The sequence below is a fragment of the Nitrospirillum guaranorum genome, assembly GCF_034653275.1.
Classification (GTDB): Bacteria; Pseudomonadota; Alphaproteobacteria; order Azospirillales; family Azospirillaceae; genus Nitrospirillum.
Window position 1 is genome coordinate 230686 of record NZ_JAYEES010000002.1, and the last position, 57179, is coordinate 287864.

Annotated in this window: 48 protein-coding genes (2 of these 48 only partly in view); 24 read left to right on the top strand and 24 right to left on the bottom strand. The window is 68.4% G+C overall.

The window, feature by feature from the left end; translation table 11 throughout:
- Positions 1-1321: the 3' portion of a carboxylesterase/lipase family protein gene (locus tag UAJ10_RS06870; protein WP_322914639.1), read on the top strand. Its footprint begins 206 nt before the window's first position; the window shows 1321 of its 1527 coding nt (coding positions 207-1527); its start codon lies beyond the left edge, outside the window; the stop codon is at positions 1319-1321.
- 7 nt (positions 1322-1328) lie between these two features.
- Here UAJ10_RS06870 and UAJ10_RS06875 read toward each other — a convergent pair whose 3' ends face one another.
- Positions 1329-1892, bottom strand: a complete 564-nt coding sequence (locus UAJ10_RS06875) for a TetR/AcrR family transcriptional regulator (protein WP_322914640.1) — start codon at positions 1890-1892, stop codon at positions 1329-1331.
- A gap of 145 nt (positions 1893-2037) precedes the next feature.
- Here UAJ10_RS06875 and UAJ10_RS06880 point away from each other — a divergent pair, with 145 nt between their 5' ends.
- The gene (locus UAJ10_RS06880; protein ID WP_322914641.1) at positions 2038-3462 is read left to right on the top strand and encodes an amidase; all 1425 of its coding nucleotides are present in this window, start codon (positions 2038-2040) and stop codon (positions 3460-3462) included.
- A gap of 77 nt (positions 3463-3539) precedes the next feature.
- Here UAJ10_RS06880 and UAJ10_RS06885 read toward each other — a convergent pair whose 3' ends face one another.
- Positions 3540-4571, bottom strand: a complete 1032-nt coding sequence (locus UAJ10_RS06885) for an aldo/keto reductase (protein ID WP_322914642.1) — start codon at positions 4569-4571, stop codon at positions 3540-3542.
- Positions 4572-4644: 73 nt separating this feature from the next.
- Here UAJ10_RS06885 and UAJ10_RS06890 point away from each other — a divergent pair, with 73 nt between their 5' ends.
- Positions 4645-5289 (top strand): TetR/AcrR family transcriptional regulator, encoded by a 645-nt coding sequence (locus UAJ10_RS06890; protein WP_322914643.1) that lies wholly within the window; start codon positions 4645-4647, stop codon positions 5287-5289.
- Between the two features lie 7 nt (positions 5290-5296).
- On the opposite strand, the gene UAJ10_RS06895 is transcribed toward UAJ10_RS06890, so the two are convergent.
- On the bottom strand, positions 5297-6601 hold the full coding sequence (locus UAJ10_RS06895) for a sugar porter family MFS transporter (RefSeq protein ID WP_322914644.1): 1305 nt from the start codon (positions 6599-6601) through the stop codon (positions 5297-5299).
- Positions 6602-6795: 194 nt separating this feature from the next.
- Between UAJ10_RS06895 and UAJ10_RS06900 the strand changes: the two genes are divergently transcribed.
- The 10 genes from UAJ10_RS06900 (at position 6796) to UAJ10_RS06945 (ending at position 21582) form a co-directional block, all read left to right on the top strand.
- A complete protein-coding gene (locus UAJ10_RS06900; protein ID WP_322914645.1) occupies positions 6796-10272 on the top strand; it encodes a glycosyl hydrolase 2 galactose-binding domain-containing protein in 3477 nt (1158 codons plus the stop codon).
- Between the two features lie 191 nt (positions 10273-10463).
- Positions 10464-11312 carry a universal stress protein gene (locus UAJ10_RS06905; RefSeq protein ID WP_322914646.1) on the top strand — a complete coding sequence of 283 codons (849 nt, stop codon included), beginning with the start codon at positions 10464-10466 and terminating at the stop codon, positions 11310-11312.
- 112 nt (positions 11313-11424) lie between these two features.
- Positions 11425-11985 carry an Hsp20/alpha crystallin family protein gene (locus UAJ10_RS06910; RefSeq protein WP_322914647.1) on the top strand — a complete coding sequence of 187 codons (561 nt, stop codon included), beginning with the start codon at positions 11425-11427 and terminating at the stop codon, positions 11983-11985.
- A 203-nt stretch (positions 11986-12188) separates the two neighbouring features.
- Positions 12189-13022 (top strand): universal stress protein, encoded by an 834-nt coding sequence (locus UAJ10_RS06915; protein ID WP_322914648.1) that lies wholly within the window; start codon positions 12189-12191, stop codon positions 13020-13022.
- Positions 13023-13071: 49 nt separating this feature from the next.
- The gene (locus tag UAJ10_RS06920) at positions 13072-14109 is read left to right on the top strand and encodes a zinc-dependent alcohol dehydrogenase family protein (RefSeq protein WP_322914649.1); all 1038 of its coding nucleotides are present in this window, start codon (positions 13072-13074) and stop codon (positions 14107-14109) included.
- Positions 14110-14255: 146 nt separating this feature from the next.
- Positions 14256-15095, top strand: coding sequence for an LOG family protein (locus UAJ10_RS06925; protein WP_322914650.1), 840 nt, complete (start codon positions 14256-14258; stop codon positions 15093-15095).
- Positions 15096-15126: 31 nt separating this feature from the next.
- Positions 15127-16728, top strand: a complete 1602-nt coding sequence (locus UAJ10_RS06930) for an MBL fold metallo-hydrolase (protein ID WP_322914651.1) — start codon at positions 15127-15129, stop codon at positions 16726-16728.
- Positions 16729-16743: 15 nt separating this feature from the next.
- A complete protein-coding gene (locus tag UAJ10_RS06935; RefSeq protein WP_322914652.1) occupies positions 16744-17739 on the top strand; it encodes an HlyD family secretion protein in 996 nt (331 codons plus the stop codon).
- The gene (rbbA, locus tag UAJ10_RS06940; protein WP_322914653.1) at positions 17736-20450 is read left to right on the top strand and encodes a ribosome-associated ATPase/putative transporter RbbA; all 2715 of its coding nucleotides are present in this window, start codon (positions 17736-17738) and stop codon (positions 20448-20450) included. Before UAJ10_RS06935 ends, rbbA begins: the two co-directional genes overlap by 4 nt.
- Before the next feature lie 4 nt (positions 20451-20454).
- Positions 20455-21582, top strand: a complete 1128-nt coding sequence (locus UAJ10_RS06945) for an ABC transporter permease (protein ID WP_322914654.1) — start codon at positions 20455-20457, stop codon at positions 21580-21582.
- 3 nt (positions 21583-21585) lie between these two features.
- Here the strand turns inward: UAJ10_RS06945 and UAJ10_RS06950 are convergent, their stop codons facing one another.
- Positions 21586-22569 (bottom strand): zinc-dependent alcohol dehydrogenase family protein, encoded by a 984-nt coding sequence (locus tag UAJ10_RS06950; RefSeq protein WP_322914655.1) that lies wholly within the window; start codon positions 22567-22569, stop codon positions 21586-21588.
- Positions 22570-22762: 193 nt separating this feature from the next.
- On the opposite strand from UAJ10_RS06950, the gene phbB reads away from it, so the two are divergent.
- Positions 22763-23488: an acetoacetyl-CoA reductase gene (gene phbB / locus UAJ10_RS06955; protein ID WP_322914656.1), complete on the top strand. Its 726-nt coding sequence runs from the start codon at positions 22763-22765 to the stop codon at positions 23486-23488.
- Between the two features lie 56 nt (positions 23489-23544).
- Here the strand turns inward: phbB and UAJ10_RS06960 are convergent, their stop codons facing one another.
- The gene (locus UAJ10_RS06960; RefSeq protein ID WP_322914657.1) at positions 23545-23901 is read right to left on the bottom strand and encodes a hypothetical protein; all 357 of its coding nucleotides are present in this window, start codon (positions 23899-23901) and stop codon (positions 23545-23547) included.
- Positions 23894-25135 (bottom strand): site-2 protease family protein, encoded by a 1242-nt coding sequence (locus UAJ10_RS06965; protein ID WP_322914658.1) that lies wholly within the window; start codon positions 25133-25135, stop codon positions 23894-23896. The genes UAJ10_RS06960 and UAJ10_RS06965 overlap by 8 nt, the downstream gene beginning before the upstream one ends.
- 171 nt (positions 25136-25306) lie before the next feature.
- Between UAJ10_RS06965 and UAJ10_RS06970 the strand changes: the two genes are divergently transcribed.
- The gene (locus tag UAJ10_RS06970) at positions 25307-27127 is read left to right on the top strand and encodes a PHA/PHB synthase family protein (protein WP_322914659.1); all 1821 of its coding nucleotides are present in this window, start codon (positions 25307-25309) and stop codon (positions 27125-27127) included.
- 56 nt (positions 27128-27183) lie between these two features.
- On the opposite strand, the gene UAJ10_RS06975 is transcribed toward UAJ10_RS06970, so the two are convergent.
- A complete protein-coding gene (locus UAJ10_RS06975; protein ID WP_322914660.1) occupies positions 27184-28107 on the bottom strand; it encodes an NADP-dependent oxidoreductase in 924 nt (307 codons plus the stop codon).
- On the bottom strand, positions 28104-28577 hold the full coding sequence (locus tag UAJ10_RS06980; protein WP_322914661.1) for an ester cyclase: 474 nt from the start codon (positions 28575-28577) through the stop codon (positions 28104-28106). Before UAJ10_RS06980 ends, UAJ10_RS06975 begins: the two co-directional genes overlap by 4 nt.
- Before the next feature lie 89 nt (positions 28578-28666).
- On the opposite strand from UAJ10_RS06980, the gene UAJ10_RS06985 reads away from it, so the two are divergent.
- Both UAJ10_RS06985 and UAJ10_RS06990 read left to right on the top strand, forming a co-directional pair.
- Positions 28667-29593, top strand: coding sequence for a LysR family transcriptional regulator (locus tag UAJ10_RS06985; protein WP_322914662.1), 927 nt, complete (start codon positions 28667-28669; stop codon positions 29591-29593).
- A gap of 255 nt (positions 29594-29848) precedes the next feature.
- On the top strand, positions 29849-30910 hold the full coding sequence (locus UAJ10_RS06990; protein ID WP_322914663.1) for an aldo/keto reductase: 1062 nt from the start codon (positions 29849-29851) through the stop codon (positions 30908-30910).
- A gap of 66 nt (positions 30911-30976) precedes the next feature.
- Here the strand turns inward: UAJ10_RS06990 and UAJ10_RS06995 are convergent, their stop codons facing one another.
- Positions 30977-31861 (bottom strand): LysR family transcriptional regulator, encoded by an 885-nt coding sequence (locus UAJ10_RS06995; protein ID WP_322914664.1) that lies wholly within the window; start codon positions 31859-31861, stop codon positions 30977-30979.
- Positions 31862-31881: 20 nt separating this feature from the next.
- On the bottom strand, positions 31882-32571 hold the full coding sequence (locus UAJ10_RS07000) for a TetR/AcrR family transcriptional regulator (protein WP_322914665.1): 690 nt from the start codon (positions 32569-32571) through the stop codon (positions 31882-31884).
- Between the two features lie 38 nt (positions 32572-32609).
- On the opposite strand from UAJ10_RS07000, the gene UAJ10_RS07005 reads away from it, so the two are divergent.
- On the top strand, positions 32610-33044 hold the full coding sequence (locus tag UAJ10_RS07005; RefSeq protein WP_322914666.1) for a DUF1330 domain-containing protein: 435 nt from the start codon (positions 32610-32612) through the stop codon (positions 33042-33044).
- A gap of 96 nt (positions 33045-33140) precedes the next feature.
- Here UAJ10_RS07005 and UAJ10_RS07010 read toward each other — a convergent pair whose 3' ends face one another.
- From UAJ10_RS07010 to UAJ10_RS07045, 8 genes are all read right to left on the bottom strand, one after another.
- Complete coding sequence (locus UAJ10_RS07010; protein ID WP_322914667.1) at positions 33141-35156, bottom strand: right-handed parallel beta-helix repeat-containing protein; 2016 nt, start codon at positions 35154-35156, stop codon at positions 33141-33143.
- A 50-nt stretch (positions 35157-35206) separates the two neighbouring features.
- Positions 35207-36007, bottom strand: coding sequence for a hypothetical protein (locus tag UAJ10_RS07015; RefSeq protein WP_322914668.1), 801 nt, complete (start codon positions 36005-36007; stop codon positions 35207-35209).
- The gene (locus UAJ10_RS07020; protein WP_322914669.1) at positions 35991-36956 is read right to left on the bottom strand and encodes a 2-hydroxyacid dehydrogenase; all 966 of its coding nucleotides are present in this window, start codon (positions 36954-36956) and stop codon (positions 35991-35993) included. Before UAJ10_RS07020 ends, UAJ10_RS07015 begins: the two co-directional genes overlap by 17 nt.
- 182 nt (positions 36957-37138) lie before the next feature.
- Positions 37139-37909: an enoyl-CoA hydratase/isomerase family protein gene (locus UAJ10_RS07025; protein ID WP_322914670.1), complete on the bottom strand. Its 771-nt coding sequence runs from the start codon at positions 37907-37909 to the stop codon at positions 37139-37141.
- A gap of 1 nt (position 37910) precedes the next feature.
- The gene (locus UAJ10_RS07030; RefSeq protein ID WP_322914671.1) at positions 37911-39083 is read right to left on the bottom strand and encodes an ABC transporter substrate-binding protein; all 1173 of its coding nucleotides are present in this window, start codon (positions 39081-39083) and stop codon (positions 37911-37913) included.
- Between the two features lie 8 nt (positions 39084-39091).
- On the bottom strand, positions 39092-40279 hold the full coding sequence (locus UAJ10_RS07035; RefSeq protein ID WP_322914672.1) for a CaiB/BaiF CoA transferase family protein: 1188 nt from the start codon (positions 40277-40279) through the stop codon (positions 39092-39094).
- Positions 40280-40356: 77 nt separating this feature from the next.
- The gene (locus UAJ10_RS07040; RefSeq protein WP_322914673.1) at positions 40357-41109 is read right to left on the bottom strand and encodes an SDR family NAD(P)-dependent oxidoreductase; all 753 of its coding nucleotides are present in this window, start codon (positions 41107-41109) and stop codon (positions 40357-40359) included.
- Between the two features lie 11 nt (positions 41110-41120).
- Positions 41121-42299, bottom strand: a complete 1179-nt coding sequence (locus tag UAJ10_RS07045; RefSeq protein ID WP_322914674.1) for an aldose 1-epimerase family protein — start codon at positions 42297-42299, stop codon at positions 41121-41123.
- A 139-nt stretch (positions 42300-42438) separates the two neighbouring features.
- On the opposite strand from UAJ10_RS07045, the gene UAJ10_RS07050 reads away from it, so the two are divergent.
- Positions 42439-42795, top strand: a complete 357-nt coding sequence (locus tag UAJ10_RS07050) for an L-rhamnose mutarotase (RefSeq protein ID WP_322914675.1) — start codon at positions 42439-42441, stop codon at positions 42793-42795.
- Between the two features lie 51 nt (positions 42796-42846).
- Here UAJ10_RS07050 and UAJ10_RS07055 read toward each other — a convergent pair whose 3' ends face one another.
- The 4 genes from UAJ10_RS07055 to UAJ10_RS07070 form a co-directional block, all read right to left on the bottom strand.
- A complete protein-coding gene (locus UAJ10_RS07055; protein ID WP_322914676.1) occupies positions 42847-44862 on the bottom strand; it encodes a right-handed parallel beta-helix repeat-containing protein in 2016 nt (671 codons plus the stop codon).
- A gap of 139 nt (positions 44863-45001) precedes the next feature.
- Positions 45002-46288 carry an MFS transporter gene (locus UAJ10_RS07060; RefSeq protein WP_322914677.1) on the bottom strand — a complete coding sequence of 429 codons (1287 nt, stop codon included), beginning with the start codon at positions 46286-46288 and terminating at the stop codon, positions 45002-45004.
- A gap of 81 nt (positions 46289-46369) precedes the next feature.
- A complete protein-coding gene (locus UAJ10_RS07065) occupies positions 46370-47230 on the bottom strand; it encodes an amidohydrolase family protein (RefSeq protein WP_322914678.1) in 861 nt (286 codons plus the stop codon).
- Between the two features lie 4 nt (positions 47231-47234).
- Entirely contained in the window at positions 47235-48377 is a 1143-nt protein-coding gene (locus tag UAJ10_RS07070; protein WP_322915013.1) for a mandelate racemase/muconate lactonizing enzyme family protein, read from the bottom strand.
- A gap of 59 nt (positions 48378-48436) precedes the next feature.
- Here UAJ10_RS07070 and UAJ10_RS07075 point away from each other — a divergent pair, with 59 nt between their 5' ends.
- From UAJ10_RS07075 to lldD, 5 genes are all read left to right on the top strand, one after another.
- On the top strand, positions 48437-49147 hold the full coding sequence (locus UAJ10_RS07075; RefSeq protein ID WP_322914679.1) for a GntR family transcriptional regulator: 711 nt from the start codon (positions 48437-48439) through the stop codon (positions 49145-49147).
- An 86-nt stretch (positions 49148-49233) separates the two neighbouring features.
- Positions 49234-50088 carry a fumarylacetoacetate hydrolase family protein gene (locus UAJ10_RS07080; RefSeq protein WP_322914680.1) on the top strand — a complete coding sequence of 285 codons (855 nt, stop codon included), beginning with the start codon at positions 49234-49236 and terminating at the stop codon, positions 50086-50088.
- A gap of 1 nt (position 50089) precedes the next feature.
- Positions 50090-51097 carry an aldo/keto reductase gene (locus UAJ10_RS07085; RefSeq protein ID WP_322914681.1) on the top strand — a complete coding sequence of 336 codons (1008 nt, stop codon included), beginning with the start codon at positions 50090-50092 and terminating at the stop codon, positions 51095-51097.
- Between the two features lie 35 nt (positions 51098-51132).
- On the top strand, positions 51133-51864 hold the full coding sequence (locus UAJ10_RS07090) for an SDR family oxidoreductase (RefSeq protein ID WP_322914682.1): 732 nt from the start codon (positions 51133-51135) through the stop codon (positions 51862-51864).
- A gap of 150 nt (positions 51865-52014) precedes the next feature.
- On the top strand, positions 52015-53145 hold the full coding sequence (lldD, locus tag UAJ10_RS07095; protein ID WP_322914683.1) for an FMN-dependent L-lactate dehydrogenase LldD: 1131 nt from the start codon (positions 52015-52017) through the stop codon (positions 53143-53145).
- A 151-nt stretch (positions 53146-53296) separates the two neighbouring features.
- Here the strand turns inward: lldD and UAJ10_RS07100 are convergent, their stop codons facing one another.
- Together UAJ10_RS07100 and UAJ10_RS07105 are read right to left on the bottom strand one after the other, a co-directional pair.
- Complete coding sequence (locus UAJ10_RS07100; RefSeq protein WP_322914684.1) at positions 53297-55990, bottom strand: TonB-dependent receptor; 2694 nt, start codon at positions 55988-55990, stop codon at positions 53297-53299.
- Positions 55991-57047: 1057 nt separating this feature from the next.
- Positions 57048-57179 carry the 3' portion of a hypothetical protein gene (locus tag UAJ10_RS07105; protein ID WP_322914685.1) on the bottom strand. The gene runs 753 nt beyond the window's last position, so 132 of the gene's 885 nt are visible here — the last part of the coding sequence; its start codon lies off the right edge, out of view — the gene reads right to left on this strand; it ends in the stop codon at positions 57048-57050.

Consider the following 57179-nt stretch of genomic DNA (forward strand, 5'->3'; position numbering starts at 1 on the left):
CGGTGGGGTGCAACAAACACGCGATGCCACCCATCCCTCGCCGCCCTGCCTGCAACGCGGCTATGGCTGGAACGACGCCTTGGCGGCCCGCAGCCAGGAGGACTGCCTGTACCTGGACATCCGCACCCCTGCGCTGTCGCCGCGCGCGGCATTGCCCGTCATGGTCTGGATCCATGGCGGCGCGAACCGCGCGGGCGCGGCGGATGGCACGGTGATGTCCAGCCTGGCCGACCCTGTCAGCCCGAATGGGGGTGTTGTGTTGGTGGCCATCCAATACCGGCTGGGCACCTTCGGATTCCTGTCCTTGCCGGAGTTGACGGCGGAGTCGCCGTATCATGCCTCAGGCAATTATGGCCTGATGGACCAGATGGCGGCCTTGGCCTGGATCCGCCAGAACATCGGCATGTTCGGCGGCGACCCGGGCAACATTACGATCTTCGGCGAGTCCGCCGGCGGCCAGGACGTGGGTCAGCTGATGCTGGCGCCCAATGCCCGCGGCCTGTTCGCCAAGGCCATCGAGCAAAGCGGGACCGCCGGCTTCGGCGTCCCGGCCCGCACCCTGGCCGAGAATGAGGCCCTGGGCGGCCAGCTGCTGGACAAGGCGGGGGTGAAAAGCCTGGCGCAGCTGCGCGCCCTGTCCGGCGCGGACATCCTGGCGGCCACGGACAAGCTGAAGCCCGCCACCATCGCGGACGACAGCTTCATCTGGCTGCAGGCCGTCATTGACGGCTGGGTCCTGCCCCAGGCGCCGGAGGACCTGCTGGCCGGCGCCGCCCCCGTGCCCCTGATGATCGGCAGCAACGCGCGCGAGCTGACGCTCCATGGCGGGGCGGATGCCGTGGTGCCCACCATCCGCCAGGCGTTCGGGCCCAACGCGGCGAAGGCGCTGGCCTTTTACGGCATCACGGCCACCACCCTGCCCGCCCCGGACCCGCGCCTGGGCGACGTGGCGACGCAGCTGGCCGATGACCTGACCTTCCGCTGCCCCACCCTGCATGTGGCGGCCGTGCACGCCGCCGGCGGACACCCCACCTGGGTCTATCATTTCGACCGCACCCCGGCGCAAGGGCCCGTCACCCACGGCAGCGACCTGCCCTTCGTCTTCGACGGGCGGGCGGCCGGCGCCCCTGGCGACGACACGCCCACCCTGCAACGCTATTGGCTCAACTTCGCGCGCAACGGCGATCCCAACGGCCAGGGCCTGGCCCACTGGCCCGCCTATGAGGCCACCGGCGCCTACCTGGCCTTCACCGACGCCGGTCCCGAAGCCAAGACGGGCCTACGCGGCCCCCTGTGCGGCCTGCGCCCGCCCACGCCGTAACCGCCATTCACGCCGGCAGCAGGCCCGCCGCGCGGTAGCTGTCGACCAAGGTGTCGTATAGCGAGATGTCCGCGCGGCTGCGCGCCATCAGCTGCGCGCCGGAGATGGCGGCGAAAATGGCGCGGGCTCGCGCCGCCGCCTTGTCGGGCGCCACGATGCCGGCGGCCACCAGCCCCTTGGCCAGCCAGGCGACGTTGACGTCGGCGAAGGCCCGCACCTCCGCCCTCACGATGTCCGGCAGGTCATCGACTTCAGCGGACATGAAGCTGCACAGGCACAGGCGGTTGTCGTTTTCCAGCGCGCGGCGGAAGGCCTGCGGATACCGCCGCAGGGCGGCGGTGGCGTTCGGCGCCTGCGCCGCCATGGCCTCCAACTCCGCCGCCGTATCCTCCCAATAGCGCTTGGCCACCGCTGCGGCCAGGTCGGCCTTGCTGGGAAAGTGGTGGTAGATACTGGCCGCCTTGATGCCGACCGCCGCCGCCAAGTCACGGTAGTTCAGCCCGCCATAGCCGTGCGCCTGCGCGATCAGCCGGGCAGCCGCCAGGATCGCTTCCTTGGAGTTCGTGCTCATGTCCCTCGTCCCTCGGCCGTCATTCCCTGGCTTTCGCCCCCAAGGGTTACGGCCCATCAACCTAACAACTGTTAGATAGGCCTTGACGGCCTCAAAGGAAAGCTCTATCCGTTTGCCTACCAAACGTTAGGTAGGATATACCGACATGACAGCCAACATCCTGTTTTCCGACGCCACCACGCTGGCCCAGCTGATCCGCGCCCGTGAGATTTCGCCGGTTGAGGTGGTGCAGGCGCACCTGGACCGCATCGCCACCGTGGACCCCAAGGTCAACGCCATCGTCACCGTGGACGACGGCGCGCTGGCTGCCGCCAAGGCGGCGGAGGCGGCCATCCTGAGGGGGGAGGACGTGGGGCCCCTGCACGGCGTGCCCTTCACCGCCAAGGATTCCATTGATACCGCCGGTGTCGCGACCCAGCGCGGCTCCCCCATCTTCAAGGGCCGCGTGCCGGACACCGACGCCGTCAGCGTCGCGCGGCTGAAGGCGGCCGGCGGCATCCTGTTGGCCAAGACCAACCTGCCGGAGTTTTCGTATTCGATCGAATCCGACAACCTGCTGACCGGCCGCTCCAACAACCCCTGGAACCTGGATCGCACCCCCGGCGGGTCCAGCGGCGGCGAGTCCGCCGCCATCGCCGCCGGCATGTCGCCCCTGGGCCTGGGCACCGACCTGGCCATCTCAGTCCGGGGGCCGGCGGCGCAGACGGGCATCGTCGGCCTCAAGGCCACGCACGGCCGCGTGCCCATGACGGGCATCTGGCCCCGGGCGCCGCGCCGTTTCTGGCACGTGGGTCCCATGGCCCGCAGTGTCCGCGACGTCGCCCTGGCCTATGCGCTGCTGGCCGGTCCGGACGGGGCCGACGCCCTCTCAAGCATGATGGGCGCCGGCGACACGGCCCCCATCGATGCCGGTGTCGGCGCGACACCGGCGCGGCCGCTGCGGGTGGGCTGGCTGGTGGAGCCGGGCTTCGGGCCCATCGACACGGAGGTGGCGGCCACCGTGCAGGCAGCGGCCGAGGCGCTGAAGGGCAGCGGCTGCGTCGTGGAGCCGGTGCGCATTCCAGCGCTGGAACGCGACTTCGCCCTGGACGTGTTCCTGCGCCTGCACATCATGGAGATGAAGCCGGCCTTCGTGGAGGCCACCGCCGGCCAGCCACCGGAGAACCTGTTCCACATCGCCCAAGCCATGCTGGCGGCGCCAGAGACGTCCATGGCGGACTTTATCGAGGCGGAACAAGCGGCGGAGCGGTTGAAGGACGGCTTCGCCGACTATTTCAGCCGTTATGATGCCCTGTTGTGCCCCGTGCTGCCCCTGCCGGCCCACGGGCACGGCGTCACCGAGGTCACGATCAACGGCCAGACGGTGAACGCGCTGAACGTCATGGCCGCCACCTCACCGCTGAACGTGACGGGGCTGCCGGGCCTGTCCCTGCGCTTCGGCACCAGCCGGGACGGCCTGCCCATCAGTGTGCAACTGGTGTCCAGCTGGATGGCGGAATCGACCATCCTGCACCTGGCCGGATTGCTGGAAGAGGTGAGCCCGGTGCGCGGCCTGCATCCGAAGATCTGACCATCACCGGACGCCGCGGCATCAACGCCCCAACCGGCGGAGATGTCGCGGCGATGCCGAGGGCGCCGCCGCTTCGCCTAGGCCGCCGCCCGCTCGGCGGCCGGCCGGCGGCGCAGGTCCGCCTTCTGGAGGGCCGGCGGGTCATACATCGCCGCCAGCGCCCCCAGGTCGGTACCAGGCGGCACGATGGCGTCGATGCGGTCCAGAACCTCGTCCGACAGCGACACCTCGGCCCCGGCCAGCAGATCGTCGAACTGCGCCAGGGTGCGCGGCCCCAGGATGGCGGCGGTCACGCCCCGGTGCGCGATGGCGAAGGCCATGGCCAGGTGGGTCAGGGACAGGCCCGCCTCCTCCGCCACGACCATCAGCCGCTCCACCGCGTCCAGCCGGCGTTCGTCGCCCATCTGCTTGGGGAAGCGGCGGGCGCGCAGGCTGTCGGGCATAGCCTGGCCCTTGCGGTAACGGCCGGTCAGCATGCCCATGGCCAGCGGGCTCCACACCATGGCACCCATGCCGAACCGCTCGCACACCGGCAGCACCTCACGCTCGATGCCGCGGTTCAGGATGGAATAGGGCGGCTGTTCGGCGCGGAAGCGGGCCAGGCCCCGCCGCTCCGCCACCCATTGCGCCTCCACGATGTCCGACGCCGGGAAGGTGGAGGTACCGATGGCCCGCATCTTGCCCGCGCGCATCAGGTCGGTCAGGACGGACAGCGTCTCCTCGATATCCGTATCGGGGGCGGGGCGGTGGATGAGGTAGAGGTCGACGTGGTCCGTCCCCAGCCGGCGCAGCGAATCCTCCAGCGCGCGGGTGATCCAGCGGCGGGAATTGCCCTGCTGGTTGGGATCCTCGCCCATGGGCAGATGCGCCTTGGTGGTCAGCACCACACGGTCGCGCCGGCCCTTGAGGGCCTTGCCCACGATCTCCTCGGACTCGCCCTGGCTGTAGAAGTCGGCCGTGTCGATGAAGTTGATCCCGGCATCCAGCGCCTTGTGGATGATGCGGATGGCCTCGTCATGGTCGGGGTTGGCCATGGCGCCGAACATCATGGCGCCCAGGCAATAGGGGCTGACCTTCATGCCGGTGCGGCCCAGGGTGCGATACTGCATCGCCCTCTCCTTCTCTCTTACGTCGATGGGTGCTATATAAACGGAACAGCGTTCCGGTCACATATACGGAACAATGTTCCGTTTTTCAAGCGAGGATATGGTGGACGACACGGCGGGAGAGATCCGTCCTGGGAATGACGGCAAGCGGCGGCGGGTGCGCGCGGACGCGCAGCGCAACCTGGACGCCCTGCTGCGGGCGGCGATGGCGGTGTTCGCCACGTCGGGCGTCGACGCCCCGGTGCGGGAAATCGCGGATAAGGCCGGCGTGGGCATCGGCACGGTCTACCGCCACTTCCCCCAGCGCTCGGACCTGATCATCGCCGTCTTCCGGCAGGAGGTGGACGCCTGCGCCGACGCCGCCCCCGCCCTGGCGGCGGCCCATGACCCGGGGGAGGCGCTGAGCCGCTGGATGCGCCGTTACCTGGAGTTCATCGCCGCCAAGCGCGGACTGGGCGCCGCGCTGCATTCCGGCGACCCGGCCTATGAGGTGCTGCCCGATTATTTCCAGAAGCACTTGGTGCCGGCACTGCAGTCCCTGCTGGACGCGGCGGCGGCGGCGGGCGTGGTGCGCGCCGGCTTCGCCGCCGTCGACCTTCTGCGGGCCGTCGCCGTGCTGGCCGCCCCGTCGCAGGAGCTGGGGCCGGAGCATGGGCGGCGCATGGTGGATTTGCTGCTGGACGGCCTGCGCTACGGCGCCGGCCCGTCAGCAGGCGCCTGATCCCGCCTCAAGTTTCCAGCCGCCCGGCCATTTCCTCCAGCGAGACGCGCTTGGTCTCGGGGAAGAACAGCAGCACCACCCCGAACTGCAGGGCCATCATGGCGGCGAACAGGTAGAAGGGCGCGCCCTTGGAGACTGTCGCCACCAAGGGGAAGACGCCGGAGAGGAAGGCGTTGGCCAGCCAATGGGTGGCGCTGCCCAGGCTTTGCCCCCGCGCCCGCACCGCCGTGGGGAAAATCTCCGCGATATAAACCCAGATGACCGCCCCCTGGCTGAACGCGAAGGCGGCGATGAAACCCAACAGCGGCCAGATGAGGTAGGCGCCGCTACCGAACCCGGACAGGATCAGGGCGGCCGCCGCCAGGCTGATAGTCATGCCCACGGCGCCGGTCAGCAGCAGGGTCTTGCGTCCCGCCCGGTCGATGACCGTCATGGCGATGCCGGTGAACAAGAGGTTGGTCGCGCCCACCGCCACCGATTGCAGGTCGGCAGAGACCTTGCCGAAGCCGGCGGCGGCGAAGATGTCGTTGAGGTAATAGAGAATGGCGTTGATACCGCTGAACTGGTTGAACAGCGCCAGGCCCACGGCCAGCAGGATGGGCCGGCGATGGTGGCGCCAGGACAGGCGGCCCGCATCCTGCCGATCCCCTTGGCCAAGAGCGCGCACGGCGCTGTCGACGTGGGCGACACCCGTGCGGCGCAGCACCAGCGCGGCCTCCTCCACTCTGCCCTTCACCGCCAGCCAGCGCGGGCTGTTGGGAATGAAGGCCAGCAGGCCCAGGAACACGGCGGAGGGGACGGCCGTGACCGCCAACTTCCACCGCCATTCGGCATCGCCCAGGTCCAGGCCGCCGACCAGGTAGTTGCTGAGGTACGCCACCAGGATGCCCAGCACGATGTTCAACTGGAACAGCCCGACCAGGGCGCCCCGCCGCTGGGGCGGGGCGATCTCCGCGATATAGACCGGCGCCAAGACGGAGGAGCCGCCGATGCCCAGCCCGCCGATGAAGCGGAAGAAGACCAGGGACGGCCAATCCCACGCCAGGGCGGAGCCGACGCCCGATACCAGATACAACAAGGCCATGACGCGCAGGCAGTCGCGGCTGCCGTAACGGTCGCCCGGCCGGCCGGCGCCCAGGGCGCCGATGCAGGTGCCGACCAGGGCGCTGGACACGGTGACGCCCACCGCCCCCGGCGTCAGGTTCATGATGGCGCGCAGATCGCCGGTGACCCCGGCGATGACCGCCGTGTCGAAACCGAACAACAGGCCGGCCAGCGCCGCCGTGGCGATGCTGAGGAACAAAAACGCCATGGCCCCGCTTCCTCCCTCTTTTTTATTTAACCAATTTGTTTTATTAAATTGTGCTCGTCTGTTTGTCGATAGGCCTTCATTCCGGCTCCCGAGAACAGGCAAAACCGGATGGGATGCCGCTTGGCGCGCAACGTCCGAAACCAAAGAATAATGGTCCGGCCCCGCGGGGTCGACCCTGGGAGGGAGGCCTTAAGATGCGGATGACCCAAAACCATAATTGCGCCCGAAAGATGGGCCGGGGCCTGCTGTGGGCCGCCCTGATGATGTCGGCCGCCTGGACCGCGCCCTCAAGCGCGATGGCCGGCGACGGCGTCTACGGCCCCTATAACGCCGTCTTCCTGGCCGGCGGTGACGGCCTGACCAAGCCCTTGGGCGGCGTGACTTTGCCCACCGACGGCCCCTGGACCCTTTCAGCCTGGTTCCAGGCCGACGAGATCGCCGCCGGCACCGTGCTGTTGGCCGGCGTGGGCGACCCGGCCCAGGGCCGTTACCTGGCGCTGAAGGACGGCCGGCTGGCCCTGCGCACCGCTTCCGGCGACACCATCAGTGGCGGGGCGGCCGTGAAGGCCGGCACCTGGCACCACGCCCTGGCCAGTTCCGACGGCAAAACCGTCCACCTCTACCTGGATGGCGTCGAGGTGGCGCATGGCACGCCCGCCCAGATCACTATCACCCCGGTGGTGGGCCTGGCGCCGCGCCTGGGTGGCGCCTTCGCCGGCCGCATCGCCGGTTTCACCGTCGCCCCCCAAGAGCTGGGCGCGGCGGAGGTCAAAGCCGCCGCCCAGGGCAAGCCCACCACCGACCTGATCAATTTCGAGGCCGCCAGCCCGACTTGGCCGGTACAGGTCAGGCAGATGATGGGCCAGGTGACGCCACAGGATCCCTGGACCCTGCCCAAGAGCGCCGCCCCGTTCTCCAAGCCGGTGGCCAAACCCTTGCCCACCGGCCCGGCGTTGAAGGCCGACGGTGCCCCCGGGAGTGATAACCATTGGACCGTGGGCGGCTGGCGCCTGGCGGAGGCGCCCAAGGTGCAGGGCGACGGCGCCCATATCTCCCAGCCGGGGTTCGACACCGCGTCCTGGTATGTGGCCACCGTGCCCGGCACGGTGCTGACCACCCTGGTCGACCGGGGTGTCTACCCCGACCCGGATTACGGCCTGGACAACCTGGCCATCCCGGAAAGCCTGAACAAGCAGGACTACTGGTACCGGACGGAGTTCGACGCCCCCGCCGACCTGCAGGGCCGCCACCCGCTGCTGACCTTCAAGGGCATCAACTACGCCGCCGAGGTTTGGCTGAACGGCGAGCGGCTGGGCGGGGTGCGCGGCGCCTTCATCCGGGGGCAGTTCGATGTCACCGGCCATTTGCGCCCGGGTCAGAAGAACGTGCTGGCGGTCAAGATCACCCCGCCGCCCCATCCCGGTGTGCCGCATGAGCAGTCGATCGCCGCCGGCGTGGGCGAGAACGGCGGCATGCAGGCGTTGGACGGCCCCACCTTCATCGCCAGCGAGGGCTGGGACTGGATCCCCGCCGTCCGCGACCGCAACACCGGCCTGTGGCAGGACGTGACCCTGACCGCCACCGGCGCGGTGCGAATCGGCGACAGCCAGGTGGTGACCAAGCTGCCCCTGCCCGACACCAGCACGGCGGACATCACCATCACGGTACCGGTGGAGAACCTGACCGGCCAGCCGGTGCAGGCCGAAATCCGCGCCGCCTTCGACGACGTGACCGTCGCCAAGACCGTGACCCTGGCGCCGGGTGCGGGCAGCGTCACCCTCACGCCCGCCGAATTCCCGCAGTTGAGCGTCAAGAACCCGAAGCTGTGGTGGCCCAACGGCCTGGGCGATCCCGCCCTGCACAGCCTGACCCTGACGGCCGCCACCGGTGGGCCCCAGGGGAGTATGAAGTCGGATGAACAGCACACCCGCTTCGGCATCCGGGAGGTCAGCTATGAGCTGTCACTGATGGACAGCGGCGGCCACCTGCGCCGGGTGGAGGTGGACCCAACGGCCGCCTTCCAGCGGGGCGAGCGCGTGGTCGACGGCAGCCACACCGGCATCCACAAGATCGCCGGCGGCTGGGTCTCCTCCCTGCTGCCGGGGGCGGAGAAGTCACCGGCGGTGAAGCCGCTGGAGGACACCAGCCTGGCCCCCTACCTGATCCTGAAAGTCAACGGCGTGCGCGTGCCGGCGCGCGGCGGCAGCTGGGGCACCGACGACTGGCGCAAGCGCGTGTCGCGCGACCGGCTGGAGCCGTTCTTCCGCCTGCATCGCGAGGCCCACGTCAACATCATCCGCAACTGGGTGGGCCAGAACACCGAGGACGTGTTCTTCGACCTGGCCGACGAATATGGCCTGATGGTGCTGAACGACTTCTGGGAAAGCACCCAGGACTACAACATCGAGGCCCAGGACGTGCCCCTGTTCCTGGACAACGCCGCCGACGTCATCCGCCGCTATCGCAACCACCCCTCCATCGTGCTGTGGTTCGGCCGCAACGAGGGTGTGCCGCAGCCGGTGCTGAACGAGGGGCTGGAAAGCCTGATCGCAACGCTGGACGGTACCCGCTACTACAGCGGCAGTTCCAACCGCGTGAACCTGCAGGACAGCGGCCCCTACGACTACCGCGACCCATCGCAATACTTCACCAAGCTGTCCCGCGGCTTCGCGGTGGAGGTGGGCACGCCCTCCTTCCCCACGCTGGAGGCGTTCGAGGCCGCCGTGCCGGCGGCCGACCGCTGGCCGGTCAGCGACAATTGGGCCTATCACGACTGGCACCAGTCCGGGAACGGCGATACCCACGGCTTCATGACCGCCATGGACCGCAAGCTGGGGGCGGCCACCAGCCTGGCCGACTTCGAGCGCAAGGCCCAGCTGATGAACTATGAGACCCATCGGGCCATCTTCGAGGGCATGAACGCCGGCCTGTGGAGGGTGAATAGCGGCCGCCTGCTGTGGATGACCCAGCCGGCGTGGCCCAGCACCAACTGGCAGATCATGAGCCACGACTACGACACCCATGGCGCCTTCTACGGCGTGCAGAAGGCGGCGGAGCCCCTGCACGTGCAGCTGAACGCGCCGGACGATGGGATCAGCGTGATCAACAACACCCGTGAGGCGAAAAAGGGCCTGACCATCCGCGCCCGCGTCCTGACCGTGGATGGCAAGGTCATCAGCGACCGGACCCAGAAGGTCGACGCCCCCGCCGACGCCGCCACCCAGGCGCGGAAGCTGGACCTGGCCGCCGCCATCCAGGCCAACGGCCTGGTTCTGGTGGAGCTGGAGCTGTCGGACGCCGGCGGCGCGCTGTCGCAGAACGTCTACTGGCGGGTGGCCGACGAGGCCGCCACCCGGCACCTGAACGACCTGGCGCCGCAGCCCGTCACCCTGGCCACGCGGACGGAACGGGCGGGGGACGAGGTCAAGGTGCATGTGACCCTGACCAACACCGGCACCGCCGCGTCGCTGATGAACAAGCTGACCCTGCAGAACGCCGACGGCAGCCGACTGTTGCCGGCCTACGCCAGCGACAATTACGTCTCCCTTCTGCCGGGGGACCGGCGCGAGGTCACCATCGCCTACCCCGCCGCCCTGGCCCAGGGGCAACCCAAGGTGGCCCTGCGCGGTTGGAACACCCAGCCGGCCACGGCGGCTGTCACCGCGCCCTGAAGCCCGTGGGCCGTCCCCATTCGATTTGGAATGGGGACGGCGCCTATTGGGCGTATCCCTTCCGGCGCCCGCCCCCCTTGACCTGGGTCAATGCGGCGGCGCCCCCGCATGGCACACTGCGACCCGAGCTGGCGACCCGGCATCGTGCCACGGCACGGACAGGCCGCTCCCCTGTGATGAGGGCGGGTGTCATGATCACGGAAATCCTGGTCCACCTGGACGGAAGTTCGGACGACGAATACCGGTTGCTGCATGCCGAGCATCTGGCGACAGCGCACAGGGCCCATATCCGCGGGGTCTACTGCGAATGCCTGCCCGAGATCGTTCTGACGCTGCCGCAATACGCCGTCAGCCGGGGCGCGGCATCTGAGCAGATGAGCGCGCTCAAGGCCCAGGCGGACAGGACGGAGCAGGCCCTTCGCCTCCGGCTCGACAAGCTGAGCGTTCCCTATGATCTTCGTCGCTTCGATGTCCTGATCGACGGCATCGACCGCGTCGTGGCCAGTCAGGCGCGCACGGCCGACCTGACGGTGGTGCGCACGCCCTACCAGCCCGGCTTCGCCCTGCCGGGCCGGGCGCCCGAATTCGTGGAAGCCGCCCTGTTCGGATCCGGCCGCGGCGTGTTCATCGTGCCGGAGGAAGAGCCGGCCCGGCTGCGGTCCCTGGACACCATCCTCGTCGCCTGGACCGACAGCAAGGAGGCGGCGAACGCCGTGGCGCAGGCCATGCCCTTCCTGAAAAAGGCGGCCCAGGTGGTGGTGGCCATGGTGGAGGGCGACAAACCGGCGGAGGCCGCCGGCGCCGAACCCGGCGCCGACCTGGCCCGGTATCTGGACCGTCATGGCGTCACCGTCGAACTGCGCCACCTGCGGGAATGGAACACCGTTTCCGAGGCCCTTTTCAATGAGGCGAAACGTCTGGACGCCGGTTTGCTGGTGGCTGGCGCCTATGGCCACTCCCGCCTGCGGGAGTGGACCCTGGGAGGTGTCACCCGGGACATCCTGACGAAAGCGCCCCTCCCGGCCCTGTTGGCCCACTGACCCGAAAGGCGCGGCCATCATGTCCGCTTCCGCCGCCCGCGAGCGATCGGGCGCGGGGCCGGCCGGCGCGCACCCCCCTTCCCTATCCGCCACCCGTGAAAGGAGACATGCCATGCCTGAATCAGCCGTCCCGACCGAACCGGCCAAAGCCACGGCGCCGCAATCCGTTCCGGTCAACACCGACGCCGCCGCCACGGCGTCGCCCTTCCACTTCTGGAACTCGTTTCGTGACGAGCTGGATAGCGCCTTCGGCCGCTTCTCACGCTCGCTGCTCAACGTCCCCGCCCTGTGGCGATCGCCGGACACCGATCCCTTGCGCCATTTCGAGGGCGCGTTCGGCGTGACCATTCCCGCCGTCGACATCACCGAGCGGGAAGCGGACTACCAGATCACCGCCGAGTTGCCCGGGATCGAAACCAAGGACATCAGCGTGTCCCTGGCCGACAACGTCCTGACGTTGAAGGGGGAGAAGACCATCAACGTCGATGAGAAGCGGGGGGATGTGCACCTGACCGAGCGGCGTTACGGCAGCTTCCGCCGGTCCTTCCATGTGCCCAGCGACACGGATGTGGAGAAAATCTCCGCCGCCTTCGACAAGGGCATCCTGACCGTGACGCTGCCCAAAGCCGGCACCGCCGCCAAGCAGGAGCGGACCATCCCCATCACCCATTAGGGCGAGAGGCGGTGGCGGTCCGTGACGGCCAAGCTGGAGGGGCCTTGGGCCTGGATGCGTCGGGATCACGCCTTCATCCCGTGACCCGTTGAGCCAAGTCAAGGTCCCACCGGCCTGTCCGGGGCAAGCTGTGTTCCAGAGAGCTGGCGACCGCCCCATGCCCCGCCATGGACAGGCCGCTTCACCGAAGGAGGGCCGGCGCGATGATCAAGGAAATTCTGGTTCACCTGGATGGCGGAGCCGACGACGAAAGCCGCATCCTGCACGCCGACCATCTGGCGATCATTCATCAGGCCCATGTCCAGGGCCTTTACATCAACATCCTGCCCGAGCCGCCGGAAAGCATATCGCACTACGCGGTCAGCCGCAGCCTGCTGCCCCAACACCTGGAAGACGCCAGGGCCCAGTGCCGGCTGGTGGAACACGCCCTGGAAGAGCGCCTGGCGAAACTGGCCGTCCCGCATGACCTGCATCGCATCGACTGCCGGGCGGCGAATGTCCAGGCATTGGTCGCCACCCACGCCCGCACGGCGGATCTACTGGTGGTCCGCACCCCCTACCGCATCGCCGAACCCAACCGCGCCAGCGATGTGGTGGAGGCGGCGCTGTTCGGATCGGGCCGCGGCGTGTTCATCATCCCGGAAGAGGACCCGTTGAGCCTGCGGCCGTTCGACACCGTTCTGGTCGCGTGGAAGGACAGCCGCGAGGCGTCGAACGCCGTAGCCCAGGCCATGCCGTTCCTGCGCCGCGCCGGCCAGGTGATCATCGCCACCATCGACAACGGTGGATCCAAGGACGCGCCCGGCGACCGAAACCTGGCCCGCTATCTGGAACGGCATGGCGTTGCCGCCGAGATCCGCCGGCTGGGCAAGTGGGACAACATCGCCGCCGGGCTGTTCAACGAGGCCGAACTCGCGGGCGCCGGCCTGATCGTGGCGGGGGCCTATGGCCATTCCCGCCTGCGGGAATGGGCGCTGGGCGGTGTGACGCGCGACATCCTGACCAAGACCCCGGTCCCGACGCTGCTGGCCCACTGACGCCGGGCCGCCGGACCACATCCATGAACCCGAGATAGGGAAAAATGTCATGAAGGCGCTTGTCTACCAAGGCCCCGGCCGCAAGGCGCTGGAGCAGCGGCCCAAGCCGGAGATCAAGGACCCCGGCGACGCCATCGTCCGCGTCACCAAGACGACCATCTGCGGCACCGACCTGCACATCCTGAAGGGCGACGTGCCCACCTGCGCGCCCGGCCGCATCCTGGGCCATGAGGGCGTGGGCGTGATCGATGCGGTGGGCCCCGGGGTCACGACGTTCCGGCCGGGCGACCGGGTGCTGATTTCCTGCATCACCGCCTGCGGCACCTGCGACTACTGCCGCCGCGGCATGTATTCCCACTGCCGCACCGGCGGCTGGATCCTGGGCAACGTCATCGACGGCACCCAGGCGGAATACGTGCGCATCCCCCATGCCGCCACCAGCCTCTATCCCATCCCCGACGGGGCGGATGAGGAGGCGCTGGCCATGCTGAGCGACATCCTGCCCACCGGCTTCGAATGCGGGGTGCTGAACGGCAAGGTGGCGCCGGGCGCCACCGTGGCCATCGTGGGGTCGGGCCCCATCGGCCTGGCGGCGTTGCTGACGGCCCAGTTCTATTCCCCGGCCGAGATCATCATGATCGACATCGACGACAACCGGCTGGAGGTCGCCCGCCGCTTCGGCGCCACCCGCACGCTGAACAGCGGGCAAACCAACGTGGCGGAGGCGGTCAAGGCCTGGACCGGCGGCATGGGCGCCGACACGGTGATCGAGGCGGTGGGCATCCCGGCCACGTTCGAGCTGTGCCAGGATCTGGTGGCGCCCGGCGGTATCATCGCCAACGTGGGCGTGCATGGGCACAAGGCCGACCTGCACCTGGACCGGCTGTGGGCACAGAACATCGCCATCACCACGCGGCTGGTGGATACCGTCAGCACGCCCATGCTGCTGAAGACGGTGCAGTCGCGGAAGCTGGACCCGTCGCTGCTGATCACCCACCGGTTCACGCTGGACGGCATCCTGTCCGCCTACGACACCTTCGGCCACGCCGCCGACAGCCACGCCCTGAAGGTGATCATCAGCCCTTGATCCCACGCCCGCCGCGACGCGGCCGGAGATTGAGGTGGATCATTTTGCCAACAGCCGGGATGGTGAATGGTTGGGTCATGAACGGGTGGGCGGCCGGGCGAGGTCCGGTCGCCCACCCGGCGATCGTGACAAGGACGCTTCCCATCATGTCGCGCGATGCTTCGAGGCCCGACAACCGGGCGCAACTGGCGTCCCCCGCCTATCGTCTGCCGGCGCTGGATCAGAGTTTCCTGCTGAGCGACAGCATGCGGGGCGCCCGCCTGATGCTGGAATATGAAAAGGCGGAGGAGCGGCTGCGGGCCTGGGGCGTGCGCTCCACCCTGGTCGCCTTCGGCAGCGCGCGGGTCGGCGATCCGGACGGGCCACCGCCGACGGCGGCGGAGATGGCGCGCGCCACGGAGTTCCCCAACGCCCACCGTTGGTATGGCGAGGCGGTGGCCTTCGGCCGGCTGGCCTCGCAACGGGGCGGGGCGCTGGACGGCATCCCTGGCGGCTACCGCGACAACGTCATCGCCACCGGCGGCGGCGGCGGCCTGATGGCGGCGGTCAACCGCGGCGCGTGGGAGGCGGGCGCGCCCAGCATCGGCTTCAACATCGCCCTGCCGCATGAGCAGGAGCCCAACCCCTACACCACGCCGGAACTGACCTTCCAGTTCCATTACTTCGCCATGCGCAAGCTGCACTTCGCCATGCGGGCGGCGGGCCTGGTCATCTTCCCCGGCGGGTTTGGCACCTTGGACGAGATGTTCGAGATCCTGACCCTGCGCCAGGCGGGCAAGTCCCCCGCCATTCCCGTCGTGCTGATGGACCGGGCCTATTGGAAACGGGTGGTGAATTTCGACGTGCTGGCCAAGACCGGCATGATCTCCCCCACCGACCTGGAACTATTCAGCTTCGCCGACGATGCCGTGGGGGTGTGGCGCGCCTTGCTGGCCCATGGCCTGAAGGTGCCGACGGCCACCACCACGCAATCCCCCGAAGCCTGACCCAAGCCTGACCAATCAAGGGCCCGTCCCCATGATCCCCACCGTCACCTTCCACGGCGCCGCCGGCACCGTCACCGGGTCCTGCACCCTGATCCGCCATGATGGCGGCGCGTTGCTGATCGACTGCGGCCTGTTCCAGGGCCCCAAGACGGTCAAGGAGCTGAACTACCGCGACTTCCCCTTCGACCCCCGCGAACCGGCGGCGCTGGTGCTGACCCACGCCCACATCGACCACAGCGGTCTGGTGCCCAAGCTGTGCCGCCAGGGCTACACGGGCCGCATCCACTGCACCGGCGGCACCCGTGATCTGCTGACCTTCATGCTGCCCGACAGCGGCTTCATCCAGGAAAGCGAGGTTCAGCACCTGAACCACCGCAACCGCCAGCGCGGCCGGGCGGAGGTGCAACCCATCTACACCCGCAAGGACGCGGAGGCCTGCCTGGACCAGTTGGAACCGGGCGACTACGGCGTCTGGATCGACGTCATGCCCGGCGTGCGGATCCGCTTCTGGGATGCGGGGCACCTGCTGGGCTCGGCCTCGGTGGAGGTCAAGGTGGCGGGCGACGGCGGGGAACAGACGCTGCTGTTCTCCGGCGACCTCGGGCCGGGCGACAAGCCCTTCCACGGCCTGCCCGAAGGCCCGTCGGGCGTGGACTGGGTGTTCTGTGAATCCACCTATGGCGGGACCATCCGGGCGCCCGTGGACAATGAGGAGCGGCGTCGCCAACTGGGCGTGGAAGTGTCCGCGGCCCTCAAAGCCGGCGGCGTGCTGCTGATCCCCGTGTTCGCGGTGGAGCGGACGCAAGAGCTGCTGTATGACCTGGCCCGGCTGATGGACGACGGCGCGCTGCCGCGCACGGACATCTTCCTGGACAGCCCGCTGGCGGTGAACGTGACGGAGATCTTCCGCCAGCACCTGCCGGACATCAACCACGCCGCCGTGGCCGATCCCTTCGACCGGCCCTATTTCCACCCCATCACGGCGGTGGAGAACAGCAAGCGCCTGAACCGCCTGGGCGGCGGCGCCATCATCATGGCGGCCAGCGGCATGTGCGACGCCGGCCGCATCCGCCACCACCTGAAGAACCATTTGTGGCAACGCAACGCCACGGTCCTGTTCGTCGGCTACCAGGCGCCGGGCACGCTGGGCCGCATCCTGACCCAAGGGGCCAGCCACGTCCGCATCCATGGCGAGGAGGTGGAGGTGCGCGCCCGCATCCGCACCCTGGACAGCTACTCAGGCCATGCCGACCAGGCGGCCTTGCTGGCGTGGCTGGCGGCGCGCGGCCCCATCAGCAACGGCATCGCCCTGATGCATGGGGAGACCACGCCGCGGCAGGCCCTGGCGGACGCGCTGGCCGCCCAGGGCCTGTCGGTCCCGGTCCATCAGCCGCAACTGGATGAGACCATCGTCCTGCGGCCCGGCCATGCGGAGCGTAAGCCGGCCGACCAGCCGCGCCTGGCCGCCGTGCCCGAACAGGATTGGCACAACGTCTATGCCGCCACGATCCTCGACCTGGCGGAAACGCTGCGCCATGCCGATGGCGACGCGCAGCGCCTGGCCCTGCTGGACCGCATCGCCGCGCTGCTGAAACCCCAAGCCCCCAACCCGGCGCCCCCGGCCAACCCTTGAAGGAGCACCGGCCCCATGCGTTTCCTCAAGTTCCTGCTGGTGTTGATCCTGCTGGCCGGCGCCGCCGGCGGCGGCTACCTGCTGTGGCTGCGCACGCGCGGCAACGTGCTGCCGGCGGGCTTCGTCTCCGCCGACGGCCGCATCGAGGCGCAGGAGGTGGATATCGCCGCCAAGTACGCGGCCCGCGTCCTGACCATAGAGTTCGAGGAGGGGCAGCTGGTGCAGGCCGGCACCGTACTCGCCCGACTGGACGTGCGCGACGTCCAGGCCCAGTACCGCGCCGCCACCGCCGCCCTGGCCCAGGCGCAGAAAAGCCGTGACCAGGCGGCCAGCCTGGTGGTGCAGCGGCAAAGCGACCTGGAGTTCGCCACCAAGGAGATGAACCGGGCCACCGAATTGTTTTCGCGGGGCAACGTCTCGCAGCAACGGGTGGACACCAACCGCAATCAGCTGAAAAGCGCCTCTGCCGCCTTGCGATCGGCCAAGAGTGGGCTGAGCGCCGCCGAGGAGGCCATCCGCGCGGCGGAGGCCGATGCCGACCGGCTGCGCGACTTGGCCGATGACGGCATCCTCAAGGCGCCGGTGACAGGCCGCATCCTGTACAAGCTGGCGCAACCGGGGGAGATGCTGGGCGCCGGCGGCAAGGTCGCCACCCTGCTGGACCTGTCCGACGTGTACATGACCTTCTTCCTGCCCACCGACTACGCCAACCGCGTGGCTTTGGGCGCCGACGTGCGCCTGCTGCTGGACGCCCTGCCCGGCCTGGCCATTCCCGCGTCGGTCAGCTTCGTGGCGCCCAAGGCGCAGTTCACGCCCAAGCAGGTGGAAACCCGGGCGGAGCGCGACCGCATGATGTTCCGCCTGAAGGCCCGGGTGCCGCAGGCTCTGGTGACCAGCCATATCGAGCAGGTGAAGACGGGTGTCAGCGGCACGGCCTATGTCCGCCTGGATGCCAAGGCCGCCTGGCCCGCCTGGCTGCAGTCACCCCTGACCACGACGGCGGTGCGATGACACCGCCCCTGGCCCTCCGCGCCACGGGCATCAGCCACCGCTATGGCCACGTCCCGGCGCTGGATGCCGTGACCCTGGCCGTGCCGGCCGGCGGCACCCTGGCCCTGATCGGCCCCGATGGCGTGGGCAAGTCCACCCTGTTGGGCCTGATCGCCGGCGCCAAGCGGCTGCAGCACGGCGGGCTGGAGGTCCTGGGCGGCGACATGGCGCGCGGGCGGGACCGCCGGCGCCTGCAACCCCGCGTCGCCTTCATGCCCCAGGGGTTGGGCCGCAACCTCTATCCCGACCTGTCGGTGCGCGAGAACCTGGAATTCTTCGGCAAGCTATTCGGGCAAGGCCCGGCGGAACGCCGTCGGCGCATCGACCATCTGCTGGCCGCCACCGGCCTCGCCCCCTTCCCCGACCGGCCGGCGGGCAAGCTGTCGGGCGGCATGCGCCAGAAGCTGGGGCTGTGCTGCGCCCTGATCCATGATCCCGACCTGCTGATCCTGGATGAGCCGACCACCGGCGTCGACCCGTTGTCCCGCCGGCAGTTCTGGGACCTGATCGACGGCATACGGGCGGAGCGGCCGGGCATGACCCTGCTGGTCGCCACCTCCTACATGGATGAGGCCCAGCGCTTCGACCGGGCGGTGATGATGGATGGCGGCCGCATCCTGGCCGACGGCACGCCGGTGGAGCTTATGAGCCGCACCGGCACGGCCACCCTGGAGGCGGCCTTTGTCGCCCTACTGCCGGCGGACCGGCGGGGGCCGGACGAAACCGCGGTCACCACCCCCCTGCCGCCCGGCCGGCCCATCGCCATCGAGGCGCGGGAGCTGACCTGCCGCTTCGGCGATTTCGTCGCCGTGGACCGGGTCAGCTTCGCCATTCCCAAGGGGGAGATCTTCGGCTTCCTGGGTTCCAACGGCTGCGGCAAGACCACCACCATGAAGATGCTGACCGGCCTGCTGCCGGCCAGCGCCGGCACGCCCCTGCTGTTCGGCCAGCCGGTCGATCCCGGCGACCTGGCCACCCGCCGCCGGGTGGGCTACATGGCCCAGTCCTTCTCGCTCTACGGCGACCTGTCGGTGGCGCAGAACCTGGATCTGCACGCCACGCTGTTCGGGCTCACGGGCGGCGCGGCGCAAACGCGCATCGCCGAGGTGGTGGCCGATTTCGGCCTCGCCCCCTACGTGCATGCCCTGGCGGACAGCCTGCCGCTGGGCGTGCGCCAGCGCCTGTCGCTGGCCGTGTCCGTGCTGCACAAGCCCGAGGTCCTGATCCTGGACGAACCCACCTCGGGCGTCGACCCGGTGGCCCGCGACGCCTTCTGGCGACAGTTGACCACCCTGTCGCGCGACCAAGGCGTCACCATCTTCGTCTCCACCCATTACATGAACGAGGCCGCGCGCTGCGACCGCGTCGCCTTCATGCAGGCCGGCCGCGTGCTGGCGGTGGGCGCGCCGGATGACCTGCGCCAGGCCAAGGGCGCCGACAGTCTGGACGACGCCTTCGTGGCCTATATGCGGGAGAGCACGCCGGATGAGGCGGCCGCACCCACCCCGGCGGCGGCATCGCCCACGCCGACCGCGATGGCGGACGCCAGCGCCTTTTCCTTGCGGCGGCTGTCGGCCTACGCCCTGCGCGAGGGGTTGGAGCTGCGCCGCGACCCCGTCCGCCTGACCGTCGCCCTGCTGGGCACCCTGATGCTGATGCTGGTCTTCGGCTTCGGCATCAACTTCGATGTCGAGAACCTGCGCTACACCGTGCTGGACCGCGACCACAGCCCCCTGTCGCGCACGGTGGTGGAGGCGTTCTCCAGTTCCCGCTACTTCCAGGGCACGCCGCCCGCCGCCGACGCGGCCCAGGCCCTGAGGCGCCTGCAGGCCAATGACGTCGCCCTGGTGGTCGACATCCCGCCGGACTTCGGCCGCGACGTGAAAAAGGGCACCCCGGCGGAGATCGCCGTCCGCATCGACGGCGCCATGCCCTTCCGGGCGGAAACCATCCAGGGCTACGTCGCCGGCCTTTTCGTCCGGCTGCAGCAGGATCTGGCAACCGAGGCCGGTGTCGAGGACGCGCCCGGGCTGAACCTCATTCCGCGCTTCCGCTACAATCAGGCCTTCCGTTCCGCGGACGCCATGGTGCCCTGCGTCATCGGCCTGCTGCTGGTCTTCATCCCATCCATTCTGACGGCCCTGGGCGTGGTGCGGGAGAAGGAGCTGGGGTCCATCACCAACCTGTACGTCACACCGGTGTCGCGGCTGGAATTCCTGCTGGGCAAGCAGCTGCCCTATATCGCCATCGCCTTCTTCAACTACGCCATCATGGTCATGATGGCGCTGGTCATCTTCCATGTGCCCCTGAAGGGCAGCCTGGTGGGCCTGAGCCTGGGCGCGCTGGCCTATGTCATGGCCACCACCGCGCTGGGCCTGCTGGTGTCCTGCTTCGTCAGCACCCAGACCGCCGCCGTCTTCGGCACGGCCATCGTCACCATGCTGCCGGCCATCCAGTTCTCCGGCATGATGCAGCCCGTCTCCACCCTGTCGGGCATGCCCCACCTGCTGGGCGCCATCTTCCCCACGACCTATTTCGTGAAGACGGTGGTGGGCGCCTTCACCAAGGGGCTGTCGCTGGCGGAGCTGACGCCCTTCATCCTGTCGTTGCTGGCCTTCTTCCCGGCGCTGGTGCTGACGGCGGCCGTGCTGCTGCGCAAACAGGAGGCGTGAGATCATGGCCGCCTTCCGCACCCTGCTGACCTTGGCGCGCAAGGAACTGGCCGGCCTGATGCGCGACCGTTTCATGCTGTTCTTCGTGCTCTACGCCTTCACCGGCATGATCTACCTCCAGGCCACGGGTATCAGCCACGAGCTGCGCAACGCCTCCATCGCCATCGTGGACGAGGACCAGTCGCCCCTGGCGCTGCGCTTCCGTTCCGCCTTCCGCGCGCCGGACTTCCAGACCCCCGCCCTTATCGGCAAGGGCGAGGTCGACCGCGCCATGGCGGACGCCCGCTACACCTTCGTGCTGGACGTGCCGCCGGACTTCCAGGCCGACCTGCTGGCCGGCCACGGGGCGGAGCTGCAGATCCTGGTGGACGCCACCGCCATGATGCAGGCCGGCATCGGCGCGGCGCAGATCCAATCGGTGCTGAGCGATGAGGTCACGCGCTTCCTGGCGCGGGACAAGACCACCACCCTCCCGGACGCGGTCAGCGCCCAGCTGCGCTTCGCCTTCAACCAGACGCTGGAGACGACGCGCTTCACCGGCCTGATGGCCATCCTGTTCAACGTCACCATGCTGTCGGTGCTGCTGACTGGCGCCGCCGTCATCCGCGAGCGGGAGCACGGCACGCTGGAGCATCTGCTGGTCATGCCCGTGCGCCCGCTGGAGATAATGGGCGCCAAGGTGCTGGCCAATGGCCTGGTGGTGCTGGGCATGACGGCGCTGTCCCTGGCGCTGATCATCCGCTGGGCCCTGGGCATCCACCTCGCCGGATCCCTGCCCCTGTTCATGGTCGGCACCGCCGTCTATCTGTTCTTCACCACCGCCCTGGGCATCTTCCTGGCCACGGTGGCGCGGTCCATGCCGCAGCTGGGGCTGCTGTTCATCCTGATCGTCCTGCCCCTGAACCTGCTGTCGGGCGGCAACACGCCGCTGGAGAGCATGCCCGTCTGGCTGCAGCGGATCATGCAGTTCTCCCCCGCCACCCAGTTCGTGGCCTTCGCGCAGGCCATCCTGTACCGGGGGGCGGACATCACCCTGGTATGGCCGCACTTCGCCGCCGTCGCCGGCATGGGCGCGCTGTTCTTCTGCCTCAGCCTGTGGCGCTTCCGCCGTCATCTGGCGGCGGTGCGCTGACCGTCAGGGCACCAGGACCGCGGCGCCGCGCACCTGCCCGGCCCGCAGATCCTGGATCGCACGGTTGGCCTGGGACAAGGGATAGGACGTCACCTCCGGGCGGATGCCAGCCAGCGGCACCACGTGCAGGAAATCCAGCGCGTCGGTCCGCGTCAGGTTGGCGACCGAGACCAACTGACGTTCCCCCCACAGCAGGCTATAGGGAAAGGCGGGGATGTCGCTCATGTGGATGCCGGCGCAGACCACCCGCCCGCCCTTGCGCACGGCCGCCAGAGCCGCCGGCACCAGCGCGCCCACCGGGGCATAGAGGATGGCCGCGTCCAGGGCCTCGGGCGGCGGCTCCTCCGATGACCCGGCCCAGGCGGCGCCCAGGGACAGGGCGAACTCCGGCGCGGCCAGATCGCCGGGCCGGGTGAAGACGAACACCTCGGCGCCCTGCCAGCGGGCGGCCTGAAGGATGATGTGCCCGGCGGCGCCGAAGCCATAAATGCCCAGCTTGCGATGCGGGCCGGCCATCACCAGCGAGCGCCAGCCGATGAGACCGGCGCACAGCAGCGGGGCCGCCACGGTGTCGGCCAGATCGATGCCGTCCAAAGGATAGACGTAGCGCGCCTCGGCCACCGCCAGCGTGGCGAAGCCGCCGTCGCGGGTATATCCGGTGAAGGCGGGCCGGTCGCACAGGTTCTCATGACCCGACAGGCAATAAGGGCAGCGCTGGCAGCTATGGCCCAGCCAGCCCACGCCCACCCGCTGGCCCAGGCTGAGGTCGGTGACCCCCGGGCCCAGCCTGTCCACGACGCCCACGATCTCATGACCCGGCACGCGGGGCAGGCCGCCCGGCGGCAGATCGCCGTCGATCAGGTGAAGGTCGGTGCGGCAGACGCCGCAGGCCCGGACGGCGAGACGGACTTCACCCGGCCCCGGTTCCGGGTCGGGCAGTTCCCGTTCCTTCAGCGCGCCCGTCCCATCCCACACCATGGCACGCATGATGTTCCTCCTGTCTGGCCTCCATCTGGCCGACCCTCAGCCGGTTCCAAGCGAACGCCCGTTTCCGGATCCCCGCATTGATCGGCCGCAATCCGTAACGGAATCACCGGTGTCTTGACGCATCACAAGGAGGGCCGCGCCCTTTGGATGGTCCCATGGGCCGCCAACCGACACATAGGGTATGGAGGTTCTGATGGTACGCGTCGCTTTGGTCACAGGCGGGGTCACCGGCATAGGGGCCGCCGTCAGTCTTGCCTTGAAGGCCGCCGGGCACACGGTGGTGGCCACCTGCCCGCCCGCGAACAAGGCGCTGGCCGCCACCTTCCGGCAGGCCACCGGCGTGCCGACGGCCATATGGGACGTCGCCGACTATGCCGCCTGCGCCGACGGCGTGGCGCGGGTCACCGCCGAGCACGGCCCCATCGACATCCTGGTCAACAACGCCGGCATCACCCGCGACGCCATGCTGCACAAGATGACGCCCGAGCAATGGCGGGCCGTCATCGATGTCGACCTGGGCGGCTGCTTCAACATGTGCCGCGCCGTCATCGACAGCATGCGTGAGCGCCGCTACGGCCGCATCATCAACATCAGTTCGGTCAACGGCCTGTCGGGCCAGGCCGGTCAGACCAACTACGCCGCCGCCAAGGCCGGCCTGATCGGTTTCACCAAGGCGCTGGCGCTGGAGGGGGCGTCGCGCAACATCACCGTCAACGCCGTGGCGCCGGGCTACACCAAGACCGGCATGGTCGACGCCGTGCCGGCGCCCATCCTGCAAACCATCGTCGACGGCATCCCGGCCAAGCGCCTGGCCCAGCCGGAGGAGATCGCCCGCGCCGTGGCCTTCCTGGCCGCCGACGACGCCGGCTTCATCACCGGCGAGACCCTGTCCGTGAACGGCGGCAAGTATATGCAGTGAGGGCCGGCGAAGCGATCGGGTCGGATGGGGCGGCGTGGGGGCCGCCCCATCGCTTTTCAGCCGTGCGGGCCGGGGGCGGCGCGGGGCCCCAGCGCCTCCACCGCCACGCGCAGCAGCCGGCCGACGCCTTCGGCGTAATCCTGGCTGGCCTTGACCACGAAAGCCTGGCTGAAGCGCTGCAGGTCCAGCGGCGTATGGCATGCCGACAGGGCCTTGCACGCCTCGCAGTCCTCGTGGAAGCGGCCTTCCCAAAGCCGCACCATCTCCTGAACGGTGCCCAGCATGCCTTGGGTCCAGCGTCCATAGACGTTGTGGACATCGTCCAGCCAGGCGACGTTGCCGGTGAAAACCTCTTCCATGGCCCCTTTGGCCAGGCCCTCGGTCGAATGCAGGCGTTGCGTAGCGTCAGGCATGATGACCTCCGTTGCTTTGAGTATGGATGTCCAGCGGACCAGGCCCTGTGAGACGCGGCGCGCTTGACGCGTCCCGCCCGGATGGCGCCGTCCCGCCATGCCGGGCTAAGGCCGGCAGATCAGTGGCCAGCGAGGCCAGGACCATCAGGTCCCTGGCGGCGATGACGCCGACCAGGCGGCCCTGGTCCAGGACCCACAGCCGATGGCGCCCGGCCTCGCCCAGCCGGCGGAAGGCGTCGACAACGCCGGCGTCGGCGGCGATGAAATCCAGCTCCCCGCACGGCACCATGATGTCGCGAACCGGGGTCGCGGACCATTCGTCGGGCGCCAGGGTGGCCACCTCCGGGATGCCGACCACGCCCATGACGCGGCCGTCCCAGACCACCGGAAAGCTGCGATGGTGATAGCGGTAGACATAGCGGGTGAGGAAATCGCCGACGACGGCCTGCGGACTGACGAAAACAGGGTCCGGCGTCATGACGTCGGCCACGCGCATCCCGCCCAGGACCGTGCGCACCTGCATGTCCCGGTAGCCGCTCGCGGCGGCGTTCCGCAGGAACATGCCGATGACCACCCCCCACAAGCCGCCCATGACATCGCCGGTCGCGGTGTTCCAGAAACCCAGCGCGATGAGGAACAGGCCGAACAGGTCGCCGCAGGCCGCCGCGATGTGGGTGGCCCAGGCATAGTCGCCCCGCAGCCGCCACAGCGCCGCCCGCAGCACCCGGCCGCCATCCAGCGGGAAGGCGGGCACCAGGTTGAACAGCGCCAGATAGGCGTTGAGCTGACCCAGATAGGCAAGGGTCGCGGCCGCCGCCGGCCAGCCGCCTAGAAGGGCAGGCGGCTGCGTCACCGCCCAGCAGGCGAGGGCGATGACGCCGCTGGCGGCGGGACCCGCGATCGCCACCAGGAATTCGTGCGACGGCCGGCCCGGCTCATCCGCGATTTCGGCCACGCCGCCGAAGACGAACAGGGTGATGCCGTTGATCCGCATGCCGAAAGCGCGCGCCACCACGCTGTGCGCCAGTTCATGCAGCAGGACGCAGACGAACAGGCCCAGCGTCCCCGCCGCCGCCATCCACAGGTAGGTCGGGCGCGGCATGCCGGGAAGCAGCGCGGGAAACACGCCCACCGCCAGCGACCACCCGATCAAGGCGGCAACGAAGAACCAGGACAGGTCCACGAATATGGGAATGCCGAGCACCCGCGGCAGCTTGAGGCGAGCTGAGGCCATGACTCCTCCCCTTCCCGGCCCGCCATTGGGGAAGGCCCCTCGCGGGCCGTGATGGCACTATGCGACCGTATCGGTGCGGGCGCCTTGCGATGCATCAAGGCCGCCGCCGCCACGGCTGCCATGATGGGGATGGCCGGCCCCATGTCGCGGACCGGCGATAGGAGGCACCCCATGACCGCCGCCGTCCCCGCCCCGCGCCCTGCTCCGATCCGCCGCGCCCGCCGCCTGGCATCGGCCCGGCCGATGACGACCGTCCCAACGCCCCCACCGCCGCCGGCCGCGGACGCCGATCCGGATTTTCGCGCCCTCGACCGCGCCTTGCGCGCCACGGCGGCGCGGATGACGCAGGGACTCTCGCCGTCGGTCCTGCTGGAGGCGTGGACGGACTGGGCCCTGCACCTGTCGGCCAGCCCCGGGCGGCGTCTGGGCTGGGCACTGGCGGCGGCGGACGCCGCCGGGCGGTTCGCCGTGTGGCTGGCGGAAGCATCCGCCGCCGGCGGTGCCGCCCCCCTGGTCGATCCGCAACCCGGGGACCATCGCTTCGTCGATCCCGTCTGGCGGCAGTGGCCGCACGTGGCCGTGGCCCAGGCCTATCTGCTGGGGGAAAAACTGCTGCTGGACGCCGCCCATCGCGTGCCGGGCGTGGCGCGCCAGCATGAGGACGAACTGGCCTTCCTCTTCAGCCAATGGGCCGACGTCCTGTCGCCCACCAACCTGCCCTGGCTGAACCCCATCATCATGGGGCGCACGCTGCAGGAAGGGGGTGCCAACCTGGCGCGCGGCTGGCTGAACTGGCTGGAGGACGCCAGCCGCCTGATGAAAGGCGCGCCGCCGGCCGGCGCGGAGGAGTTCCAGGTGGGCCGCGACGTGGCGTTGACGCCAGGTTCCGTCATCTACCGCAACCGGCTGATGGAGGTGATCCAATACGCGCCGGCCACGCCCACCGTCCATGCGGAGCCGGTGCTGATCGTCCCCGCCTGGATCATGAAGTACTACATCCTGGACCTGCGGCCGGAGAATTCGCTGGTGCGCTGGCTGGTGGGACGCGGCCATACCGTCTTTATGGTCTCCTGGAAGAACCCCGACGCCGGCGACCGGGATCTGAGCCTGGATGATTACCGCCGCCTGGGGGTCATGGCGGCCCTGGATGCGGTCACCGCCGCCGTTCCCGGCCAGCGGATCCACGCCTGCGGCTATTGCCTGGGTGGCACCATCCTGTCCATCGCCGCCGCCACCATGGCCCGAGACGGGGACGACAGGCTGGCCAGCCTGTCCCTGCTGGCGGCCCAGACCGATTTCGCCGAGGCCGGTGAGCTGATGCTGTTCCTGGATGAGCGCCAGGTCAGCCTGCTGGAGGACCTGATGTGGACGCAGGGCTATCTCAGCGGCGGCCAGATGTCCGGCGCCTTCCAGTTGCTGCGCCCCAACGACCTGATCTGGTCGCGCTTCATCCGCGACTACCTGCTGGGCGACCGCGAGCCCATGACCGACCTGATGGCCTGGAACGCCGACGCCACGCGCATGCCGGCACGCATGCACGGCGAATACCTGCGCGGCCTGTTTCTGGAAAACCGCCTCTCCGCCGGCCGCTTCGCCGTGGCCGGGCGGGTTGTCGCGCTGCGCGACATCAAGGTGCCGATCTTCGCCCTGGGCACCGCGCGCGACCATGTCGCCCCCTGGCGGTCGGTCTACAAGATCAACCTGTTCAGCGACACCACCGTCACCTTCACCCTGGTGTCCGGCGGACACAACGTGGGCATCGTCAACCCGCCGGCGGCGGAGCGCGGGGGCTATCAAATCCTGACCCGGCAGCCGGACCAGCGGTACGTCGATCCCGACACCTGGGCGGCCTCCGCTCCCAGCCACGGCGGCTCCTGGTGGCCGGCGTGGGAGGAGTGGCTGCGCAGTGTGGGCAAGGTGGACCAGGTGCCGCCACCGCGGCCATCGACAACGCTGTGTCCGGCACCCGGTGGGTACGTGCACCAGGCGTGAGGCGACGGAACCCACCGGACGCCGGTGGGTTGCCTGGGCCAGACCTGGTCCGACCCTCACCATCCGTTGGTCAGGACGATCTTGCCACGCGCGCGGCCGGACGCCTGGTGATTGAACGCCGCCACGGCGTCGTGGCCTGGCGCCGTCCGGTCGATCAGCACCTCGACCCCGGCGGCGACCTTGTCCATGACGGCCGCCAACCGGGCGGCGTCCGACCTGTGGAAGACGAATGCCGCCTGCACGCCATGCGCCTTCGCGAACGCCTCGTCCGGCGGAGCGGCGATGGAAGCCAGGAAGCCGCCGGCGCGCAGCACCTCATAGGACCGGGCCTGCGTGTCGCCACCGATGGTGTCCAGGACCACATCCACGTCGGAGACGCGTTTGGTGAAATCCTCATTGCGGTAGTCGATCACGAGATCGGCGCCTAAGCGTTCCGCGATGGCGATGCCGTCGCCGGAAGCGGTCGCCACCACCCGCGCGCCGGCCTGGCGGGCGAACTGGATGGCGAAGCTGCCGACCCCGCCGGCACCCGCATGGATGAGCACCGTCCGCCCCGCACCCAGCCCGGCGACCTCGAACAGCGCCTGCCAGGCCGTGCCGGCGGCTGTCGGGATGCCGGCGGCCCGCTCGAAACCGACGGCATCGGCCAGGCGCACCAGCTGGTCGGCCGGAACCACCGCGAACTCCGCCAGCGCGCCGCCGCTGGTCGGCGCCGTTCGCGCCACGACCCGGTCGCCGGCGCTCCAGCCCGACACGCCATCGCCCAAGGCCTCGATGGTGCCGCTGAGATCGCTCCCCAGCGTGTAGGGGAAGGTCAGCGGGAAGAAGGCTTCCATGTAGCCGCGCTGCAACTTCACATCGAGCGGGTTCAGGCTGGCGGCCGCGACGCGCACCAGTACCTCGCCGGCGCCGGGCCGGGGCACATCGACGGTATCGATGACCGGATCCGCCGTGTAGCCGTGGATACGAAACGCCTTCATTCCGCCTTCTCCCCGGCGCCCTTCGCCTCGGTGCCCATGGCGCCCACCTGCCGCAGCCAGCCGAACCAGTCCTCCAGGTGCCAGGTATGGGTGACGCGCCCATCCCGCACATAATGGAACTCGTGGATCGGGATGGTGAAACGGACGCCGGTCGGCGCCACGCCGAACCATTCGCCCTGATGGGTGCCCGTGATCTCGGCGCGCACGGCCGCCCGGCCCGGCGCACCGATCAGCTCGTGAATGGTGATGCGCACGTCGGGGAAGGCGGCGCTGAAGGCGCGGACCAGCGGCTTCATGCCATCGCGGCCGGGGGCCTGGCCGGGGGCGAGGGGAATGTCCTGCCAGTCCGAGGCCAGCGCCCCATCGAGAAGGTCGGGATCATGGTCGGAAAAGGCGCGGTAGAGCGTTTCGATCGCGATGCGATCCCGCTCGGCGAGCCCATTGGACGTGACGATGGGGTCTTGCGACATGGGGCTGTCTCCTTGTTGACGCCCCCGAAAGCTAGGCAATCGTCCGACATTCTTGAAATCGATAGTCAGTATGTGAAAACATCCATGACATGGATTTACATGGCATCGATCTCAACCTGCTCGTCGCCTTCGACGCGCTGATGGCAGAGCGGAGCGTCACGCGGGCGGGCAAGCGGATAGGGCGCACCCAGCCGGCGATGAGCGCCGCGCTGGCCCGGCTGCGCGCGCTGTTCGAGGATGAGCTGTTCGTCCGTAGCCCATCGGGACTGCAACCCACCCAGCGCGCCAGCGACCTGGCGGAACCCCTGGCCCGGGCGCTGGCCGAGATCAGCCGGACCCTGGAGTTCACCCAGCGCTTCAACCCCGCCACGTCGTCGCAGGCGTTCACGCTGGCCCTGTCCGACCATCCGGCCCTGGTGCTGCTGCCGCGTTTGGCCGAAGCCCTGCGGGAACGGGCACCCAATGTGACGCTGCGCATCAACGCCTTCACCCACCGGGACGATGCCGTCGCCATCCTGGACGCCGGCGACGCCGACCTGACGATCAGCGTCCCGCCCCGCCAGCCGGTGGGCGGCCGCATCCTCAGCCAGCCGCTGTTTGAGGAGCGCTTCGTCTGCATCATGCGACGCGGCCACCCGGCCGCCTCGCGGGCGCTGGATCTGCCGACATTTCTCGGCCTGTCCCACCTTCTCGTCTCGCCGGAGGGGGAGCGGTTCGGCCAGGTTGACGCCGCGCTGGCGGCGATGGGCCTGCGCCGCCGCATCGCCTTGTCGCTGCCGCAGATGTACGCGGCCCCTCCCCTGGTGGCCCGCTCCGACCTCATCGCCACCCTGATGGAAGGTGCCGTCGAAGCGTCCGCCGCGCGTGACGATTTGCTGATCCTGCCGCCGCCGATCGCGCTGGGCACGGTGTCGTTCGGCATGTCGTGGCACCGCCGGAACGATGCCCATCCGGTCCAGCGCTGGCTTCGCGAGACGCTGCTGAGCCTTTATGCGGTCCAACCGGCACAGGGCTGATCATCGACGCCACGCTGGAGGCCGGCGGCATTTTCCAAATTTGGAATTCTGATCGCCAATTTCTTGCGTTTCTTTCCGAAGTTGGGGGCGCCAATCTGGCGTCACGACATGGATGACGCTCGCCTCCCGGTTTTCGCGTGCCCCATCACGGGCGCCGCAGTCGCCGCGAGGCTGATCAACAAATCACCCCAGCAACCGACACGGCGCCGCGCCCCTTCGGCCCCGAATGCGCCGTCGCGCCCTCAGGAGAGCAAGATGAAATACAAGACATTGGGAAATACCGGCCTTTTGGTCTCACAGCTCTGCCTCGGGACCATGACGTTCAGCGACGGGACCGGCGTCTACGAGCATATCGGCAACGTCGACCAGTCGGGCGCGGATGAACTGGTCAAGGCCAGCATCGACGCGGGCATCAACTTCTTCGACACGGCGGATGTCTATTCGGCCGGCGCCAGCGAGCGCACGCTGGGCCAGTCGTTCAAGAATCTGGGGATTCCCCGGCACGAGGTCGTGCTGGCGACCAAGGTTTACAGCCGGATGGGCCAGGGCCGGAATGACGTCGGCGCGTCGCGCGGCCACATCATGGACGCCGTCGAGGCCAGCCTGCGCCGCCTTCAGACCGACCACATCGACCTGTATCAGATCCACGCCACCGACACCTTGACGCCGGTGGAGGAGACGCTGCGCGCGCTCGATGACCTGGTCCGCCAGGGGAAGGTCCGTTACCTGGGGGTGTCCAACTGGCAGGCCTGGCGGATCGCGACGGCGCTGGGGGCCTCCGCCCGCCTCAACCTTGAGCGGTTCAACACGCTGCAGGCCTATTACTCGATCGCCGGGCGCGACCTGGAGCGTGACCTCAAGCCGCTGCTGGAGGCCGAGAAGATGGGCCTGCTGGTGTGGAGCCCGCTGGCCGGCGGCCTGCTGTCCGGCAAGTTCAGCCGCGAGAACCAGTCGCCGGCAGGGTCGCGCCGCTCGTCGTTCGACTTCCCCATCGTCGACAAGGAACGGGCCTGGAACGTCATCGACGCGCTGAAGCCCATCGCGGCGGCGCACGGCTGCAGCCCGGCCCGCATCGCGCTGGCGTGGCTGCTGGCCAAGCCCGTCGTGACCTCGGTCATCGTCGGGGCCAAGCGGCTCAGCCAGCTGGAGGACAATATCGCCGCGGCCGACATCGTGCTGAGCGACGACGAAATCGCGGCGCTCGACGCCGTCAGCGAGCTGCCGCCGGAATACCCCGGCTGGATGCTCGCCACCCAGGGCTCCGACCGGATGGGGCCTGTCGACCTGTGGGCCGACAAGATCGCCCAGACGTCCTGAACGCGCGGGGAGGTGCCGGGCGGGACGGGCCGTCGGTTGAACAGGCGCCTTGAGCCGGGCGCCTGTTCAACGCCCGGAAAGTTCGGGGTTGGCCCGCATCACCTCCTCGGTGAGGAAGTCACCGACGGCCCGAACCCGGGCGGACGCGACAAGGTCGGCGTGCGTCACCAGCCAGACCTCGGCACTGAACATCTGATGGGGCGGGATGACCCGGATGAAATCCTCGTTCACGGTCAGGAAATCCGGGATGACGGCCAGGCCCAGGCCGGCGCGCACGGCGGCGATCTGGGAGGGCAGGCTGCTGGTGACGAGCGCGATCCTGCAGCCGGGGTATTCACGCGCAAGCCAGGCCGCGGCCGGCATGAAGGCGTGGCCATCGTCCCAGGCGATGAAGTGCCGCCCGCCCAGCGGCTCTCCGGCTATGGGCGGGTGCCGCTCGATGTAATCCCTGCTGCCGTAGACCGAGTAGGTCATGTGGCCCACGCGCCTGACCGTCAGGTTGCCGCGCGTCGGCCGCACGACACGGAGTGCTATGTCCGCCTCGCGCCGCCCCAGTTCGGCCGTGACGGTGCTGGTGATGATCTCAAGGCAGATGCCCGGGTAGCGGTCCCGGAACGCCGGCAGGGCGGGGATGATCAAATCCGTCGCGAGATTTTCGGATGTCGCGAGCCGGACGGTTCCCACCGGCGTCCTGTCGAGGCCGGCCGCCCCCCGTTCCAGCGCCAGGATGCTGTCTTCGACCCGCTCGGCGTGCCGCAGCATTTCGCGCCCCTCGTCGGTGAGGAAGTAGCCCGTCTGGTGTCGCTGAAAGAGAGCCATCCCGAGGCTCTCCTCGAATTCGGCGATGCGGCGACCGACGGTGGATTGGCTCACCCCGAGATCGGCGGAGGTCCGGGTGAGGCTGCCGGTCCGCGCCACGGCCAGGAAATATTTGAGGTCGTTCCAGTCCATGCCCGTCATGTCCGGCCGCGTTATCGGGAAGCGCCGGTCTTGATACCAGCAGCAAGGACGGACGCGAAGACCACCCGCTTGAACTGCTCGATCGGGTGTGGGGACCGGTCCACCTTCATGCGCATCATGGCGCCCTCCCAGGCGGCGAGAAGGAAAGTCGCAACGTCGCCGGCGTCGAGATCGTCCCGGATCTCGCCCGCCTCCTGGCCGGCCTGTATAGCCTCGGCGAAGGCGTCGGTGAGCGCGCGGCAAACCTCGACCAGATGGCCGCGCAGCGCCTCGCTCTGTTCCGGCACTTCAAGGCTCATGTTGCCGACAAGGCAGCCGTATCGCCAGCCTGCCGCTTCCAGCCGTTCGGTGATGGCGTCGAAATAGGCGCGCAAGCGTTCGACGGCCGGCCGGCTTTTATCGCGCAACGTGCCGTCCATGATCGCCTGCGTGCGCTCATGATAACGATCAAGGATGGTGGCGGCGAAAGCCTCCTTCGATCGGAAATGGTTGGTGAAGCAGCCCTGGGGCACGCCGGCGTCACCGGTGATCTCGCGCACGCCGGCACCGGCGTATCCGCGCTCGTGCAGCGTACGCACCCCGGACTCGATGATTTTTTCGCGAAGGGACGGTCTGGCCATTGCTAATAAATACAGTTGGACGTATTGCTTGGCAAGCACGGTTCCGCCGGCGGCCCCTAAACGCTCGCGGTTTCCCCGCATGGAAGCGCTCGGCGCAACAATCCAAGAAGGCGAGAGACATGGCGATCATCGATTACACCCGTGCGGCGCTGGACGCGGCGGGCGGCACACTGGCCGACGCGGGCCCGGTCTACATGGTCAACCTGGTGCGCTTTCGGGACCAGGCCACCTATGAGGCCACCTTTGAAGCGGCCGCCGACCTGCCGCCCTGCTCGGGCAGGGAAGCCTATTTCCAACGGTACGCCCCCGCCTTCCAAGCGATCGCGCGGGGCGAGGACTATTCGGTTTTCTGGGTCGGCAATGTCCGGGGGGTGGTGGTCGGCGTCGACGGCGAGGCCTGGGACGATATCGTCATCGTCCGTTACGCGAGCTTCGCCACGCTGCGCCGGATTCTTGAGAGCCCGGCCTACGCGGAGCATGCCGCGCCACACCGGCACGCGGCGTTCGCGGATTGGAAATTCCTGGTCACGACCCAGCCCGAGTTGCCGAGATAAGGGCCGACGGGCGCCAAGGCGCTGAGCGCTTCATGCCGCTTTGGCAGCTTCGGCTTCAGCAAGCCCCGGACTGGGACGCCTTAGCCTGTTGACGCCTCAATCCATGCCCGGAAGTGGCCCCGCCTGGCGGATCACCGCCAGTGCCGCCGCCGGCCAGGCGCGGTCGGGCAGCAGGTGATCATCCGTAACCCGCATGCCGATCTCCGCCCGCCAGCGGCCGCCGACGCGGGACGAATTGTGCCAGTTGCCGGTGGCGGCGTTGTCGGCGGTGACACCCCAGGCGAAGTTCTTGCCCACGGTGTTGGCGTTCAGCCAATAGCCGTCGGTCTCCACCACATTGCCCTCCACCCGCAGGTGCTTGCTGCCCTCATCCAGGTAGATGCCGATGCGGTCGGCGATGTCGAAGATGTGGTTGTCGCGGATCACCGTGCCGGGGTTGGCGGACAGGTTGTAGATGGCGCCGCCGTCGAAGAACCATTTCTTAACGCCATGGATGCGATTGCCCGCCACCGTCATGTTCCGCAGCACGGTCGGCTGGTCGAATACCGGGTTGTGCAGATAACCTTTCTGGTTTTCCCGGTAGTTCCGGTTGCCGCCCACATCGTTGTAGCCCCAACCCCAGCCGATGGCGATGCCGTCGTAATTGGCGTCGGAGATGTCGTTGTGCACAATGTCGGCCCTGTCGATGTAGGTCGCCAGCACCGCCGCGTTGTCCTTGTAATCGCGGGCTACGTCGGTGATGACGTTGTCGGCGATGGTCAGGTCGCGGTTGACCTGGCGTGGATCGGCGGGGTGGTGCGCCTCCACCCGCACGCCGCCGGCCATGATGGCCCCGCCGGCGATGACGGCGAAGCGGTTGCCCAGCACCTTCACCCCGTCCGTCCCCAGGCCCACGCCGGTCAGGTGGGCGTTGGCGTCGTTGCCTATGCCCAACGCCACCTGCCCCAACTGGCTGAAGGTGTTGCCGGTGAAGGTGATGTCGCGCGCGGCCGAGACCTGCACGGCGCCGGGGATTTGGTCCCACTTCTGGCGCATGCTCTCGAATTCCGGGCAGCCCCAGCCACAGGTGGCATGGGCGTCCGCCGGCCGCAGGGGCGAGACCTCCTTGAGGTAGGCGCCGCTTTGCTGATTGGCGTAGCCGGTGGCCCGCGACGGCCCCAACCAGCTGGTATGGGAAAAGCGCAATCCCTGGAAGGTCAGGTTGCGGATGGGATCGTCATAGCTGCCGCCGATGGCGATCAGCGCCTCCAGCCGGGGTAGGATGATCATCATGGCGGTGATGTCGGCGTCGGGCCGGGGCTTCACGTACAGCTTGCCGGCGGCCGGATCGACGTACCACTGGTTTTGGTTCAGGTGCCATTCGCTGCGCTTACCGAAGAATTCCGGCGCGTTCACCAGGAACAGCCGCGCCTGGTCAGGCATGAAGGGCTTGTTCAGGGTGTCATAGCCCCAGCTGTTGTTGTCCCAGGCCGGCTGCTTCAGCGTGACCTGTGTGCCTTCGATCCGGTCCACCGGGGAATAGCGATCGGTGAAGATGCCCGTGGCCTCCACCTCCAGCCGCTGCGGCGCCTTGACGGCGGCGAGGGTGGCCAGCGCCGGGTTCTTCAGGATGAAGCCGTGGGCGGTGAACTCCACATCATGGTGGGTGATCTCGATGGCCGGCCGGTCGGCGGCCGTGCCATCGATCCACAGCTGGCGGCTATCCAGGCCCTTGGGCACGTCGGCGACGTAGATGTCGTTCTCCGCGTCCGCCAGCGTCCAACTGGTGACGCGCATGCCGCCGGAAATCAGGGCCTCGCCCCCCGCCGCCGCCTTCCACACCACGTGATGATCCCCCTGTCCGCCATCGGCGGCGGCGAAGACCAGCGGCTTGTCCAGGGCATAGGTGCCGGCCGCCAGTTCCACCGTGACATCATGGTCGCGGTTGGCGGTGCGCACCGCCGCCTGGGCGCGGACCAGGGTGCGGAAGGGCCGTGCCGTCGTTCCGGATGCGGAATCATCCCCGCCGGGCGCCACATGGTAGGTCACAGGCTCGGCAGCCGTGGCAACTCCGGGCAAAAGCAACAGCGCACCCGCCAGCAACAGGCGGGTCCACGGGGGCGGGACTATCATGGGCGTTCTCCCTGACGCTCGTCGTTGTCCCGCTTCGGCGCGGGCCGCCGTCAGACCACCTGCCGTGCCGCATCCAGGCGCAAGGTCAGGTCGGCACGGCCCGGCATCTCGGCCAGGATGTGCCGGGTCAGGCGTTCGTAGAATTGGATGAAGCGGCTGACCTGGTCGTCGGTCATGGTCCCGTCGGTGGGCTTGCCCGCCGCCCGCAGCTTGGCGCGCAGGCCCTCCTCCTGCTGGACGCGCCAGCCGCGCACCACGGCGAAGTCGGGGGCCGCCAGCAGGACCAGGGCGTCCAGGCGGCCGAACAGCCGCTGATAGTCGCCGGCCAGGGCGGTGTTCACATGCCGGCGCCATTCCCCACCGGCATCGCGATCCCGCTCCAGCTCGTTCACCGGCGGGCCCAGGTCGGCGGCGTCCTGCGGCACGGCGCCCACGCACCAACCCTCGAACAGCACCACGTCCACCGGCCCCTCGACCCAGGCGCCCTCGGCGGCGCGACTGTCCACGGCCTTGTCGAAGCGCGGCAGCAGCGTGCGGCCTGGCGTTCCCAGCCCATCCAGCGCCGCCAGGCCCAGGCTGACGTCATGCGTGCCGGGCACACCGCGCGTGGCCAGCAGGGGATGGACGTCGCGGGCCAGCTCCTGCCGTTCCCCCTTGGTCAGGTACAGGTCGTCCAGCGACAACACGGCGACCCGCAGGCCCGACGCCGCCAGCCGCTCGGCCAGGCCATCGGCCAGGGTGGACTTGCCGCTGCCCTGGGCACCGCAGATGCCCAGGATGAAAGGGCGGCGCGGCACCTCATCCAGGCGCCGGCGCAGCAGGCCCTCGACCAGGTCAAGCGACGCGGTCATGCGGCACCTCCCCCGCGAAGAAGCGGTCCAGGTTGGCGGCGACCCGCATGCCCATGGCGGTGCGCGTCTCCAGCGTGGCGCTGCCCAGGTGGGGCAGCAGCACGGCGTTGGACAGGGCGATCAGGCCCGGATTCACCGCCGGTTCCCCCTCGAACACGTCCAGGCCGGCCGCAGCGATGACGCCGCCGGACAGGGCCGCGATCAGGTCATCCTCGTTCACCACGGTGCCGCGCGCGGTGTTGACCAGGATGGCGCTGGGTTTCATGCGGGCCAGCAGGGTGGCGTCCACCAGATGGCGCGTGGCCGGCCCGCCAGGGCAATGCAAGGATAGGACATCCGAGGTGGCGGCCAATTCCTCCAGGCTGTCGACATGGGTGGCGTCCAGCGCCGCCTCCACGTCCGCATCGGCCCGGCGGCGGCTGTAATAGGCGATGGTGAGGCCGAAGGCCCGGGCGCGCGCCGCCGTCGCCTGGGCGATGCGGCCGAAACCCACCAGGCCCAGCTGCTTGCCCGCCAGCCCCTGGCCCAGCAGGTGGGTGGGACGCCAGCCGGCCCATCGGCCGGCGCGCAGCTCCCGCTCCCCCTCGCCCGCGCGGCGGCTGGCCATCAGCATCAGCAGGATGGCCAGGTCCGCCGTGGCGTCGGTCAGCACGTCGGGCGTGTTGGTGACGACGATTCCGGCGGCCCTGGCCGCCTCCAGGTCGATATGCTCGAAGCCCGCGCCGAAGTTGCCCAGGATGCGCACCCGGGCGTTCGGAGCCGCCAGGATGGCGGCGCCAAGCCGGTCGGTGACCGTGGGGCAGATGGCGTCATACCGGCCCATGGCCTCGGTCAGGTCCGCTGCGCTCAACGGCCGGTCGCCAGGGTCCACGGTGACGTCGTAGCGCTGGCGCAAATGCGCCTCCACGGCGTCGGGCCAGCGGCGGGTCAGCAGGATTTTCGGGGGCATGGCGGTTCCTGGTCAGGCATGTGGCGGGACGGGCGGGCATCATAGCCCTATATCAATCCCCGTCACGCACGGCCCGCCATGCACAGCCACGACGGAGGGACCGGCCCGGTCGGGGCGGAAGACGCGGCCGAACAGCAGGGCCTGGGGATCGGTGGGGGACAAGTCGGCCATCATCGGGGTCCTCAGCGCCGCCGGAACACAGGCGAGCGTTTTTCCTTGAAGGCGGCCCGCCCCTCCGCCGCGTCGGCGGTGGCGAAGCAGATGGTCTGCAGGTCGCGCTCATACGCCATGGCCTGGTCCAGGGGCATGGAGAACGCGGCCCGCAGGTTCAGCTTGGCTGTCTCTGCCGCGATGGGCGCCCGGGCGGCGATGGTGGCGGCCAGCGCCTGGGCGCGGGGCAGCAAAGCCGCCGGTTCCACCACCTCGCTGACCAGGCCCCAGGCCAGCGCCCGGGTGGCGTCGACCGGGTCGCCCGTCATGATCATCAGGGCGGCGTTGGAAGCGCCGATGGAATGGGCCAGGAAGGCCGCCATGCCACCGCCGCCGATCCAGCCCAGCTTGATCTCCGGCGCCGCGAACTGGGCGTTGGAGGCGGCGATGCGGATGTCGCAGGACAGCGCCGTCTCCAGCCCGCCGCCGAAAGCGTAGCCGTTGACGGCGGCGATGGTGGGCTTCAGGCAATGGTGGATGGCGTCGCAATAGTCGGCGCGGTTACGGAAATCCCAAGGCGTCTCGTAGCTGTCCAGCTCCCTGATGTCCGATCCGCAGCAGAAGGACCGTTCACCCGCCCCGGTGATGACCACGGCGCGGATGGTGTCGCTGCCGTTGCATTCGGTGACGGCGTTGGTCAGGGCCTTTGCCATCCCCGGCGTGACGGAGTTCAGCTTCTGCGGGCGGTTGAGCGTCAGGGTGGCGACGGGGCCATCCACGCTGAACAATACTTCGTCGGTCAATTCATCTCTCCCCATGCCCGGCTGGGCCCGACTGGCGGGACGCGACATACAGGCTCTGCAAATCATCGATGACGGCGCCATACGGCCGCCCGTCGGCCAGGGCGGCGCGGATCAGGGCCGATGCCGCCGTCTGGAAGGGTATGGCGCCGGGGTGGCGGGGCCGGACGAAGGCGGCCTCCAGCGTGGCGGCGGTATCGCGATAGAAGCCGCCCCAGCGCTCGTTGACGGCCACATCGGCCCAGGCGGAGCGCAGGCTGGGCTGGCCGTCATGGTCGGGAATGAAGCCGGCCTGGGCGCCTGCCGACATCAGCCAGCGCAGATGGTCCAACAGGGCGGGGGTGATGGGGGCGCGGCGCGAAATACCGATGCCCGTGCCGCCCAGGGTCGATCCCGGCCGCCCGCCATGCGCCTGCCGGGGCGCGTCGGCATAGCGCACGGGGTGTCCGCCCGCCCCGGCGCGGGTGTAGTTGACATAGCCGTAGATCAGCGGGCACAGCGCCAATTCGTCCGCCGCCGCCATCCGGCCCAGGATGCCGATGGGGTTCAGATCGGCCAGCGCAGCCGGGCTGGTCGCCGCCAGCCGCGCCATCAGGTCCAGCGCCGCCGTGCCCGTCGCCCGTCCGACGAAGCGCTCAGGATCCGCCTCCGCCGGTGGTTCGCCCAGGGCCACGCAGATGGACTGGAACGACAGGGCCGCGTGCGGTCCGGCCAGCGATAGCGCCACCGGATGGCGGCCGGCCAGGGCCACCACCTCATCCCAGGTTACCGGCGGCGGTCCGTCGACCAGGTCGGGACGGTAGGCCATGACCTGGGTGGCGGCGTCCAGCGGCAGGGCCCAGTGCCGGCCACCGTAGCGATAGCTGGACAGGCAGGGGCCGATGACCTCCCGCCCCCACGCCGCGATCTCCTCGGCGCCGAACAGCGCCTCCAGCGGCACAAGGCCCTCACCGGCCACGGCGTCGCCCACATGGGGATGGTCCAGCACGATCAGGTCATAGCGCTGGCACAAATCCGCAATGGGGTGCTTCTCGAAGTCCTCCAACGAGTGGCGGTCCCAGGTCAGGGACAGCCCGTCACGCGCGGGATCCAGCGCGCCGGCCGCCGCCGCCAGGGCGTTGTAGCCGCGCGGGTGGTCCCAGGTCAGGGCCTTGTAATGGGGCACGTCATTCGACATCGGAGAACTCACGGCGCCCCCACGACGCCGGCGGCCAGCAGCCGCTCGATATCCGCCTGCGACAGGGACAGCCCCTCCAGCACCTCGCGCGTGTGCTCGCCCACCAGGGGGGCGCCCCGGTCCAGCGCGGCCGGCGTCTTGGAGAAGCGGATGGGGAAGCCCGGTGTCTTCACCCGGCCTTCGGTCGGGTGGTCATAGGTGATGAAGGTACCGTTATGGGCGATCTGCGGATCGGCCACCAGGTCGGCATAGCCGTAGACCGGGCCGCACCAGATGTCATGGGCGCGGAACAGCTCCAGCCACGCGGCGGAACTGCGGCCCAACAGACGGATGCGGATGCAGGCGAAGATCTCATCGCGGAACTTCCAGCTGTCCGCCTCGTCGTTCAATCCCCGCAAAAACGGCTCGTCGATCAGCGTGCCCAGCTTGTCCAGGCCAGCCATGGCGACGACGATGTGGCCGTCGGCCGTCTTGAACACCCCGTAGGGGGCCCGGATGTAGCAATGGGCGTGCGCTTCGGCCGAGCGGGCCTGCGGCTTGTTGCCCACGGTGAAGACGGACAGTTCCTGCATCTGGATGGTGGTGATGGCGTCCAGCATGTTGACCTGGACCAGTTGTCCCTCGCCCGTCCGTTCCCGGTGCAACAAGGCCGCCAGCGCACCCTCGAACGCTGTGTAGGCGGTGATTGCGTCCACCAGGTACTGGCCGGCCGGCTGCGGCGGCTGGTCGGCGCTGCCGGCCGACAACATGGCACCCGACAGCGCCTGCAACAGCAGGTCCTGGCCCGGGTAGTTCACATAGGGGCCATCCTCGCCATAACCGGACATGGAGACATAGACCAAGCCGGGGTTGATGGCGGAAAGCGTCTCATAATCCACGCCCAGGCGCTTGGCGACGCCGGGGCGGTAGTTCTGCAGGAAGACGTCGGCGTCCTTCACCAGGTCCAGCAGGATCTGCCGGCCCTCCGGCGCCTTCAGGTCCACGGCCAGCGAGCGCTTATTGCGGTTCAGCGACAGGAAGGAGACGTTGATCTTGTTGCCGCGCGCGCCGCCGGCCGAGGCGTGGCGCTGCCATTCGCCGCCGGTCGGTTCCACCTTGATGACGTCGGCGCCGAGATCGCCCAGGCGCTGGGCCGCGAAGGGGCCGGCCATGGCAATCGAACAATCAAGAACGCGGTATCCGCTGAGGATGCCCATGATGGTATCGTCCTAGGACAAATTGGAATGGAAGGGAGGAGGCGGCGGCTCAGGCAAATGGGGCCCCGGCAAAGGGCTCAGTGCATGACCCAGCCGCCGTCGACGTTCAGGGTCTGGCCACTGATGAAGCCGGCGGCGTCGGACGCCAGGAAGGACAGGGCGGACGCGATGTCGCCGGGGTGGCCGCGCCGCTTCACCGACTGGTGATCCAGCACGAAGCGGGTGTAACCCTCCGGATCCGGGTGGATCTTCTCCGCGTCCGTGGGGAAGGCGCCGGGGGACAGGGCGTTGACGGTGACGCCGTAAGCGCCGAATTCCCGCGCCCAGGCCCGCGTCAGACCCACCAGGGCACCCTTGGAGGCGACATAGGGCGACAGGTTGGCCCAGCCGCCGTAAAAGGTGATGCTGGCGATGTTGATGATGCGGCCCCATCCCCGGGCCCGCATGTGGGGAAGCGCCACCTGAACCGCCACGATGCCGGCGTCGACGTTCACACGCTGGACCGCCTGGTGCTCTTCCACGCTGTAGTCCTCGAACGGCTTTGCCGGGTAGATCGCGGCGTTGTTGATGACCACGTCCAGCCCGCCCAGCGCCGCCGCCTGGTCCGCCAGCAGGACGCGGAAGCTCGCCAAGTCCGAAAGGTCGGCTTGAAAGGAAACCAGCCGGCCGGTGCCGATGCCGGCGGCGGCGTCCGCCAGGGTCGCCAGCTTGGCGGCGTCATGATCAACGGCCAGCACGGTGGCGCCCTCGCGCAGGAAATGCAGGGTGGCGGGCAGGCCCAGGCCGCCGGCGGCACCGGTGTACAGGATGGTCTTGGCCCCGATGGACATCGGCTGCCTCCTCACGCGCGGATGATGGGGCGGAAGTCGCCCGAGGGAGGGGGGTAGTCCGCGTCCGGCTGGCGGGCGATGGCCTGGATGCGCGCCACGGACGCGGCCACGGACGCGGCGTCCGGCAGGATGCGGAAGACGCTGTCGTAGTGCCGCTCCTCCCCATGCTCGAGCCAGATCAGCTCATCGCGCCGCTTGGCGAAGGGCTTGCCGAAGACGTGGTTGGTGGAGGGCTCGATGCCCAGGGCGTAGTGGCCCTGCTGCAGGTTCTGCCATTCATACAGGACGGGGAACTGGCGCTTGTCCGTCTCCACCTCCAGGCCGAAGCCGATGGCCTCGTTCACCAGGGCGACGGGCACGAGAGATTCGGCGTCGGCCGCCATCTCGTGCTGCCAGACCTGCTCATGGAAGTCGCGCCGCGGCGCCGGCAGGGTGCGGTAACCCACACCCTGCCGGCGATAATCGTCCCCGGCGTGGGAAGCCCAGACCACGTCACGGATGGGCGCCACATAGCGCGCGCCCTCCGCCAGCACCGGGTGCCCGACGTTGATGTGGTAACAATACATGTGCGGCGTGCGGTAGAAGCCGTGGTTGACCACCCGGTCGTGCAGCCGGATCTCGTCCGTGCCCACCTTGGCCTCGATGCGGCGGATCAAGTGCAGATCCTCCCCGAACACGGTGGACTGCTGCACCACACCCTCCGCCCACAGCCAGCAGTCGTCCCCGTCCCAGCGCTCGCCATAGCCGGTCAGGCGGGCGGGAATGGTGCCGATGCGGCCGTGCAGGGAGGATTTGACGCCCGTGCGCGGGCCATAGACGTAATGGTCGGCCGCGTCCTCATCCATGAACAGGATGTGGTCCAAGCCGCAGGTGACCAGCAGGCCGGAGAAGGAGCGGAACCAGCCCAGGCCGCCCTCCCCCTCATATTCATGCAGGCCGGGATGGCGGAAGCCGGAGGGCGAGTGCCAGCCAACGGCGCGGCCGTTATGTTCACAATCCGCGATGTCCATGGCCCGGTCGACCAGGACGGTGAAGCGCAGGCCCGTGCCCGTGCGGAACTCCAGCAGGCGCACGCCGCGCTCGACACCGTCGCCCAGGGTCATCAGCCGCACGCCAGCGAATTGGGAGAGGGAGCCCGTGTGCGCCGCCACGTCGCGGCGGGATCGTACCTGTCCGTATAGGCTGACCATCCCCGTATCCTCCGTCAGTTTGACTTGGGCTTTCTGGTCTTGGGCTTGCCGGGATTAAGGCGCCCAAACGCCGCCTTGTCAATTCAGAAGCGTCATGTGATATCTCAGATATCTAAATAAAAACTTCAGATGGTGCGAAATGAGCGACATACGCCGCTTGTGCTTCACTGTGGACTTGGCGGACGATGCGGAACTGGTGGCCAGCTACAGGGCATGGCACGGGCCGGGCGCGGTGCCGACGCCGGTGGTCGACGCCATCCGGGAAGACGGCATCCGCGACCTGGAAATCTGGCTGCACGGCACACGCATGGTGCTGATCATGGAGGTGGGACCAGAGTTCGACCCCGTGGCCAAGGCGGCCAAGGACGCGGCCAACCCGGATGTACAGGCGTGGGAGCGGCTGATGGGCACCTTTCAGCGGCCCCTGCCCGGCACGCCGGCTGGGCAGACCTGGGTCGCCATGGAGCGCATCCATTCCCTGAAGGAGCAGGCGTGACGAAAAACCGCCATCAACCCGGTCGCCGCCAACCACCTGAAGCGGCGGCCGTCAACGCCGCGGCGCGTCGTTCTCCTGGACGCCTGAGCGTTCCATCACCGCCCGCGCGCCGGCCGGCCACGGGTCGCCCTTGACCTCGACATTGTCGATCAGACGGTTGTTAAGATAGTCGGTCAGCGTTCCCCGTGCCCGCCCGTCGCGGAACCAGTTGCCTAAGGCCACATCGTCCATGGCGGTGCGACGGGGAAGGTTGAAGTCCAGGGTGTTGACGTTCAGCCAAACATCGACCCGGTCGACGACGTTGTTGCGCACCGTTAGGTACCGCGACCCCTCGTCCAGGTAGATGCCGATGCCGCCGGGGACGTCGTAGATGTAATTCTCGGCGATCAGGCCGCCGGGATCGGCCGACAAATGGTAGATGGCGCCGCCATCCCCATACCATTGCTTCACGGAATGCACGCGGTTCCCGAAAATGACGGCATCGCGCAGGATGGTAGGCGTGTCGTAGACCAGGTTCCCCGGCTGGTCGTAATAACCGCGTTCCCGCGTCCGATAGGCTGAGCTTCCGCCCGGGTCGTTGACGCCCCAGCCCCAGCCGACATCGATCCCGTCATAGGGCGTGTCCGACACATCGTTGTGCAGGATCACTGGCGCCGTCGCATAGGTGACCAGGATGGCCGCCTGCTCCCGATAGTCTTGCGACACGGTCCTGATCCGGTTGTTGCGGATCAGGATGTCGCGGACAGCCATTTCGGGACGCGGCGGATGGTGGGCATCCGGTGTGACGCCGCCCACCATGATGGCCCCGCCCGACAGATCGGTGAACACGTTGCGCGACACCTCGACGGCGATGGCGCCCAGCCCGATGCCGCTGTCATTGGCGTCGGCGTTGTTGCCGATGCCCAGCGCCACCTGCCCCAGATGCGCGAACTCGCCCCCCTCGAACAGGATGCGGGTCGCGGCGGCCACCTGGATCGCCGCCGGCTGCTGGCGCCAGTGGTTGCGGGCGGCCTCGAACGCCCAGCAGCCCCACGAGCAGTCGCGTATCGGCTCTTGGGGATAATCGGAAAGCTGGCCGGCCAGGAAGGCACCGCTCTGCTGGCTGGCGTAGCCTTGCGGGCCGGATGGTTCCAGCCAGCTGGTATGCTGGAAGCTTAGCCCTTTGAACTGCAGATCCTTGACCGGCGCGTCATAGGTGCCGGCGATGGAGATCAGCATCGACAGGCGCGGCAGAACCACCGACGCCGTGCCCAAGTCCTCCCCGGCGCGGGGCTTGTAGTAAAGACGGCCGGCGGCCGGGTCGGCGTACCACTGGCCGGGCTCCCGCAGGAAGGCCAGGGCGTTGACCAGGAAAAGCCGGGCGGAGGCCTCCGAAACCGGCCGGGCGATGGTGTCATAGCCGACGAGGTTGTTCCGCCAGCCCGGCTGCTGCATGACGATGCGGTCGCCCTCGATGCGTTCCACCATCGCGTGCCGATCGGTGAACCACCCCGTCCCCTCCACCTCGATCCGCTTCTGGTCCGGCACGTCGGCCAGGCTCCGCCAGGCCGGGTCGACGATCTCCATCCCCCAGTCGTGGAAGCGGAAGGCCTGGCGCCGCACCTCCAGCGTCGCCCGCCGGGCCAGCCGGTCGTTGACCCAGATCTGGCGCGGGTCGACGCCGCGCGGGATGTCGGCCGCCCATATCCCCCTGGCCGGGTCGGCCAACCGCCAGCCAGTCACAAGCTCGCCGCCGGAAATCACCGGCTTGGCGCCGTCCGCCGCCTCCCAGCGCACCAGGTGCCCCGCCTGCCCGCCATCGGCCGGGGAGAAGCGCAACGGCTCCGCGAGGCGATAGACGCCGTCGGCCAGGCGCACGACGACGTCCCGGTCGCGATTCAGGTCCCGGACGGCGGCCTGGGCACGGGCTGGCGTGGCGAAGGGATGGGCCGGCGACCCGTCGCCCGTGTCGGATCCGGCGGGCGACACCCACAGGACCACGGGCGGCGGCGTGGGCCGTTGCGGAATCCGGATGGTCGCCAGCAGCTTTTCCCCGTACAGCCGTTCCGGCTGATGGGCGGCGGGCAAGTCGGGGGCGGCTGATGTCCGGGACCACCCCGGCGCCGATGTCAAAAGCAAGGCCAACAGGCCGAGACACGCCGCATGCGATCCCATCCTTCACCTCCCTTTATAGTCTTTGTTTCCAATGCGCCCGGCGCTTGTCGCCTCAGCGTACCGACCGGATCGGTAACACGAAGAACGAGGAGGCGAAGACGAAGATGATGGCCGCGATGAACAGCACGCTGTAATCGCCACCGGACAAGCCCAGCAACCAGGCGGACATGACGGGGCTGATGGCCTGCGGGATATTGATGGCCGTGGTCAGGATGCCCAGATCCTTGCCGGTGGACCCGGTGTCCCGGGGCAGCACCTGGGTCATCAACGCCATGTCCACCGCCGTGAACGCGCCGTAGCCCAGCCCGACGATCCCGGCATAGAGGTACATCCCCTCCACCGTCGGGGTGATCAGCGGGACCACGCAGGCCGCCGCCATGATGACGGAGGAGAAAAAGACGAAGGGCTTGCGCCGCCCCACCCTGTCCGACAGGAACCCGGAGACCAAACCGGAGAACAGCAGCATGACGAAGGTGATGGCGGAGATGTTGCCGATGACGGCGTTGGCCTGGTCCACCGACAGCTGGATGTAGTCCCGCAGGATGTAGAGCTGGTAGGTCACCACCCCCTGGTATCCCATGTAAATCGTGAAGCGCCCCAGGAAGGCCCAGCCAAAATCGGGATGCTTGCGCGGATCGATCCAGAAGCTGCGCAGGAAGCCCGCGAAGCTGAAGGGCGCGGGCTTGAGATGTGCTGATGGCACCTCACGGTTCAGGAAAACGAAAGCGACGCAGCAGGCCGCGACGGCCAGGGCGAAGACCAGGTAGCCCAGCACCAGCTGGCTGGCCAGTTGCCCCGCCACGATGATGCCCACCGTGCCGCCGGCCGTCATGCCCGCCCCGATGAAGCCCGAGGCGGTCCCCCGGTTGGCCGGCGCGAAGCGGTCGGCCACCACGGTGGACAGCGGCCCCTGCATGGCGTTGTAGGCGATGGCCGCCATCACCCACAGCACGGTGATGGACCACAGGGACGTGACCAGCGACACGCCGAACAGGCACATGGACCCGATGAGGGAGGCCAGCGCGATCCACGGCGACCGCCGGCCCCAGCGCGACCGGGTGCGGTCGGACAGGGCGCCGGCGATGGGGGTGGTCAGCGTCGAGAAGATGGACGTGATGGACATGACGATGGCGAGGTTCGCCGCCTTCGCCGCCGGATCCAGCGCCGCCACCTGGTTGGGCAGCAGCACCGAGATGACCCCATTGTATAGGGCCAGCAGCACGAAAAAATTGATCAGCAGCGACCAGAGCAGGACCCAACGCCGCCGACCCGCGACATGCTGGCTGGTATCTTCCGCCGGGGCGGAAGGAAGGGGGACGTCCATGGGAATGTCGCTCATCTTTGGTTGATCTCTCCCTGACTGCCGTCATGACCGGCCCTCTTGGGTGGGGCCGCTGTCGATTGAATGTCTATCGATGCATTATCCGCTGCCCAGCCGGTAGATCCGCCGCGCCGTCTCCCGGAACACGGCGTCCCGCTCCGCCTGGGTCCAGCCCGCGGCGATTTCCTGGAACACCGTCAGCCACGCCGGGTAGCCGCCGGCCAGGTCCACCACCGGCCAGTCGCCGCCGAACAGGCAGCGCCCGGCGCCGAAGCAGGCCAGGACATGGTCGATGTAGGGCCGCACGTCCTCCACCTGCCAGCCGTCCCACCGTGCCTGGGTGGTCAGGCCGGAGATCTTGCAGGCCAGGTTGGGGAAGCGCGCCAGTCGGGCCAGGGCGTCGGCCCAGCCGTCGGCCTGGATATCGCCGCCGTGGGTGGCGATGTCGGGCTTGCCCAGGTGATCCAGCACAGTGACGGCGCCCGGCACCGCCGCGTACAGATGGTCCAAGGCGTGGGCCAGGGCCGGCAGTTGCGGCGCGCGGGCGCAAATGTCCAGGCTGAGCCCCGCCTTCGCCGCCCGCACCATGCCGTCCAAGTGGTCAGGGTCGGTGACGAAGGGCAGCGGCTCGTTCTGCACCGACCGGCGCACGCCCCTGACCAGGGGCCGGGCGGCCAGGGCGTCGATGGCCGCCTGCGCCCCCGCCCCCCGTTCCAAGGGCGCGAAGGCCACGATCCCGCCCACCGGCACGCGGTCCGCCATCCCGGCGACCCAGTCGACCTCATCCAGCGCCTGGGCAGGATAGCAGTCCGCCTGCACGAACACGGCCTGTTCGATGGGTAGGGCCAACGCCGCCCACTGGGCCGGGGTGTGCGGCCCGGCGATGGAGGGGACGTGGGACAGCCAGTCGTAACGCAGGCGCGCCGGGTCCCAGAGATGCAGGTGGGCGTCGATCAGCATGAGGTTACCCAGCCCGCGCCAGGCGAACTTGCGGCGGGGCGGCGCCCAGGGCGGCGCGGTCCAGGATGGCCGGCCGGCGCCAAACGCGCCGCGCCTCCTCGCTCAGCACCAGGCCGTGGCCTGGCGCCTCCCGGCCGTAAATGTAGCCGTCCTCCATGCGGTAGCTCTCCTCCACCAGATGGTCGAAGTTCTGGTAGGAGTATTCCAGCCACTCGACCTCCGGCAGGGCCAAGGCCATGTTGACGCCGACCTCCAGGAAGGAGTTGCCCAGGGTCACCGGCACCACCTTCTCCGCCGCCAGCCAACCGATGCGCATGACGTCGGTGACGTGGCCGTGGACGTTCAGCATGTCGGCCCCGCCCGCCTCGATCAGCGCGCGCTTGCCCGATGCGTCCAAATATTCGCCGCTGTTGATCAGGGTGCGGCCGGCCGTCTGGCGCAGCAGGCGCAGGCCGTCGAAATCGTTGCGCTGGATGGGATCCTCCAGCCAGAAGATCTCGTGCCCGGCCTTGCGCATCAGTTCCAGGTTCAGAATGGCCTGCTTGGGCGACCAGGCCTCGTTGGCGTCCACCATCACGGTGGCGTCAGGCCCCACGGCCTGCTTCAGCAGGTCCAGGCGGTGGATGTCGCGCCCAATCTCCGGATGACCCACCTTGATCTTGAAGGCGGTGAAGCCCTCGGACGCGGCATGGGCGAACAGGTCCTGGAACGCCCCGTCGTCTAGGTGGAAATCCAGGCCGGACGCGTATGCGCGCACCTTCTCCTTGCGCGCACCCAGCAGCCGCCATAGCGGCAGGCCCACGGACTTGGCGAAGAGATCCCAGACGGCCTGCTGCAAGGCCTCCTCGAACGGCAGAGTGTAGCGCCGGGCGATGCCGCCGCGCGGCCGGGTCACCCGGTGGGCGAGCGCGCCGGACTGCTGCCCCTCCAGCCCGGGCCACACCTCAGACTGGAAAACGCGGATGATCTCCGCCTCCTCCGGCAGGGGAAAGAACAGCGACTGGACGAATCCCAGGCCCGCCGAGCCATCGGAACCGACCAGTTCCAGGGCTGCGACATGAACGTCATCGGTCCGGACTTGGCTATCCCCGATGACCCGATCTCGGGCAAACTGGAATCGTGTGATGCGGAAGTCGACGATCTGCATTTTCACCGCTACACTCTATTCAGATATCGATATCTGAAATATCAGGACACGAATTAGATATGGCAGCGGCACGCAAAAAGCAAGCGGCAAACGCGGCGATCGAGGACACCGGCAGCGCTCCGGAGGGCAAGCGCCTAAGTGAGATCGCCTACAGCGCCATCCTGGAAGGGCTGTTCGCCCGCAAGGTACCGGCCGGCGCCTTCGTGTCGCAGAATGACCTGGTGCAGCTGCTGGGCATCCCGGTGCAGCCGTTGCGCGACGCGCTGCGCGTGCTGGAGGCGGAGGGGGTGTTGACCATCCATCCCCGCTCCGGCATCCAGTTCCTGAAGCCGGACTTCGAATTCGCCCGATCCACCTATCAGTTCCGCTCCATCATAGAGCGCGCGGCGGCCCGCACCTACGCGGAAACCGGGGATGCGGGGGAAATCGCGACCCTGCTGGCCGACCACCAGGCGCTGATCGCCGCCATAGAGAAGGACGGCCTGACCCCCACCCTGACCCAGACGCTTGAGGGGTTGGAGCAGCGCTTCCACGGCGCCATGATCGCCTGTCTGCGCAACCCACTGATCGAGACGACGGCCCGCCGACTGAAGAACTACGTCACCCTGATCCGGCTGGAGCGGCTGATCACCCAGCCGCTGGCCCTGCGTACCCTCAATGAGCATATCGAGGTCCTGCGCGCCTGCACCGACCGCGACGGCGATCGGGCGGAGGCAGCGCTGACCGTGCACTTCCAGGCGGCCTTGCAACGCATCCTCGGCATGTTCTGAGTCGGCGGTTACGCGCCGTTGACATATGAAAAGACGTATCTAATATATCAGTTGCGACTCAACCGTCTCAGCTGAATGGATACCCGATGAAACTGGCCCGTTACGGCGCCCCCGGCCGCGAACGCCCCGCCCTGCTGGATGCCCAGGGCACCCCGCGCGACCTGACCGGCATCGTCGATGACATCGCCGGCGACGTGCTGACCAGCACCGGCCTGGCGCGGCTGGCCGCCATCGACCCCGCCACGCTGCCCGCCCTGCCGGCGGGCCAGCGCATCGGGCCGGCCGTCGGGCGCGTGGGCAAGATGATCTGTGTGGGCCTGAACTTCCGCGACCACGCGGCGGAGTCCAACCTGCCCTTGCCCAGCCAGCCCATCATTTTCATGAAGGCCACCACCGCCATCTGCGGTCCCAACGACGACGTCGTCATCCCCTACGGCTCGGTGAAGACGGACTGGGAGGTGGAGCTGGGCGTGGTCATTGGAGATACCGCCCGCCATGTGCCGCTGGAAAAGGCGCTGGACCATGTGGCCGGCTATGTCCTGATCAACGACCTGTCGGAACGCGAATTCCAGCTGGAGCATGGTGGCCAGTGGGTGAAGGGCAAGAGCTGCGACACCTTCGGCCCCATCGGCCCCTTCCTGGCGACCAAGGACGACATCCCCGACCCGCAGGCCCTGGGCATGTGGCTGACGGTCAACGGTCGCCGCTACCAGGATGGCACCTCGGCTGAGATGGTGTTCGGCGTGGCCCATCTGGTCAGCTACATCAGCCGCTACATGACCCTGATGCCGGGTGACGTCATCAGCACCGGCACCCCCGCCGGCGTGGGCCTGGGCCAGACCCCGCCCACTTACCTGAAGCCCGGCGACGTGATCGAACTGGGCATCGACGGCCTGGGCACCCAGCGCCAGCGCACCGTGGCCTGGAACGCGGCGGAATAGCATGTCGCTTGACCCCTCATCCTTGGGCGCCCTCGGCTTCGGGGCGGCGTCCATCGGCAACCTCTACCGCGCCATGCCGGAAGAGAATGCCGACGCCACCATCCGGTCGGCCCTGGACGCCGGCATCCGCTATCTGGACACGGCCCCGCACTATGGCTTCGGCCTGTCGGAGAAACGCCTGGGCCGCCACCTGCCCACCTTGGACCCGGAGGGGAAGCTCATCCTCTCCACCAAGGTCGGCCGGCGGCTGGACCCGGTGCCGGATGCCGACCTGACCCTGGTCCGCCAGGGCTTCGTGACCCCGGAACCGTTCGAGAGCCGCTTCGACTATTCCTACGACGCGGTCATGCGCTCCTATGAGGCCAGCCGGCAGCGGCTGGGGCGGGAGCGCATCGACATCCTTTATGTCCACGACATCGGCCGTTACGCCCACGGCGATCGCCATGCGGAAACGTTCCGACAGTTCATGGCGGGCGGCTACCGCGCGCTGCGGGAGTTGCGCGACGGCGGGGTGGTGGGCGCCATCGGCCTGGGCGTGAACGAGTGGGAGGTCTGCGTCGAGGCGCTGGCCCATGGCGATTACGACCTGATGCTGCTGGCCGGCTGCTACACCCTGCTGGACCAGTCGCCCCTGGACGTGTTCCTGCCGCTGTGCGCGCGGCGGGGCGTCAGCATCGTCATTGGCGGCCCCTACAATTCAGGCATCCTGGCCACCGGCGTGAAGGGCACCGGCGCCGTCAACTACCAATACCAGCCGGCGCCACCGGACATCGTGGCCCACGTGGCCGCCATTGAGGCGGTGTGCGACGCCCACGGCGTGCCCCTCGCGGCGGCGGCCCTGCAATTCCCCCTGGCCCACAGCCAGGTGGCCTCCGTCATCCCGGGCATGGACAGCCCCCGCCAGGTGGAACGGGCCGTCAGCCTGGTCCGCCACCCCATTCCCGCCGCCCTGTGGGCGGACCTGAAACACCAGGGCCTGCTGCGCGCCGATGCCCCGGTGCCGGTTTAAGCATGCCGCTGATATCACCTGAAGGAAACATCATCATGGGACGCCTTGAAGGCAAGACCGCCATCGTCACCGCCGCCGGCCAGGGCATCGGCCGTTCCAGTGCCGAGCTGTTCGCCCGCGAGGGCGCGCGGGTCATCGCCCTGGACATCAACCCCGAAACGCTGGCCAGCATGACGGGCGTGGAGACCCGCACCCTGAACCTGCTGGACGGCGCGGCCATCCAGGCGCTGGCCGAGGACATCGGCGGCATCGACGTGCTGTTCAATTGCGCCGGTTATGTCCACACCGGCACGCTGGCCACCACGGCGGAAAAGGACCTGGATTTCTCCTACGACCTGAACGTCAAGGCGGCCTTCCGCATGATCCAGGCCTTCCTGCCCGGCATGATCGCGCGCGGCGGCGGCTCCATCGTCAACATGTCGTCGGTGGCGGGGTCGGTCCTGGGGGTGGCCAACCGCTTCGCCTATGGCGTGACCAAGGCCGCCGTCATCGGCCTGACCAAGTCGGTCGCCGTGGACTTCGTGGACCGGAACATCCGCTGCAACGCCATCTGCCCCGGCACGGTGCAGTCGCCCTCGCTGGATGAGCGGCTGGCCGCGACAGGCGACGCCGACGCCGCCCGTGCCGCCTTCGTCGCCCGCCAGCCCATGGGCCGCATCGGCCGGCCGGAGGAGATCGCGGAACTGGCGCTCTATCTCGCGTCCGACCTTTCCTCCTACACCACCGGCACGATCAACGTCATCGACGGCGGCTGGTCGAACGCCTGACGGCGCTGGTATCGGATGCCAGCGGCATGAGAACCTCATGCCGCTGGAGCGGGTAGCCTCCCGTTAAAGTAAACGGAGGGCGCGGACCGAGGAAACCAAGCTCTTCGATACCCACGCCCGGCGCTTTGGAGGACATGAAAGGACGGCGGCATGATCATCTCCTCTCCGCGTGATTTCCGCGAGGCGGCCCGGCGCCGCCTCCCCCGCTTCCTGTTCGATTATGCCGAGGGCGGTGCGGGGACGGAGCAGACGACTCGCCGCAACGTCGATGACCTGGCCGACCTGGCGCTGCGCCAGCGCGTGCTGAAGAACGTGGCCGACATCTCGCTGGGCACCCGCCTGTTCGGGCAGGACCTCGCCATGCCCGTGGCCTTGGGGCCGGTCGGCATCTCCGGCATGTTCCGCCGACGGGGGGAGGTGCAGGCGGCCCGCGCCGCCCACCGGGCGGGCCTGCCCTTCTGCCTGTCCACCGTCTCCATCTGCTCACTGGCGGAGGTGGCGGCGGGCACGGATGGGCCACTGTGGTTCCAGCTCTACGTCATCCGCGACCGCGGCTTCATGCGCGAGTTGCTGGCCAACGCCAAGGCGCTGGGGGCCAAGGCCCTGGTGTTCACAGTGGACATGCCGGTGCCCGGCACCCGCTACCGCGACGCCCATTCCGGCATGTCCGGCCCCAACGCGCCGCTGCGCCGCCTGCTTCAAGCGGTGGGTAAGCCCGCCTGGGCCTGGGACGTGGGCCTGCACGGACGCCCCCACCGGCTGGGAAACCTGGAACCGGTGCTGGGCGACAAAAGCGGCCTGAACGACTACATGGGCTGGCTGGGCTCCAACTTCGACCCGTCCATCTGCTGGCAGGATCTGGAATGGATCCGGCAGGGTTGGGACGGCCCCCTGATCATCAAGGGCATCCTGGACCCCGACGACGCCCGCGCGGCCGCCGACATCGGCGCCGACGGCATCGTCGTCTCCAACCACGGCGGCCGGCAGCTGGACGGCGTGCTGTCCTCGGCCAAGGCCCTGCCCGCCATCGCCGACGCCGTGGGCGATCGACTGACCGTGCTGGCCGATGGCGGCGTCCGCTCCGGCCTGGATGTGGTGCGCATGCTGGCCCTGGGCGCCAAGGGCGTCCTGTTGGGCCGCGCCTGGCTCTACGCCATGGCCGCGCGCGGCGAGGCCGGGGTCACCCAGCTGCTGGAGATCTACGCCAAGGAAATGAAGGTCGCCATGGCGCTGACCGGCGTGCGCGGCGTGGGGGAGATCGACCGGTCGATCCTGGCGTGAGGGGCTTCCTTTTCCACATCACGGAGCGGGGCGGTCCAAATTGAACCGCCCCGTTCAACCAACGAGCATGATACCAACGCCGGCCTTCCCCAAAAAGAACCCCACCCCGTTGCCGGGATGGGGGGTGGGAGGTAGGGGGGAAGCCGGGACCTTAGAACTTCACGCGCACGCCGGCGGCGAAGCGGCGGCCGGTGGTGCGGTACTCCTTGGTGCGGTCGGGCGTGGTGGAATAGATGAACTCGTTCTCGTCCGTCAGGTTCAGGCCCTCCAGGGTGAGGGAGATGTTCTCCGTCAGGTCATAGGACAGGCTGGCGTCCAGCTGGCCGTAGGCGTCGAAATATTCCGGATCGCCGTTGCGGCCGCTGGCCACCTGCAGGAACTTGTCGCGCCAGGTGTAGGCCAGGCGGGCCTGGATGCCGTGCTTCTCATAGAAGGCGACCAGGCTGTAGGAGTACTTGGACAAGCCTTGCAGGCCATAGCTGGCGCCACTGACCACGTTGGCGTACTGGGCGTCGCTTTCCACGTAGGTGAAGCTGGCCTGCCCGCCCAAGCCGTCGAACGGACCCGGCAGCATGTCGAACACCTGGCGGTAGCCGACCTCCAGCCCCTTCACCGTGGCACCCTTGCCGTTGGTGGGCTGGGTCACCTGGAACACCACCTGATCCACCTTTTGGGGCGTCGTGGCCTGGGCCACGAAGCTGTCGATGTTCTTGTAGAACACGGCGGCCGACAGCATGGACAGGGGCTGGAAGTACCATTCCAGGCCGAATTCCGCCTGTGAGGCGCGGAAGGGGTTCAGGTCGGGGTTGCCCTTGGTGATCTGCTCGTTGCCCGGATTGGACAGGATGGTCTGGGCCGGCGACAGGTCGGACAGGGTCGGGCGGGTCATGACGCGGGAGGTGGCGAAGCGGGCCACCAGGTCGTCGGTCAGGTCCAGCTTGACGTTCAGCGACGGCAAGACGTCGGTATAGTGGCCGCTGAAGCTGATGGGCTGGACATCCGACAGGACGATGAGGTTCTGGCCCAGGCCGTTGGGCCTGGCGCTCAGCACGGTCTGCGCGGCGCCGGCGCTGGTGTAGGTCGTGTCCTCGATACGCACGCCGGTGTTGACGGACAGAGGCAGGCCGCCGATCTCCGTCTTCAGGTCGAACATGATGTAACCCAGGTTCACCTTCTCCTTCACGCGGGAGCTGGCGGCCGGGTCGGCCACGGGCGCGGTGTAGATACCCTCCGGCCGGGACATCAGGTAGTTCACCATCGCCTTGGGATCATAGGTGATCCAGTTGCGGATGATGTTGTCGCTCTGATACTTCGAGAAGAAGTCCATGGTCGTCGGCGTGAACAGCGACGACGGCAACAGCACCGAGCCGCCGCAGTAGGCGCAGGACACGGAGCCCGGCTGGCTGATGGCGTCCGCCGTCTTGGTCCGTTCCTGGTGCGAGGCGCCGGCGGAGATGGAGATGCCCCCGCCCGGATCCCAAGTGCCGTCCAGCTTCGCCTCGTTGACCTCATCCTTGTAGTCGGTGCCGCCCCACAGGTTGTAGTGGGCGCCGACGTGGTTCACGTCGGTCGCGACGTTGGGAATGGTGGGTGAGGTGAAGTTATAGTCGTAGATCGGGCTGCCGTTGCGCCGGTCGAACGTCATGGTCATGTCGCGGCGGCGGATGGTGGAGAAGATGCTGTCTTCCTTGCCGTCGCGCGTCGCCTGCGAGGTGGAGGCGTCGAACACCAGCTTGAAGGCGCCCTTGTGCCAGGCGGTGTTCAGGCCCACCAGGTAGGTTTCGGTCAGGCGCGGGGTGTAGGTGACGATCTGATCCACCGTGCCGCCGACAATCTTCTGATAGACGGCGGAGCCGTTCTTGACCACCTGGTCGACCAGCGTGCCGGAGGAGAAATCATAGGCCAGACCCTGCGACTGGTCGATCTGGTCCATCTTGGTATAGAAGCCATCCAACGTGAACGTCAGGTTGTCGTTCGGCTGGTACTGGACGGTGCCGTTCAGGCCCGTGCGCTTGCGCGACGTCTCATAGAAGAAGGGCGACAGGTTGGACGGCATGTCCACGCCGGTGAAGCTGCCCACGCCGGGCGCGGTGCGGCCGTACCAATAGTCGGTGGGGTCGACGTTGCCGCGCTTCACATGGCCGGCACCGATGTCGAATTCGTCGTCGCGGCTGTCGCGCTTCTCGTAAGAGGCCACCAGCGCCACGCCGAAGGTCGATTCCGGATTGTGCCAGCTGACGACGCCGGACAGCGACGGGTTGGTGCTGTCCGCCAGCTCGCCATACAGCGCGCGGGCGCTGCCGGCCACCACCAGGTCCTGCTTCTGGTCCAGCGGGCGCACCGTGCGGATGTTCACCGTGGCGCCGATGGAGGCGCCGTTGATGTTGGCGCTGGGGCTCTTGTAGACGTCGGCGCCGGAAATCAGCTCGGAAGGCAGGACGTCGAAGCTGAACTCGCGGCCCACGTTTTCCGTGGCCAGGGTGCGGCCGTTCAGGGTGACGGTGTTGAACTGGGGCCCCAGGCCGCGAACCGAGATGAACTGGCCGTCGCCACGGTTGCGGTCGATGGCGACACCGGTGATGCGCTGCAGGGATTCGGCCACGTTCTGGTCCGGCATCTTGCCCAGGTCTTCACTGGCGATGCTGTCGACGACGTTGACCGAATTGCGCTTGATCTCGGTGGCCACCTGCAGGGAGCGCTTGATGCCCGTGACCACGATCTCTTCCAGGCCCTGGTCATCGGTGGCCGGGGTCGCCGTCTGCTGGGCGAAGGCCGTGCCTACCGTGGCATGCAACAGGGCGCAGCACGCGACACCTTGGGCGAGCCCCATCAACGTACGCTTCATTATGAACGTCCTCTCCCTGATCGATGGGCTTATGACAGCGAGATGCCAGTGCCCGTTGTTTGAAATATCAGTGCCACGTTATGAAATTCCATGCAACGGGTTTTCTGCACTCAAGCGCATCAAAGGTGAGATCGGGGAATGGATGGCACAGGGCGCGATTTCGCTACGGCGTTAGGCAGCCGGCAACGCGCGAGGCCGGCTGCCTTCGCGTCACCAGCTCGGTTCCAAACTCTGAATGATCGCGACTTGTGGGTGGGCGGCCTGAAGGGCGCCGGCCCCATCATTTCGGAGCCAATGGCCGATTCCGACCTTTAAGAATCCTGCGAAGCCACCGTCCAGCGCCCCTGTCAGGCGTACGGCAGTCGGGAAATCAAATGAATGGCGGTAGGCTCGACCCAACAGCCTCCATGGCCTTCACAACCGTGCATAAATTATCCCACGCACACATCCGAATCGCCCGGAAATCACAATGGATTTCAATCCCTTGCACTTAACCTGTACAGGTTTGGCCATCTTATGCGTTGGATGGCCACTTTATGTGTTGGGGGACAATCGTTGTCCTCTAACGCATAACCTGGCCAACGGAGGCACGGCGTTCTGCGGGTTTTGGGCGTTAATCTATCTTAATTTTGGCCAGCTAATTCCCATATAATGGAATCATATCAAACCACATCTGCAGGCGCTAAGGCGCCGCTGACGGGCCTGTACGCCGCCAAGCCCATCGCGGATACCCCAAGGTTGCCCTCGCGGGGATGTGCAACAATCTTGCGCATAGTCCCTGAAACGGTGGTTTCAATTGATCATGATTCCGTCGGCGCCGGTGTTCACTTGCCCTCCTGCACACCGGCGTCTTTCTGGGCCGCAGCGACTAAAGCCTTTGCGATGTCGCCCTTGGTCGAGTCAAGGAAGGAGCTAATGTTCTTTAGAAGCCACGGAACATCTGTCACCTCGTCCACGGTCAGGGTGGCAGTGACGCGATCATGATGGCCCCGTTCATGCTTCGTCAGCAGAACTTTATTCCCGTTCGCATCAATTACATCGTGACCATTCTGGTCCTTTAACGGCTCATAATAGGTCTCGTCCCAGGGGGGAGCGCCAATATAGTCGCCTTGGCCTCATCTTCAGTAAACCAGTGATAATAATAAACCTGACGGAGTTCTTCAGACTTGATAATCATAGCGAGAATCGG

What these genes read in the sequence shown, in the direction of transcription:
- UAJ10_RS06945 (WP_322914654.1), top strand. Translation starts at nt 20,455, where the DNA reads ATGGCCGCCTTCCGCACCCTGCTGACCTTGGCGCGCAAGGAACTGGCC.
- UAJ10_RS06980 (WP_322914661.1), bottom strand. Translation starts at nt 28,577, where the DNA reads ATGTCGCAAGACCCCATCGTCACGTCCAATGGGCTCGCCGAGCGGGAT.
- lldD (WP_322914683.1), top strand. Translation starts at nt 52,015, where the DNA reads ATGATCATCTCCTCTCCGCGTGATTTCCGCGAGGCGGCCCGGCGCCGC.
- UAJ10_RS07040 (WP_322914673.1), bottom strand. Translation starts at nt 41,109, where the DNA reads ATGTCCATCGGGGCCAAGACCATCCTGTACACCGGTGCCGCCGGCGGC.
- UAJ10_RS07015 (WP_322914668.1), bottom strand. Translation starts at nt 36,007, where the DNA reads ATGACCGCGTCGCTTGACCTGGTCGAGGGCCTGCTGCGCCGGCGCCTG.
- UAJ10_RS06950 (WP_322914655.1), bottom strand. Translation starts at nt 22,569, where the DNA reads ATGCGTGCCATGGTGTGGGATGGGACGGGCGCGCTGAAGGAACGGGAA.
- UAJ10_RS07000 (WP_322914665.1), bottom strand. Translation starts at nt 32,571, where the DNA reads ATGCGGGGAAACCGCGAGCGTTTAGGGGCCGCCGGCGGAACCGTGCTT.
- UAJ10_RS06905 (WP_322914646.1), top strand. Translation starts at nt 10,464, where the DNA reads ATGATCACGGAAATCCTGGTCCACCTGGACGGAAGTTCGGACGACGAA.
- rbbA (WP_322914653.1), top strand. Translation starts at nt 17,736, where the DNA reads ATGACACCGCCCCTGGCCCTCCGCGCCACGGGCATCAGCCACCGCTAT.
- UAJ10_RS06900 (WP_322914645.1), top strand. Translation starts at nt 6,796, where the DNA reads ATGCGGATGACCCAAAACCATAATTGCGCCCGAAAGATGGGCCGGGGC.
- UAJ10_RS07020 (WP_322914669.1), bottom strand. Translation starts at nt 36,956, where the DNA reads ATGCCCCCGAAAATCCTGCTGACCCGCCGCTGGCCCGACGCCGTGGAG.
- UAJ10_RS07090 (WP_322914682.1), top strand. Translation starts at nt 51,133, where the DNA reads ATGGGACGCCTTGAAGGCAAGACCGCCATCGTCACCGCCGCCGGCCAG.
- UAJ10_RS06895 (WP_322914644.1), bottom strand. Translation starts at nt 6,601, where the DNA reads ATGGCGTTTTTGTTCCTCAGCATCGCCACGGCGGCGCTGGCCGGCCTG.
- UAJ10_RS06920 (WP_322914649.1), top strand. Translation starts at nt 13,072, where the DNA reads ATGAAGGCGCTTGTCTACCAAGGCCCCGGCCGCAAGGCGCTGGAGCAG.
- UAJ10_RS06970 (WP_322914659.1), top strand. Translation starts at nt 25,307, where the DNA reads ATGACCGCCGCCGTCCCCGCCCCGCGCCCTGCTCCGATCCGCCGCGCC.
- UAJ10_RS07085 (WP_322914681.1), top strand. Translation starts at nt 50,090, where the DNA reads ATGTCGCTTGACCCCTCATCCTTGGGCGCCCTCGGCTTCGGGGCGGCG.
- UAJ10_RS07070 (WP_322915013.1), bottom strand. Translation starts at nt 48,377, where the DNA reads ATGCAGATCGTCGACTTCCGCATCACACGATTCCAGTTTGCCCGAGAT.
- UAJ10_RS07065 (WP_322914678.1), bottom strand. Translation starts at nt 47,230, where the DNA reads ATGCTGATCGACGCCCACCTGCATCTCTGGGACCCGGCGCGCCTGCGT.
- UAJ10_RS07045 (WP_322914674.1), bottom strand. Translation starts at nt 42,299, where the DNA reads ATGGTCAGCCTATACGGACAGGTACGATCCCGCCGCGACGTGGCGGCG.
- UAJ10_RS06890 (WP_322914643.1), top strand. Translation starts at nt 4,645, where the DNA reads ATGTTCCGTTTTTCAAGCGAGGATATGGTGGACGACACGGCGGGAGAG.
- UAJ10_RS07080 (WP_322914680.1), top strand. Translation starts at nt 49,234, where the DNA reads ATGAAACTGGCCCGTTACGGCGCCCCCGGCCGCGAACGCCCCGCCCTG.
- UAJ10_RS07075 (WP_322914679.1), top strand. Translation starts at nt 48,437, where the DNA reads ATGGCAGCGGCACGCAAAAAGCAAGCGGCAAACGCGGCGATCGAGGAC.
- UAJ10_RS07030 (WP_322914671.1), bottom strand. Translation starts at nt 39,083, where the DNA reads ATGTCGAATGACGTGCCCCATTACAAGGCCCTGACCTGGGACCACCCG.
- UAJ10_RS07100 (WP_322914684.1), bottom strand. Translation starts at nt 55,990, where the DNA reads ATGAAGCGTACGTTGATGGGGCTCGCCCAAGGTGTCGCGTGCTGCGCC.
- UAJ10_RS07035 (WP_322914672.1), bottom strand. Translation starts at nt 40,279, where the DNA reads ATGGGCATCCTCAGCGGATACCGCGTTCTTGATTGTTCGATTGCCATG.
- UAJ10_RS07050 (WP_322914675.1), top strand. Translation starts at nt 42,439, where the DNA reads ATGAGCGACATACGCCGCTTGTGCTTCACTGTGGACTTGGCGGACGAT.
- phbB (WP_322914656.1), top strand. Translation starts at nt 22,763, where the DNA reads ATGGTACGCGTCGCTTTGGTCACAGGCGGGGTCACCGGCATAGGGGCC.
- UAJ10_RS06925 (WP_322914650.1), top strand. Translation starts at nt 14,256, where the DNA reads ATGTCGCGCGATGCTTCGAGGCCCGACAACCGGGCGCAACTGGCGTCC.
- UAJ10_RS06915 (WP_322914648.1), top strand. Translation starts at nt 12,189, where the DNA reads ATGATCAAGGAAATTCTGGTTCACCTGGATGGCGGAGCCGACGACGAA.
- UAJ10_RS06910 (WP_322914647.1), top strand. Translation starts at nt 11,425, where the DNA reads ATGCCTGAATCAGCCGTCCCGACCGAACCGGCCAAAGCCACGGCGCCG.
- UAJ10_RS07010 (WP_322914667.1), bottom strand. Translation starts at nt 35,156, where the DNA reads ATGATAGTCCCGCCCCCGTGGACCCGCCTGTTGCTGGCGGGTGCGCTG.
- UAJ10_RS07005 (WP_322914666.1), top strand. Translation starts at nt 32,610, where the DNA reads ATGGCGATCATCGATTACACCCGTGCGGCGCTGGACGCGGCGGGCGGC.
- UAJ10_RS06935 (WP_322914652.1), top strand. Translation starts at nt 16,744, where the DNA reads ATGCGTTTCCTCAAGTTCCTGCTGGTGTTGATCCTGCTGGCCGGCGCC.
- UAJ10_RS06990 (WP_322914663.1), top strand. Translation starts at nt 29,849, where the DNA reads ATGAAATACAAGACATTGGGAAATACCGGCCTTTTGGTCTCACAGCTC.
- UAJ10_RS06875 (WP_322914640.1), bottom strand. Translation starts at nt 1,892, where the DNA reads ATGAGCACGAACTCCAAGGAAGCGATCCTGGCGGCTGCCCGGCTGATC.
- UAJ10_RS06995 (WP_322914664.1), bottom strand. Translation starts at nt 31,861, where the DNA reads ATGGACTGGAACGACCTCAAATATTTCCTGGCCGTGGCGCGGACCGGC.
- UAJ10_RS06880 (WP_322914641.1), top strand. Translation starts at nt 2,038, where the DNA reads ATGACAGCCAACATCCTGTTTTCCGACGCCACCACGCTGGCCCAGCTG.
- UAJ10_RS06985 (WP_322914662.1), top strand. Translation starts at nt 28,667, where the DNA reads ATGGATTTACATGGCATCGATCTCAACCTGCTCGTCGCCTTCGACGCG.
- UAJ10_RS06975 (WP_322914660.1), bottom strand. Translation starts at nt 28,107, where the DNA reads ATGAAGGCGTTTCGTATCCACGGCTACACGGCGGATCCGGTCATCGAT.
- UAJ10_RS06885 (WP_322914642.1), bottom strand. Translation starts at nt 4,571, where the DNA reads ATGCAGTATCGCACCCTGGGCCGCACCGGCATGAAGGTCAGCCCCTAT.
- UAJ10_RS06930 (WP_322914651.1), top strand. Translation starts at nt 15,127, where the DNA reads ATGATCCCCACCGTCACCTTCCACGGCGCCGCCGGCACCGTCACCGGG.
- UAJ10_RS06965 (WP_322914658.1), bottom strand. Translation starts at nt 25,135, where the DNA reads ATGGCCTCAGCTCGCCTCAAGCTGCCGCGGGTGCTCGGCATTCCCATA.
- UAJ10_RS06960 (WP_322914657.1), bottom strand. Translation starts at nt 23,901, where the DNA reads ATGCCTGACGCTACGCAACGCCTGCATTCGACCGAGGGCCTGGCCAAA.
- UAJ10_RS07060 (WP_322914677.1), bottom strand. Translation starts at nt 46,288, where the DNA reads ATGAGCGACATTCCCATGGACGTCCCCCTTCCTTCCGCCCCGGCGGAA.